A 53,828-nucleotide genomic window follows, 5' to 3' on the forward strand; every position below is an offset into this window, starting at 1 on the left:
GACGTCCACCTTCTTCATGCCGTGCTCCTGGGCGCGCTTGGCGGCCTGCTCGGCGGCCAGCTGCGCGGCGTAGGGGGTCGACTTGCGCGAGCCCTTGAAGCCCACCTCGCCGGACGAGGCCCACGAGATGACGGCACCCGTGGTGTCCGTGATGGACACGATGGTGTTGTTGAACGTGCTCTTGATGTGGGCCTGGCCCACGGTGATGTTCTTCTTGTCCTTGCGGCGCGGCTTGCGGGCCGCTGCGGCGCGGGTCTTGGGGGGCATGTGGTTCTCCTGACGAAAAGGCTGACGGTGCAGGTGCTGCGGCGGGGCGGCCGGACGGGTCCGGGCTCAGCCTCGCCGGCAGGATCACTTCTTGCGGCCGGCGACCGTCTTCTTGGGGCCCTTGCGGGTGCGGGCGTTGGTCTTCGTGCGCTGACCGCGCACCGGAAGGCCGCGACGGTGGCGCAGGCCCTCGTAGGAGCCGATCTCCACCTTGCGACGGATGTCGGCGGCGACCTCGCGGCGGAGGTCGCCCTCCACCTTGTAGGTGCCCTCGATGTGGTCGCGCAGCTGCACCAGCTGTTCGTCGGAGAGGTCCTTCACGCGGATGTTCGGGTCGATCCCGGTGGCGGCGAGGGTCTCCTCGGCGCGGGTCTTGCCCACGCCGTAGATGTAGGTGAGTGCGATGATCACGCGCTTCTCGCGCGGAATGTCAACGCCTGCAAGACGAGCCATGCGGCCGTCCTCCTGTTCCTTGAAGCAGCAGAGGTCTGCACCAGGGACGCCCGGACGACGCGGCTCACGGCCAAGCGGACCCTCGAGCCGCGGCGCCCAGCGAGTGCTCGGCGTGCTCCGCGGCGGTCGTCCGCCGTCGTCGGTCTCCGGCCCCTGCGACCGGAGGTGTCGGCCGCGTCCCGCGTGACGGGGGCGACCGTTGTCCCTGCTGTTCGGCCATCATGGCCGGTTGGGTGTTCTCGTCAGCGCACGGCGTCGCTCCCCCGCGAGACGGGGGAGGCGATCAGCCCTGGCGCTGCTTGTGGCGCGGGTTCGAGCAGATCACCAGAACGCGGCCCTTACGGCGCACGACCTGGCACTTGTCACAAATCCGCTTCACGCTCGGCTGAACCTTCACGGCTCTTCCTCCTGCGCTCGCTTGGACGGGTTGGGTCTTACTTGTAGCGGTAGACGATGCGACCTCGATTGAGGTCGTACGGGCTAAGCTCCACCACGACGCGATCCTCGGGGAGGATGCGGATGTAGTGCTGACGCATCTTTCCGGAGATCGTGGCGAGCACGACGTGCTCGTTCTGCAGACGGACGCGGAACATCGCGTTGGGCAACGCCTCCGACACCGTGCCCTCGATCTCGATGACACCTTCCTTCTTAGCCATGTCCTCCACTATCGTCATGCTCCGACAGCGGCGCGGTGGCGCCGCCCACGGGGCGGGAACGGGGTGGATCGCGGCGGCACGCCGACGGCGAGCGGACACGATCAACATTCGATGATACCGCATCCGGAGCCGGATGACCACCACGCCCGGGCGTGCGGGGTCACTCCCCCAGCGGGACCGGGGTGACGCCGAAGCGGGCCAGCTCGGACGCGCCGCCGTCGGGGGCGGTGAGGACCCACAGGCCGCCGGCGTGGCGGCACACCGAGTGCTCCCACTGGCTCGCCCGGGCCCCGTCCTCCGTCACCACGGTCCAGTCGTCCTCGAGGGTGCGGGTCTCGATGCCGCCGCGCACGAGCATGGGCTCGATCGCGAGCGCCAGGCCGGGGCGCACGCGCGGGCCCTGGTGCCCGGTGCGGTAGTTGAACACATCCGGGGGCAGGTGCATGGCCGAGCCGATGCCGTGGCCCACGTAATCCTCGAGGATGCCGAGCTCGGGGCCGTCCTGGGCCGAGACGTGGTCGTCGATGGCGTCGCCGATCTCCCCCACGTGCGTGGCGGACGCGAAGGCGGCGATCCCCGCCCACATGGCCTCGCGGGTGACGGCGGAGAGGCGCTCGTCCGCGGGGTCCGCCGTGCCGGCCGCGGAGGACCCCAGGATCACGGTGCGCGCGGAGTCGGCATGCCAGCCGTCCACGATCGCGCCGCCGTCGATCTTCAGGACGTCGCCGGCCTGCAGGACGCGCTCCCCGGGGATGCCGTGGACCACCTCCTCGTTCACCGACGCGCAGATCGTGGCGGGGAAGCCGTGGTAGCCCAGGAAGTTCGAGGTTGCGCCGTGCTCGGCGAGGACGCCGCGGAACACGGCGTCCAGCTCCGCGGTGGTCACACCGGGGGCGGCGGCGTCCACGGCGGCATCGAGGGCCGCGGACAGGACCACCCCCGCACGCTGCATGGCCTGCAGCTGGGGGGTGGTCTTGAGCTCGAGGGAGCGACGTCCGATCACGCGGTCAGGCCTCGGTCCGCGGGGTGATGACGGGCAGGGTGCCGGTCGCCGCGCGCACCGAGTAGACGGCCTGGAGCAGGCGTTCCGTGACGTCGTCGATCTGGCCCGTGCCGTCCACGCGCGCCACGATGCCGCGGTCCACGTAGTTCTCGATCACGACCTCCGTCTCGCGGTGGTAGAGGTCGAGGCGGTGCTGGATGACGTCCTGGGTGTCGTCGGCGCGGCCCTCGATCTCGGCGCGCTTGAGCAGACGCTCCACGAGCTCGGCGTCCGGCACCTCGAGCTCGACGACGGCGGACAGGGCCTGGCCGGCCTCGCGCAGCATGGCGTCGAGCGCCTCGACCTGGCCCGCGGTGCGGGGGTAGCCGTCCAGGAGGAAGCCGTGCTCGGCATCGGGCTGGGCGATGCGGTCGGCCACCATGCGGTTGGTGACGTCGTCGGGCACGAAGTCGCCGTTGTCGATGTAGCGCTTGGCCTCGACGCCGAGCGGGGTCATGGCCTTGACGTTGTGGCGGAAGATGTCGCCGGTGGAGATGGGGACGATCCCCAGCTTGTCGGCGATCCGGGAGGCCTGGGTGCCCTTACCGGATCCGGGAGGGCCCATGATCAGCATGCGGGTCATCGTGTGTTCCTCACTCTCGAGATGGTGGACGTCCGTGGCGGCCGCTCAGCGCAGCAGGCCCTCATAGTGGCGCTGCTCCATCTGCGCGTTGATCTGCTTCACCGTCTGGAGGCCCACGCCCACCATGATGAGGATGGACGTGCCGCCGAACGGGAAGTTCTGGTTGGCGCCGATCAGCACGAAGGCGATCAGCGGGATCATGGCCACGATACCCAGATACAGGGCACCGGGGAGCGTGATCCGGCTGATGACGTACTGGAGGTAGCGCTCCGTGGGGCGCCCCGCCCGCACACCCGGGATGAAGCCGCCGTACCGCTTCATGTTGTCCGAGATCTCCTGCGGGTTGAACGTGATGGAGACGTAGAAGTAGGTGAAGCCGATGATCAGCAGCAGGTACAGCGCCATGTAGACGGGGTGGTCCCCCCCGGAGAAGTACGTGCTGAGGAAGCCCACCCATGCGGGCGGCGCGGAGCCGTCCTGCGGGGTGTTGAACTGGATCAGGATGCCCGGGAGCATCAGCACGGAGGACGCGAAGATCACCGGGATCACGTTGGCCATGTTGACCTTGATCGGGATGAACGTGCTCGAGCCGCCCACGGTGCGCGAACCGATCTGCCGCTTCGCGTACTGCACCGGGATCCGGCGCTGGGACTCCTCCACGAACACGATGGCCAGCATCGTCAGGAGGCCGACCACCATCACGACGGCGAACGTGCGCCACCCCTGGGTCTGCAGCACCTGCGCGATGCCGGACGGGAAGCTCGCCGCGATCGAGGCGAAGATCAGCAGGGAGATGCCGTTGCCGACCCCGTTCTCCGTGATCCGCTCGCCCAGCCACATCACGACGACGCAGCCGGTGGCCAGGACGATCACCACGAGGAGGACGGTGAGCAGCGAGTCGTCCCGCAGGAGGGGGATGCTGCAGTTGAGCAGCGCGCCGGAACGGGCCAGCGACGTCATGGTGGTGGCCTGGAGGAGAGCGAGCGCGATGGTGAGGTACCGGGTGTACTGCGTCAGGGTGGCCTGGCCCTGCGGCCCCTCCTGGTGGAGCTGCTCGAAGCGCGGGATCACCACGCGCAGCAGCTGGACGATGATGGAGGCCGTGATGTACGGCATGATCCCCAGCGCGAAGACCGAGACCTGGAGCAGCGCCCCGCCCGAGAACATGTTCACGAACGAGTAGAGGCCCCCGGTGGTGCTGCCGGAGGCCAGGCAGGTCTGCACCGCCGCGTAGTCCACACCCGGGGAGGGCACGAAGGCCCCGAGCCGGTAGACCGCGATGAGACCGAGCGTGAAGAAGATCTTCCGCCTCAGGTCCGGCGTCCGGGCGATCCGCGCGATGGCCTTGAACACATGTCCTCCTGCGGGGGGTGGGGGTTCGGCGCTCCCCCACGCGGGGGACGCACGAGGGCCCGCCGCACCGGGCGGGCCACCGTGCGAGTCTACACGGAGCACGAAGGCCCCGGGCCGGGGCGGATGGCCCCGGGCCCGGGGCCCGTGTGGTCGATCAACGGATCAGACGGTCTGCGTCGAGCCGCCGGCCGCCGCGATCTTCTCGACCGCGGAGGCGGAGAAGGCGTTCGCGGTGACCTGCACCGGAACGGTGATCTCGCCGGTCCCCAGCACCTTCACGGGCTGGTTCTTGCGGACGAGGCCCGCGGCGACGAGGGCGTCCACGGACACCTCACCGCCCTGCGGGAAGTGCACCGAGAGCTTGTCCAGGTTGACCACCTGGTACTCGGTGCGGAACGGGTTCTTGAAGCCGCGAAGCTTCGGCAGGCGCATGTGCAGGGGCAGCTGGCCGCCCTCGAAGCCCACGCGGACCTGGTAGCGGGACTTCGTGCCCTTGGTGCCACGGCCGGCGGTCTTGCCCTTGGAGCCCTCGCCTCGACCCACGCGGGTCTTGGCGGTCTTGGCTCCGGGGGCAGGACGCAGGTCGTGGATCTTGATGGCGTCGTTCTCAGCCATGGTTGACCTCCTCCACGGACACCAGGTGCGGCACGGTGTTGACCATGCCCACGGTCGCCGCGTCAGCCTTGCGGGTGACCTGGTGGCCGATCCGCTTGAGGCCGAGCGAGCGGAGGGTGTCCCGCTGGTTCTGCTTGGTCCCCGTCACGCCACGGGTCTGGGTGATCACCAGAGTGGCGTCCGAGGGCTGGACGTTCTTGCGAGTGGGCTCAGACACAGCTCACACACCTGCCTTCTGCGCGCTCTTCTTGGCGCGGTCGTTCTCCATGGTGCGCAGCATCGCGTGGGGCGCGATCTCGTCCAGGGACTTGCCGCGGCGGGCCGCGACGGCCTGGGGCTCCTCGAGGCGCTTCAGCGCGTCCACGGTGCCGCGGACGATGTTGATGGCGTTCACGGAGCCCATGGACTTGGAGAGCACGTCATGGATGCCGGCGCACTCCAGCACGGCGCGCACCGGACCGCCGGCGATCACGCCGGTACCCGGGGACGCCGGACGCAGCAGCACGACGCCGGCGGCGTCCTCACCCTGCACGAGGTGCGGGATGGTGGAGCCCACGCGGGGCACGCGGAAGAAGGACTTCTTGGCCTCCTCCACGGCCTTCTGGATCGCGGCGGGGACCTCCTTCGCCTTGCCGTAGCCCACACCGACGGTGCCGTCGCCGTCACCCACCACCACGAGGGCGGTGAAGGAGAAGCGGCGGCCGCCCTTGACGACCTTGGACACGCGGTTGATGGCGACGACGCGCTCGAGGAACGCGTCCTTCTCCTCGTCGTTGCCGCGACCGTTGCGGTCGTCACGACGACCGCGACGGTCTCCGTCACGCCCGCCGCGACCGCCGTCGCGACCGCCACGGCCGCCGGCGGAACGCTCGGTGGTGTGGCTGGCCGAGCCCGAGGCGGTCTCGGACACGGGGGTCTCGGTGGTCTCGGTCACCTGGGTGCCCTTCTCGTTGTTGTTCTCGCTCACAGCTTCAGCCCACCCTCTCGCGCACCGTCGGCCACGGCCGCAACGCGCCCGTGGTACTTGTTGCCGCCGCGGTCGAAGACCACGGCGTCGATGCCGGCGGCCTGGGCACGCTGGGCGACGAGCTCGCCGACGCGCTTGGCCTTGGCCGTCTTGTCGCCCTCGAGCGCGCGCACGTCGGCCTCCATGGTGGAGGCAGAGGCGAGCGTGCGGCTCTGCGTGTCGTCCACGATCTGCACGAACATGTGGCGCGCGGAGCGATTGACGACGAGGCGGGGACGGACGGTGGTGCCGGAGATCCGCTTGCGCACCCGGAGGTGGCGGCGGGTGCGGGCGTTGAACTTGCCCTTGCCCTTCACCTTCAGAGTAGACATCACTTACCTGCCTTTCCGGCCTTGCGGCGGATCTGCTCGCCCGCATAGCGGACGCCCTTGCCCTTGTACGGGTCAGGGCGACGCAGCTTGCGGATGTTGGCGGCGGTCTCGCCGACCTTCTGCTTGTCGATGCCGGCGACGGTCACCGTGTTGCCCGCGACGGTGAACGCGATGCCCTCGGGGCACTTCACCGGGACGGGGTGGGAGTAGCCCAGGGCGAACTCGAGGTCCTGACCCTTGGCCTGCACGCGGTAGCCGGTGCCGACGACCTCGAGCTGCTTGGAGAAGCCGTTGGTCACGCCCTCGACCATGTTGCTGATCAGGGTGCGGGACAGGCCGTGGAGGGAGCGGGACTCGCGCTCGTCGTCGGGACGGGCCACGATGACCTGCCCCTCCTCGAGGGTGGCCGTGATGGGCGTGGGCAGCGTGTGCTCCAGCTGGCCCTTGGGGCCCTTCACGGAGACGCGGGCGCCGTCGATGGTGACATCGACGCCGCTCGGGATGGTGATCGGCAGACGTCCGATTCGCGACATATCAGTTCAGCCTTTCTTCCGTCTCGCCCGTCACCAGACGTAGGCGAGGACTTCCCCACCCACGCCCTTCTTGGCGGCCTGGCGGTCCGTGAGCAGACCCGAGGAGGTGGACAGGATGGCGATGCCGAGGCCGCCCAGCACGTGGGGCAGGGTGGTGGACTTCGCGTACACGCGAAGGCCCGGCTTGGAGATACGACGCAGGCCGGCGATCGCGCGCTCACGCTGCGGGCCGAACTTCAGGTCGATGGTCAGCTTCTTGCCGACCTCGGCTTCCTCTTCACGCCAGTCCTGGATGTAGCCCTCTGCCTTGAGGATCTCCGCGAGGCGGGTCTTCAGCTTGGAGGACGGCATGGACACGGTGTCGTGGTAGGCCGAATTGGCGTTGCGCAGACGGGTGAGCATGTCTGCGACGGGATCGGTCATGGTCATGTGGGCTTCCGCCCTTTCTCGCCGTGGTTTCCCGCACCGGTTCACCGGTGGGGGACCTGTGGCGCGGAGGTCTTACTGGTCGGTCTTGAACGGGAAGCCCAGCGCCTTCAGCAGCGCGCGGCCCTCGTCGTCGTTCTTGGCGGTGGTCACCACGGTGATGTCCATGCCGCGCACGCGGTCGATCTTGTCCTGATCGATCTCGTGGAACACGGTCTGCTCGGACAGGCCGAAAGTGTAGTTGCCGTTGCCGTCGAACTGGCGGTCGGACAGGCCGCGGAAGTCACGGATGCGCGGGAGCGCGAGCGTGACGAGGCGGTCCAGGAACTCCCACATGCGGTCGCCACGGAGGGTGGCGTGCGTGCCGATCGGCATGCCCTCACGCAGCTTGAACTGCGCGATGGACTTGCGGGCCTTGGTGACCATCGGCTTCTGGCCGGTGATCGCGGTGAGGTCCGTGACGGCGCCGTCGATGATCTTGGAGTCCTTGGCGGCCTCGCCGACACCCATGTTCACGACGACCTTCACGAGGCCCGGCACCTGCATGACGTTCGCGTACTGGAACTGCTCCTGGAGGCCGCCGCGGATCTCGTCGCGGTACTTGGCCTTCAGACGCGGGGTGACCTTCTCGGTCTGCTGCACCTCGGTCATCACAGCTCCTTCCCCGAGGACTTGGCGAAGCGCACCTTCACGGTGACGTCCTCGCCGCCCTTCTGGACGGTCTCGAAGCGGTAGCCCACACGGGTCGGCTTCTGGGTCTCGGGGTCCACGACGGCCACGTTCGAGATGTGGATCGGGGCCTCGACGACCTGCAGGCCGCCCTCGGTGGAGCCGTTGTTGTTCTGGCCGGCGCGCAGGTGCTTGGTGACGCGGTTGACGCCCTCCACCAGCACTCGCTCGTCGGCGGGGAAGACGCGCAGGACCTTGCCCTGCTTGCCCTTGTCCTTGCCTGCGATGACCTGCACGAGGTCATCCTTCTTGATCTTGGCCATGAGGGTCAGATCACCTCCGGGGCGAGCGACACGATCTTCATGAAGCGCTTGTCGCGCAGCTCGCGCCCCACGGGACCGAAGATGCGCGTGCCACGGGGCTCGCCGTCGGTCTTGAGGATCACGGCCGCGTTCTCATCGAAGCGGATGTACGAGCCGTCGGGACGGCGGGACTCCTTGCGGGTCCGCACCACCACGGCCTTGACGACATCGCCCTTCTTGACGTTGCCGCCGGGGATGGCGTCCTTGACGGTGGCGACAATCGTGTCGCCGATTCCTGCGTAGCGGCGTCCTGAGCCACCGAGAACACGGATGGTCAGGATCTCCTTCGCACCGGTGTTGTCGGCGACCTTGAGCCGCGACTCCTGCTGGATCACTTGTCTCTCCTAGCGTCGCGCCGGTTCTCCCCCACTGTTGGGCGAGCCTTGCGGAACGGTTGAACGGTCATCCCGGGACGCTTACCCCTGCCCCCGTGGCGGACGTCTCCGCGGCACGGGCCGCACAGCGTTTTCAGACAGCTGCGGGCTCATGGACGCGGATCGATGCGCGGGGCAGGGCCGAGGCGGATCCGGGATCGGCGTGCGACACCCTCGGCACGCAGGATGGATGGTCCTGCCAACAAAGGGCGCACGAACACTCCACTCTAGCACAGAGCCGCCCCGTGCTGATGCACGGGGCGGCTCTGTGGTGCGGTCCGGGCTCACCGGACCGCGGGCATCACTTGGCGCGCTCGACGATCTCCACCAGGCGCCACCGCTTGGAGGCGGACAGCGGGCGGGTCTCGGCGATGCGGACGCGGTCGCCCACGCCGGCGGTGTTCTCCTCGTCGTGCGCCTTCACGCGCTTCGACGACTTGAGCACCTTGCCGTACAGGGCGTGCTTCTTGCGGTCCTCGACCTCGACGACGATGGTCTTGTCCATCTTGTCGGACACGACGACGCCGCGGAGCGCCTTGCGGTAGCCGCGCTCCTCGGTGCTGGCAGCGGTCTGCTCGGTCACTGGGCAGCCTCCTCGTTCTTCGGCTCAGCCTGCGCCGCGGCGGGGACATCGCCACGGATGCCCAGCTCGCGCTCGCGCAGGATCGTGTAGATGCGCGCGATGTCACGCTTGACGGTCTTCAGCCGGCTGGCGTTGTCCAGCTGGCCGGTGGCGGCCTGGAAGCGCAGGTTGAACAGCTCCTCCTTGGAGGCCTTGAGGGCCTCCAGCAGGCTCGCGTTGTCCTGTCCGTCCAGGGACTCGACGTTCAGATCCTTGGTACCGATGGCCATGGATCACTCACCACCCTCTCGACGGATGATTCGGGCCTTCAGCGGCAGCTTGTGGATGGCCAGACGCAGCGCCTCGCGGGCCACGTCCTCGGAGACGCCCGAGAGCTCGAACAGCACGCGTCCGGGCTTGACGTTGGCGACCCACCACTCCGTGGAGCCCTTGCCGGAGCCCATGCGGGTCTCGGCGGGCTTCTTGGTCAGCGGGCGGTCCGGATAGATGTTGATCCAGACCTTGCCGCCACGCTTGATGTAGCGGGTCATGGCGATACGGGCGGCCTCGATCTGACGGTTGGTCACGTAGGCCGGCGTGAGCGCCTGGATGCCCCACTCGCCGAACGTCACGGTGGTGCCGCCCTTGGCGGCGCCGGAACGCTTGGGGTGGTGCTGCTTGCGGTGCTTGACGCGACGGGGGATCAGCATCAGGCGTTGCCTCCTTCAGCGGGAGCGGCGGCCGGGGTCTCGGCGCCGGCGCCGGCGTTCTCCTGGCGGGGAGCACGCTCGGCACGGTCATTGCGACGGCGGCGCTCGCCGCCGGCGGGGGCGCCGCCGCGACGGTCGTCACGGCCACGGCCGCGGCCGGACGGCTGGGCCGCCTCCTTGGCCGCGAGCTCCTTGGCGGTCAGGTCGCCCTTGTAGATCCAGACCTTCACGCCGATGCGGCCGAAGGTGGTCTTCGCCTCGAACTTGCCGAAGTCGATGTTCGCGCGGAGGGTGTGCAGCGGCACGCGGCCCTCGCGGTAGAACTCCGAACGGCTCATCTCGGCGCCGCCGAGACGGCCGGCGCACTGGATGCGGATGCCCTGGGCCCCGGCCCGCATGGCGGACTGGATGGCCTTCTTCATCGCGCGGCGGAAGGCCACGCGCGAGGCGAGCTGCTCCGCGACGCCCTGGGCGACGAGCTGCGCATCGGTCTCGGGGTTCTTGACCTCGAGGATGTTCAGCTGGATCTGCTTGCGGGTGAGCTTCTCGAGCTCACCGCGGATGCGGTCGGCCTCTGCGCCGCGGCGACCGATCACGATGCCCGGGCGGGCGGTGTGGATGTCCACCCGCACGCGGTCACGGGTGCGCTCGATCTCCACCTTGGAGATGCCGGCGCGCTCCATGCCGTGGGTCATCAGCTCGCGGATCTTGATGTCCTCCTTGAGGAAGTCAGCGTAGCGCTGGCCCTCCTTGTGGGAGTCCGCGAACCAGTGCGAGACGTGGTCGGTGGTGATGCCGAGGCGGAACCCGTTGGGGTTGATCTTCTGTCCCATTGGTCAGTTCCCACCCTTCTCGTCCTTGGATGCGACCACCACGGTGACGTGGCTGGTGCGCTTGTTGATGCGGAACGCGCGGCCCTGAGCACGGGGCTGGAACCGCTTCATCGTCGGGCCCTCGTCCACGAAGGCCTCCGTGATGTACAGGGCGTCCTCGTTGAAGGCGACGCCCTCGCGATCGGCCTTGACTCGGGCGTTCGCCACCGCGGAGGTCACGAGCTTGAACACCGGCTCCGAAGCGCCCTGCTGGGCGAACTTCAGGATGGCGAGCGCTTCGGTGGCCTGCTTGCCACGGACCAGGTCGACGACGCGCCGGGCCTTCATCGGCGTCACGCGCAGGTGGCGCGCAATTGCCTTGGCTTCCATTGCTTCTCTCTTTCTCTCGAAGGTCAAGCACCGCGAGCCGTGAGGCTCAGCGACGCTTGCCCTTCTTGTCGTCCTTCACGTGGCCGCGGAACGTGCGGGTGGGGGCGAACTCGCCCAGCTTGTGACCCACCATCGACTCGGTGACGAACACCGGGACGTGCTTGCGGCCGTCATGGACGGCGATGGTGTGACCCAGCATGTCCGGGATGATCATCGACCGGCGGGACCAGGTCTTGATGACGTTCTTGCTGCCCTTGTCGTTCTCGGCCAGAACCTTGAGGTAAAGGTGCTGATCCACGAAGGGGCCCTTCTTCAGGCTACGAGGCATGTCTTCTCAGCTCCCTTATCGCTTGTTCTTGCCGGTACGGCGGCGACGCACGATGAGCTTGTCGCTTTCCTTGTTCGGGCGGCGGGTGCGACCCTCGGGCTTGCCGTTGGGGTTGACCGGGTGGCGACCACCGGAGGTCTTGCCCTCGCCACCGCCGTGCGGGTGGTCGACGGGGTTCATGACGACGCCGCGGACGGTCGGGCGGACGCCCTTCCAGCGCATGCGGCCGGCCTTGCCCCAGTTGATGTTCGACTGCTCGGCGTTGCCGACCTCGCCGATCGTCGCGCGGCAGCGGACGTCGACGTTGCGGATCTCGCCGGAGGGCAGGCGCAGCTGCGCGTACTTGCCCTCACGGGCGACGAGCTGCACGGAGGCGCCGGCGGAGCGGGCCATCTTGGCACCGCCGCCGGGACGCAGCTCCACCGCGTGGATCGTGGTGCCCACGGGGATGTTGCGCAGCGGCAGGTTGTTGCCGGGCTTGATGTCGGCGTTCGGGCCGGCCTCCACCGTGTCGCCCTGCTGCAGCTTGGCCGGGGCCAGGATGTAGCGCTTGGCGCCGTCCGCATAGTGCAGGAGCGCGATGCGGGCGGTGCGGTTCGGGTCGTACTCGATGTGCGCGACAGTGGCGGGCACGCCGTCCTTGTCGTGGCGACGGAAGTCGACCAGACGGTACTGGCGCTTGTGGCCGCCGCCCTTGTGACGGGTCGTGATGCGGCCCGTGTTGTTGCGGCCGCCGGTCTTGTGCAGCGGGCGGAGAAGGGACTTCTCCGGCGTGGACCGGGTGATCTCTGCGAAGTCGGCCACGGACGAGCCGCGAAGGCCCGGGGTGGTCGGCTTGTACTTACGGATAGCCATGGGTGTCTTCCTCGATTAAGTGGTCTCCGCATCGCCTCAAGAGGCGAGCGGACCTCCGAAGATGTCGATGGTCGCGCCGTCCTTGAGCGAGATGATGGCTCGCTTGGTCGACTTGCGCTGACCCCACCCGAAGCGGGTGCGGCGGCGCTTGCCGGGACGGTTCAGGGTGTTGACCGAGGCGACGTCGACGTTGAAGATGCGCTCCACCGCCTGCTTGATCTCGGTCTTGTTGGAGCGCGGGTCGACCAGGAAGGTGTACTTGCCCTCGTCGATCAGACCGTAGCTCTTCTCCGACACGACGGGAGCGATGATCACGTCGCGGGGATCCTTGTTGATGGAGCCGCTCACTGGGCATCCTCCTTCTTGGCACCGGAGGCCTGGGCCACGTACTGCTCGTAGGCCGCCTGGGTGAACACGACGTCGTCGGAGACGAGCACGTCATAGGTGTTCAGCTGGTCGGCGTAGAGGGTGTGGACCGCGGGCAGGTTGCGTGCGGACAGGGCGGTGAGGTCGTCGGCGCGGTCGATCACCAGCAGGATGTTCTTCCGGCCGGTGCTCAGCGACTCGAGACCCGCCTTGGCTGCCTTGGTGGACGGGGTGGTCCCGGACACGAGGGCCTCGACGACGTGGACGCGGCCGTTGCGGGCGCGGTCCGACAGGGCGCCGCGGAGGGCGGCGGCCTTCATCTTCTTGGGGGTGCGCTGCGAGTAGTCACGCGGCGTGGGGCCGTGGACGATGCCGCCGCCGGTCATGTGCGGGGCGCGGATGGAGCCCTGACGGGCGCGACCGGTGCCCTTCTGCTTGAACGGCTTGCGGCCGGCGCCGGACACCTCGCCGCGGCGCTTGACCTTGTGCGTGCCCTGGCGGGCCGCGGCCAGCTGGGCCACGACGACCTGGTGCATCAGCGGGACGTTGGCCTGCACGTCGAAGATCTCGGCGGGCAGCTCGACCTGGACGGTCTTCACGGAGTTCTCAGCCATGGTCTCAGGCTCCCTTCACGGCGCTGCGGACGAGAACGACCTGGCCCTTGGAGCCGGGCACAGCGCCCTTGATCAGCAGGAGGTTGTTCTCCACGTCGATGCCGTGGAGCGTCAGGTTCATGGTGGTCTGGCGGACGGCACCCATGCGACCGGGCATGCGCTGGCCCTTGAACACGCGACCGGGGGTGGACGCGCCGCCCACGGAGCCGGGCTTGCGGTGGTTCTTGTGCGCACCGTGCGAGGCGCCCACGCCGGAGAAGCCGTGGCGCTTCATGGCGCCGGCGAAGCCCTTGCCCTTGGTGGTGCCGACGACGTCGACCTTCTGGCCGGCCTGGAAGACCTCGACGGTCACGTCCTGGCCGAGCGTGTACTCGGCGGCGTCCGCGGTGCGGAGCTCGACGAGGTGGCGGCGCGGCGTGACGCCGGCCTTCTCGAAGTGACCGGCCAGGGGCTTGGTCACGCGGCGGGGGTCGATCTGGCCGTAGGCGATCTGGACGGCGCTGTAGCCGTCCGTCTCGGCCGAGCGCAGCTGGGTGACGACGTTCGCGTCAGCCTGGACCACGGTCACGGGGATGAGGTTGTTCTCCTCATCCCAGACCTGGGTCATGCCGAGCTTCGTGCCCAGCAGGCCCTTCACGTTCTGGGTGTTGTTGGTCATAGTCTCTCAGCACCTCCCTCTCAGAGCTTGATCTCGATGTTGACGTCCGCGGGCAGGTCCAGTCGCATGAGCGAGTCGACGGCCTTGGGGGTCGGGTCGATGATGTCGATGAGCCGCTTGTGGGTGCGCATCTCGAAATGCTCGCGGCTGTCCTTGTACTTGTGGGGAGAACGGATAACGCAGTACACGTTCTTCTCTGTCGGCAGGGGCACGGGGCCCACCACCGTCGCGCCTGCGCGCGTGACCGTGTCAACGATCTTGCGGGCCGAGACGTCGATGACCTCGTGGTCGTACGACTTCAGCCGGATGCGGATCTTCTGTCCCGCCATGGCGTCACGCCTCTCTCGTCGGGTGTGCTGTTCCTGTCCCTGTGCGGCGCACCCCGGGGGGCCCGCCTTCTTGTCCATCGTCCGCGCGGGGCGAATCCGGTTCCACCGGGTTCCTCGCCGCCGCCGGCCTCCGGTCCACGCACTCGGGCGTGTCTCCTCGGTGAGGAGGCACGCGCCCTGAGGGCGCGGTCGGAGTGGATGCGCTGCGTCTGGGCCGAGCGACGCCGCGAGACACACGACGACCGCACAATGGCGCTTGAGCAACTGATCCAGTATGACAGAGAAGGGCCCACCACGCCAATCGGCCGGTGAGCCCCTCCCCCGCGGCCGCAGGGCGGCCCGTCGTACGGCCTCAGCGGCCCCACTCGGTCGGCGGTCCCGCGTTCAGGAGCAGGGTGAAGACGAGGGCCACGAGGACGACGGCGGCGAGGGCGCTGACGAGCGGGTGGCGCAGGACGGCCACGACGAGGCGCTCAGGGGCGGTGCGCTCGTGCTCGGCACGGGCCGGGGCGCGCCAGGACTCCGCCGGCTCTCCGCGACGGGCCGCGGACCGCTCGAAGGGGACCGTCATGAACGGCACCACGGAGGAGGCCAGGCCGGCCAGCCCCCGGCCCGCGGACCAGCGGCCGTCGATCCACACCGCCACGGTGATCAGGGCGTAGCAGAGGAAGACGAACCCGTGCACGCCGCCGGCGGCCGCCATCAGGGCGTCCGTGGTGCCGCTGTACTTGAGCGCCATGGCCGCGAGGAGCAGCGCCCACGTGACCATCTCCGCGCCTGCGGCCAGGCGGAACAGCGTGCGCGGGCCGGGAGCGCTCATCGACGCAGCTCTCCCCCGCGCTCGGCACGGCGGATGCGGCGGGCCCGCTCGATCTCGGGGCGGAAGGTGCGCAGGCCCCAGACGACGGCGGCCACGACGGCCAGGACGACGAGGAGGGTGATGAGGAGGTCCATGCCCCCACCATAGCCGGGCGTCGGAGGCCCTCCACGACGCCCGGCCACCGGACGCGACTCCGGCCTCGCCGCGCGGGGACGCGCGAGGGCCCCCTCACCCGTACGGGTGAGGGGGCCCTCGCCTGGCCGCCCGCTCAGTGAGCGGACGTCAGATCACGCGGTGATCTTGGTGACGCGGCCGGAGCCCACGGTGCGGCCACCCTCACGGATGGCGAAGCCGAGGCCCTCCTCCATGGCGATCGGCTGGATCAGCTCGACCGACATCTCGGTGGTGTCGCCGGGCATGACCATCTCGGTGCCCTCGGGCAGCGTGATGACGCCGGTGACGTCGGTGGTGCGGAAGTAGAACTGCGGGCGGTAGTTCGAGTAGAACGGGTTGTGACGGCCACCCTCGTCCTTGGACAGGATGTAGACGTTCGCCTCGAAGTTGGTGTGCGGGGTGATGGAGCCCGGCTTCACCACGACCTGGCCGCGCTCGACGTCGTCGCGCTTCAGGCCGCGGAGCAGCAGACCGCAGTTCTCGCCGGCCCAGGCCTCGTCGAGCTGCTTGTGGAACATCTCAATGCCGGTGACGGTGGTCTTCTGCACGGGGCGGATGCCCACGATCTCCACGTCCGAGTTGATGGCCAGGGTGCCACGCTCGGCGCGGCCGGTCACCACGGTGCCACGGCCGGTGATGGTGAAGACGTCCTCGATGGGCATGAGGAACGGCTTGTCCTTGTCGCGGACCGGATCCGGGATGAAGTCATCCACGGCGTCCATGAGCTCCTCGACGGTCTTGACCCACTTCTCGTCGCCCTCCAGGGCCTTGAGGCCGGAGGTGCGGATGACGGGAGCGTCGTCGCCGTCGAACTCCTGGGAGGACAGCAGCTCGCGGACCTCCATCTCGACGAGCTCGAGGAGCTCCTCGTCCTCGACCATGTCCGACTTGTTCAGGGCCACGAGCAGGGCCGGCACGCCGACCTGGCGGGCGAGCAGCACGTGCTCGCGCGTCTGGGCCATGGGGCCGTCGGTGGCGGCGACCACGAGGATCGCGCCGTCCATCTGCGCCGCGCCGGTGATCATGTTCTTGATGTAGTCGGCGTGACCGGGGGCGTCGACGTGCGCGTAGTGGCGCTTGTCGGTCTGGTACTCCACGTGGGAGATGTTGATCGTGATGCCGCGCTGACGCTCCTCGGGGGCCGAGTCGATCGTCGCGAAGTCACGTGCCTCGTTCAGGTCCGGGTACTTGTCGTACAGGACCTTCGAGATGGCGGCGGTCAGCGTGGTCTTGCCGTGGTCAACGTGGCCGATGGTGCCGATGTTGACGTGCGGCTTGGTCCGCTCGAACTTTGCCTTTGCCACTAGTTCCTCCTAAGAACTGGTTCATCGTCAGAAGACGGTTCAGCCGCGCGTGAGACGTGCTGACAACTCGACTGAGTCTACTGGGATGGTGCGGGGTTGGGGAAATCCCGGCCGGTCGTCCCGTCCGGGGCGCCCCGCCCGGGGACCTCTCGGTCGCCGGGCGGGGCATGCCGTTCAGCGAGTGGGGCTGCTGGTCACTCGCCCTGGGACTTCTGGATGATCTCGTCGGCCACGGCCTTGGGGACCTCGGCGTAGGAGTGGAACGTCATCGAGTACACCGCGCGACCCTGGGTGCGGGAGCGCAGGTCGCCGATGTAGCCGAACATCTCGGACAGCGGCACGAGGGCCTTGACGACCTTCACGCCGGTGGCGTCCTCCATGGACTGGATCTGGCCGCGGCGGGAGTTCAGGTCGCCGATGACGTCGCCCATGAACTCCTCCGGGGTGCGGACCTCGACCGACATGAGCGGCTCGAGGAGCACGGGGCTGGCCTTGCGGACACCCTCCTTGAAGGCCTGCGAGCCGGCGATCTTGAACGCCATCTCCGAGGAGTCGACGTCGTGGTACGCGCCGTCGAGCAGGATCGCCTTCACGCCCACCATGGGGTAGCCCGCGAGGACGCCGAACTTCATGGCGTCCTGGATGCCGGCGTCCACGGAGGGGATGTACTCACGGGGCACGCGACCGCCGGTGACGGCGTTCTCGAACTCGTAGACCTCGCCGTCCGCGGTGTCCAGCGGCTCGAAGGAGAGCTGCACCTTGGCGAACTGGCCGGAGCCGCCGGTCTGCTTCTTGTGCGTGTAGTCGAGCTTCTCGACCTTGCGCTTGATGGTCTCGCGGTACGCGACCTGGGGCTTGCCCACGTTGGCCTCGACCTTGAACTCGCGCTTCATGCGGTCCACGAACACGTCCAGGTGGAGCTCGCCCATGCCGCCGATCTCGGTCTGGCCGGTCTCCTCGTTGAGGTTCACGCGGAACGTGGGATCCTCGGCGACGAGCTTCTGGATGGCGGTGGAGAGCTTCTCCTGGTCACCCTTGGTCTTCGGCTCGATGGCCACGGAGATCACGGGCTCCGGGAAGGTCATCGACTCGAGGATGATCGGGTGCGCCGGGTTGCACAGCGTGTCGCCCGTGGTGGTGTCCTTCAGGCCGATCACCGCGTAGATGTGGCCGGCGACGACCTCGTCGACGGGCATCTCCTTGTTGGCGTGCATCTGGAACAGCTTGCCGATGCGTTCCTTCTTGCCCTTGGTGGCGTTGAGGATCTGCGCACCGGACTCCAGGCGACCGGAGTACACGCGGATGAAGGTGAGGGTGCCGAAGAAGGGGTGCGTGGCGATCTTGAAGGCCAGGGCCGAGAACGGCTCCTCCTTCGAGGCCTCGCGGGTGATCTCCTTCTCCTCGTCGTTGACGTCGTGGCCCACCACGGCGCCCGCGTCGAGCGGGTTCGGCAGGTAGGAGACGACGGCGTCGAGCATGGGCTGCACGCCGCGGTTCTTGAACGCGGAGCCGCAGAAGACCGGGTACGCCAGGGCGTTCACGGTCAGGTGGCGGACGCCGGCCTCGATCTCCTCGGCGGTGAACTCCTCGCCCTCGAGGTACTTCTCCATGAGCTCCTCGGAGACGTCGGCGACGGCCTCCATGAGCTGCGCGCGGTACTCCTCGGCCTTCTCCTGGAGCTCCGCGGGGATCTCGCGGGTCTCGTACTCGGCCCCCATGGTCACGTCGCCCTTGGCGTCGCCCGGCCACACGAAGGCCTTCATGGAGAGCAGGTCCACGACGCCCACGAAGTCGTTCTCGGAGCCGATCGGCAGCTGCATCACGAGGGGCTTCGCGCCGAGGCGGGAGACGATGGTGTCCACGGTGAAGTAGAAGTCCGCGCCCAGCTTGTCCATCTTGTTGACGAAGCAGATGCGGGGGACGTTGTACTTGTCCGCCTGACGCCACACGGTCTCCGACTGGGGCTCCACGCCCTCCTTGCCGTCGAACACGGCCACGGCGCCGTCGAGCACGCGCAGGGAGCGCTCCACCTCGACGGTGAAGTCGACGTGCCCGGGGGTGTCGATGATGTTGATCTGGGTGTTCTTCCAGAAGCAGGTCACCGCGGCGGAGGTGATGGTGATGCCGCGCTCCTTCTCCTGCTCCATCCAGTCGGTCGTCGAGGCGCCGTCGTGGGTCTCGCCGAGCTTGTGGTTGACACCCGTGTAGAACAGGATGCGCTCGGTGGTGGTGGTCTTGCCGGCATCGATGTGGGCCATGATGCCGATGTTGCGGACCTTCGTCAGGTCGGTCAGCACGTCCTGTGCCACGGTGTCTCCCTTGCTCGGGTGGTGTTGGGGGCTCGAGGGATGGGTTCGGATGGGACGTCGAGCCCGGGGGCCGACGGCCTGCGGCCCGGGGTGCGCGCGTCACGCACCCCGGGCCGGGGGGATCACCAGCGGTAGTGGGCGAAGGCCTTGTTGGCCTCGGCCATCTTGTGGGTGTCCTCGCGGCGCTTGACCGCACCGCCCAGACCGTTCGAGGCGTCCAGGATCTCGTTCATCAGACGCTCGGTCATGGTCTTCTCGCGGCGGGCCTTCGCGAAGCCCACGAGCCAGCGCAGGGCCAGCGCCGTGGAACGCCCCGGCTTGACCTCGACGGGCACCTGGTAGGTGGCGCCGCCGACGCGGCGGGAGCGGACCTCGAGGGCCGGCTTGATGTTGTCCATGGCCTTCTTGAGCGTGGCCACGGGATCGGCGCCGTTCTTGGCGCGGGCACCCTCGAGCGCGCCGTACACGATGCGCTCTGCGGTGGACTTCTTGCCGTCGATGAGCACCTTGTTGATCAGCTGCGTGACCAGGGGGGAGCCGTAGACGGGATCGACGACGAGGGGGCGCTTCGGCGCGGGACCCTTACGAGGCATTACTTCTTCTCCTTCTTGGCGCCGTAGCGGGAGCGGGCCTGGCCGCGGTTCTTGACGCCCTGGGTGTCCAGCGCGCCGCGCACGATCTTGTAGCGCACGCCGGGGAGGTCCTTCACACGACCGCCGCGGACGAGCACGATCGAGTGCTCCTGCAGGTTGTGGCCCTCGCCCGGGATGTAGGCCGTGACCTCGACGCCGCCGTTGAGGCGGACGCGGGCGACCTTGCGCAGGGCGGAGTTCGGCTTCTTGGGGGTCGTGGTGTACACACGGGTGCACACGCCACGACGCATCGGGTTCCCCTGCAGCGCAGGGGCCTTGGTCTTGACGACCTTCGGTGAGCGGCCCTTGCGGACCAGCTGCTGAATCGTAGGCACTCTTCAGTCTTCCTGTTCGGTGATCGCTGACGTGATCCGCCGGCTGGCCCGTGGCGGGCGCCGGCTCTGCTCGTTCCTCGGCTCTGCCTCTCCTGTGGGGGCGTGCTTCGAGCAAACGTCCGCAGGCGTGCAAAAGTGTGGCATCTGTCGCGCAAGAACCCCGCGACCGGACCGAGTCCACTGTGCCACACGAAAAACAATCGTCCACCAGGCTACCACGCCGCCTCGCACCGACCAACCAGGGGTGCTGCCCGCCCCGGGCCCGGGGCCGATCCCGGGACGGACCCGGGACGCTCCGGGGCCTCCTGCGTAGACTGATCGCCGTGATGTCACAACCAGCCTCCGCCTCGAATCCCCCCTCCTCCGCGCCCGGCGCCCCCCTCACGGTGCGCGCGATCACGGCCGCCGAGCACACCGAGTTCCTGGCCCGGCATCCCCTCACCTCCTTCCTCCAGAACCCGAGCTGGGCGAAGGTGAAATCCGAGTGGCGCGCCCAGTCGCTGGGCATCCACCGCGGCGACGAGCTGGTGGGCGCGGCGCTCGTGCTCGGCCGACCCCTGCCGGTCCCCTCGCGCGTCCCCGTGCTGGGGCGCGCGTTCCTCGCCTACGTGGCAGACGGCCCCGTGCTGGACGAGGGCGTCGAGCTCGTCGACGCGCTCACCCCGCTCGTGGCCGAGCTGAAGTCCCAGGGCGCCTTCCTGGTGCGCGTCGGCCCGCCCGGCGTCGTGCGCCGCTGGGAGGCGGACGTGGTGCGCAAGGCGCTCCCGGACCCCGAGTCCTCGATGCTCACGGACCTGCCCTGCGAGGTCTCCGAGGACGCCCTGCGCACCCAGCAGTCCCTGCGCGAGGCGGGTTGGAAGGAGCCGGAGGTCAGCGCCGACTTCGCCGCCGGCCAGCCCATGTTCCAGGCCCGCATCCCGCTCGAGGGACTGGACGTGGACGGCTGGCTGGCCCGGATGAGCGGGTCGAGCCGCAAGCGCACCCGCCGCTCCACGCGCAACGACCTGGACGTCGTGACCGCCGGCCCCGAGCGCCTCGACGACTGGGACCGCCTCAACGACGAGACCGCGGAGCGCGACAAGTTCACGGGCCGCCCGCAGGACTACTTCGCCAAGATCATCCAGAACCTCGGCTCCTCGCCGATCGCGGACGTGACCTTCTTCCTCGCCGAGCACGAGGGCGAGCCGGTCGCGGCGGCGTTCCACTTCCAGCAGGGCCAGATGGCGTGGCGCCCCTACAGCGCCTCATCCCAGCGCGAGCGGCAGCGGGACGCCCCGCGCCTGCTGCAGCTGAAGCAGGTCGAGGCCGCCATCGAGGCGGGCTGCCTGTGGCTGGACCTGGGCGGCGTGAGCGGCTCGGTGGACCAGGAGCACAAGCTCTCCGGGCTCACGGAGTTCAAGACGACGCAGGGCGCCGACATCGTGCAGACCCTCGGGGAGTGGGACCTGCCGCTGAACCGCCCGCTCGCGAAGGCCTTCGACGTGTACATGTCCCGCCGCTGACCGGACCCGCGAGGCCGCACGCGAGAGGGCCCGCCCCTCCCCCGCCCTCAGGCGGAGGAGGGACGGGCCCTCGTCGCATCCGGGACCGGGCGGACCGCCGCAGCGGCCCGCCCGGAGCGGATCAGGCGCGGAAGTCGCCCCCGCGGCCGTAGTCGTCGAGCGACACGGCGTGGAACTCGCTCTCGCCGAGCGGCTGGTCCAGGCCCGGGTAGTCGAAGTCCGCGAAGCCGACCGGCGAGGCGTACAGGTTCGCCTTGGCCTCGTCCGTGGGCTCCACCGTGGTCTTCGTGTAGCGGTCCAGGCCGGTGCCGGCCGGGATCAGCTTGCCGATGATCACGTTCTCCTTCAGGCCCAGCAGCGGGTCCGACTTGCCCTCCATGGCCGCCTGCGTGAGGACGCGGGTCGTCTCCTGGAAGGACGCGGCCGAGAGCCACGAGTCGGTCGCCAGCGAGGCCTTCGTGATGCCCATGAGCTCGTCGCGCCCGGAGGCCGGCTGACGGCCCTCGGCCACGGCGGCCCGGTTGGCGGCCACGAAGCGCGGCCGGTCCGTCAGCTCGCCCGGCAGCAGGTCCGTGTCGCCGTTCTCGATGACGGTGACGCGCCGCAGCATCTGGCGGACGATGACCTCCACGTGCTTGTCGTGGATGCCCACGCCCTGCGACTGGTACACGTCCTGCACCTCCTCCACGAGGAAGCGCTGGGCGGCACGCGGGCCGAGCACGCGCAGGACCTGCTTGGGGTCCACGGCGCCGGCCACGAGCTGGGTGCCCACGGCCACGTGCTCGCCGTCCTCCACGAGGAGGCGCGCACGGCGCAGCACGGGGTAGGCGATCTCCTCGGAGCCGTCGTCCGGGGTGAGGATCAGGCGCACCGACGCGTCGGTGTCCTCGATCTGCACCCGGCCCGCCACCTCGGAGATCGGGGCCACGCCCTTGGGCGTGCGGGCCTCGAAGAGCTCCTGGATGCGGGGAAGGCCCTGGGTGATGTCGTCCGCCGAGGCGACGCCGCCGGTGTGGAACGTGCGCATGGTCAGCTGGGTGCCGGGCTCGCCGATCGACTGGGCCGCGATGATGCCCACGGCCTCGCCGATGTCCACGAGCTGGCCCGTGGCCATGGAGCGGCCATAGCACTTGGCGCACGTGCCGACGGCCGACTCGCAGGTCAGCACGGAGCGGACCTTGATCTCGGACACGCCGGCGTCCACCAGCTCGCCGATGAGCACGTCGCCCACGTCCGCGCCGGCGGTGGCCAGCACGGTGCCGTCCTCACCCGTCACGTCCTGCGCGAGGGTGCGGGCGAAGGCCGAGTTCTCCACCTGCTCGTGCATGACGAGCTCCCCGTCGGCGTTGGGCACGGCGATGGTCACGGACAGGCCGCGCTCCGTGCCGCAGTCCTCCTCGCGGACGATGACGTCCTGGGAGACGTCCACGAGACGACGGGTCAGGTAGCCCGAGTTCGCGGTCTTCAGCGCGGTGTCCGCGAGGCCCTTGCGGGCGCCGTGGGTGGCGGAGAAGTACTCGAGCACCGACAGGCCCTCGCGGTACGAGGACTTGATCGGGCGCGGGATGATCTCGCCCTTCGGGTTGGCCACGAGGCCGCGGATGCCCGCGATCTGGCGGACCTGCAGCCAGTTGCCTCGGGCGCCCGAGGACACCATGCGGTTGATCGTGTTCAGCTCGGACAGGCCGGCCTTCATGGCCGCGGCGACCTCGTCGGTGGCCTTGTTCCAGATGTCGATCAGCTCGGAGCGACGCTCGTCGTCCGCGATGAGGCCCTTGTCGTACTGGCTCTGCACGCGCTGCGACTGCGCCTCGTAGCCCTCCATGATGGAGGCCTTGTCGAAGTCGGACGTGATGTCCGAGATCGCCACCGTCACGCCGGACCACGTGCCCCAGTGGAAGCCCGCGTCCTTGAGGTTGTCCAGGGTCTGGGCGGTGGTCACCATCGGGTACCGCTCGGCGAGGTCGTTGACCAGCTGGCCGAGGGTGCCCTTGGTGGCCTGCGCGTCCAGCCACGGGTAGTCCGCCGGGAGGAGCTCGTTGAAGAGCACCTTGCCCAGCGTCGTCTCGATGAACGCGCGCTCGCCCTCGCTCCAGCCCTCGGGGGCCGGGACCGCCGCCGACGGCACGAAGCCGTCCACGCCGATGGTGACGGGGGCGTTGAGGTGCAGGTCGCCGCCGTCGAACGCCATGATGGCCTCCGCGACGGTGGAGTACTGCGTGCCCGCGCCGGCCTCGTCCGCCCGCACCGTGGTGAGGTGGTTCAGGCCGATGATCATGTCCTGGGCCGGCACGGCGACCGCGCGGCCGTCCGAGGGCTTCAGGATGTTGTGGCTCGAGAGCATGAGCAGACGGGCCTCCGCCTGCGCCTCCGGGGAGAGCGGCAGGTGCACGGCCATCTGGTCGCCGTCGAAGTCCGCGTTGAACGCGCCGCAGACGAGCGGGTGCAGCTGGAGGGCCTTGCCCTCCACGAGCTGCGGCTCGAACGCCTGGATGCCGAGGCGGTGCAGGGTGGGCGCGCGGTTCAGCAGCACGGGGTGCTCGGTGATGACCTCCTCGAGCACGTCCCACACCTGCGGGCGGAAGCGCTCGACCATGCGCTTGGCCGACTTGATGTTCTGCGCGTGGTTGAGGTCCACGAGGCGCTTCATCACGAACGGCTTGAAGAGCTCGAGCGCCATCTGCTTCGGCAGGCCGCACTGGTGCAGCTTCAGCTGCGGGCCCACCACGATGACCGAACGGCCCGAGTAGTCCACGCGCTTGCCGAGCAGGTTCTGGCGGAAGCGGCCCTGCTTGCCCTTGAGCATGTCGGACAGCGACTTCAGCGGCCGGTTGCCCGGCCCGGTGACGGGACGGCCGCGGCGGCCGTTGTCGAACAGGGAGTCCACGGCCTCCTGGAGCATGCGCTTCTCGTTGTTCACGATGATCTCAGGCGCGCCGAGGTCGAGCAGCCGCTTCAGGCGGTTGTTGCGGTTGATCACGCGGCGGTACAGGTCGTTCAGGTCGGAGGTCGCGAAGCGGCCGCCGTCGAGCTGGACCATGGGGCGCAGCTCCGGCGGGATCACCGGGACCGCGTCCAGGACCATGCCCGTGGGCGAGTTGTCCGTGGTGAGGAACGCGTTGACGACCTTCAGACGCTTCAGGGCGCGGGTCTTGCGCTGGCCCTTGCCGGTCTTGATGGTCTCGCGGAGCATCTCGGACTCGGCCTGCAGGTCGAAGGTCTGCAGACGGCGCTGGATCGACTCGGCGCCCATGGAGCCCTCGAAGTACTGGCCGTACTTGTCGCGCATGGCGCGGTAGAGGCCCTCATCGCCCTCGAGGTCGGCGACCTTGAGGTTCTTGAAGCGGTCCCACACCTGCTCCTTGCGGTCCAGCTCGGCGTCGGCGCGCTTGCGGATCTGGGACATGGTCTTGTCCGCCGCGTCGCGCGCCTTCTTCTTCTCCGCGGCCTTGGCGCCCTCGGACTCCAGCTTCGCGAGGTCCTTCTCGAGGTCCGCGGCGACGGCGGCGACGTCCGCGTCGCGCTGGTCGGCGAGGACGCGGGTCTCCTGGTCGTGCTCGGCCTGGAGGTTGGGGAGGTCGCGGTGACGCGCCTCCTCGTCCACCGAGGTGATCATGTAGGCCGCGAAGTAGATGACCTTCTCGAGGTCCTTCGGGGCGAGGTCCAGCAGGTAGCCCAGCCGGGACGGGACGCCCTTGAAGTACCAGATGTGGGTGACGGGGGCGGCCAGCTCGATGTGGCCCATGCGGTCACGGCGCACCTTGGAGCGGGTCACCTCGACGCCGCAGCGCTCGCAGATGATGCCCTTGAAGCGCACGCGCTTGTACTTGCCGCACGCGCACTCCCAGTCACGGGTGGGGCCGAAGATCTTCTCGCAGAAGAGCCCGTCCTTCTCCGGCTTCAGGGTGCGGTAGTTGATGGTCTCCGGCTTCTTGACCTCGCCGTACGACCAGCGGCGGATGTCCTCCGCCGTGGCCAGGCCGATGCGCATCAGGCCGAAAGAGTTGTCTGTGGACATGCTGTTCACGCTCATGCTCCGGTGAACTCCTTGGTTCGGTGGTTCTCAGTAGACGTCTGGTGGGATGCGGGAGTCAGCGGGATCAGACTTCCTCGACCGAGCTGGGCTCGGCGTGGGAGAGGTCGATGCCCAGCTCCTCGGCTGCGCGGTAGACCTCGTCCTCCGCGTCGCGCATCTCGATGGTCTGGCCGTCGGCGGAGAGGACCTCCACGTTCAGGCAGAGGGACTGCATCTCCTTGATGAGCACCTTGAAGGACTCCGGCACACCCGGCTCGGGGATGTTCTCGCCCTTGACGATGGCCTCGTAGACCTTCACGCGGCCGTGGATGTCGTCCGACTTGATGGTCAGCAGCTCCTGGAGGGTGAACGCGGCGCCGTACGCCTCGAGCGCCCACACCTCCATCTCGCCGAAGCGCTGGCCGCCGAACTGGGCCTTGCCGCCCAGCGGCTGCTGCGTGATCATCGAGTACGGGCCCGTGGAGCGGGCGTGGATCTTGTCGTCCACCAGGTGGTGCAGCTTGAGCATGTACATGTAGCCCACGGAGATCGGGTCCGGGAACGGCTCGCCGGAGCGGCCGTCGAACAGCTGCGCCTTGCCGTTGGTGCCCATGAGCCGGTCGCCGTCGCGGGTCTTGTTCACGTGGCCCAGCAGGCCGGTGATCTCCTCCGCCTCGGCGCCGTCGAACACCGGGGTGGCGACGTTGACCGGGCCGGACTGGCGCGGGAAGTTCGGCAGGTTGCCGATCCACTCGGGCTCGCCCTCGATGTCCCAGCCGCGCGAGGCGGCCCAGCCGAGGTGCAGCTCCATGACCTGGCCCAGGTTCATGCGGCCGGGCACGCCCAGGGGGTTCAGGACGATGTCCACCGGGGTGCCGTCCGCCAGGAACGGCATGTCCTCCAGGGGCAGGATCTTGGAGATGACGCCCTTGTTGCCGTGGCGGCCGGCCATCTTGTCGCCGTCGGTGATCTTGCGCTTCTGGGCGACATACACGCGCACGAGCTGGTTGACACCCGGGGAGAGGTCGTCGTCCTGCTCGCGGTCGAAGATGCGCACGCCGATGACGGTGCCGGACTCGCCGTGGGGCACCTTCAGGGACGTGTCGCGGACCTCGCGGGACTTCTCGCCGAAGATGGCGCGCAGCAGGCGCTCCTCCGGGGTCAGCTCGGTCTCGCCCTTCGGGGTGACGCGGCCGACCAGGATGTCGCCGGCCTCCACCTCGGCGCCGATGTGGATGATGCCGCGCTCGTCGAGCTGGGCCAGCACCTCCTCGGACACGTTGGGGATGTCGCGCGTGATCTCCTCGGCGCCCAGCTTGGTGTCGCGGGCGTCGACCTCGTGCTCCTCGATGTGGATCGAGGTGAGGACGTCCTCCGAGACCATGCGCTGGGACAGGATGATCGCGTCCTCGTAGTTCAGGCCCTCCCAGGGCATGAACGCGACGAGGAGGTTCTTGCCGAGCGCGAGCTCGCCGTGGTCCGTGGCGGGGCCGTCGGCGATGATGCTCAGGCGCTCGACGCGGTCGCCCTCGGACACGCGGACGCGCTGGTTGTACGCGTTGCCCTGGTTGGAGCGGGAGAACTTCATGATCGGGTAGTGCGTCGTGGTGCCGTCGTCGTTCATGACGGTCACCAGGTCCGCGGCCACCTCGGTCACCACGCCGGGGGCGGTGGCGGTCACGGAGTCGCCCGCGTCCACAGCCACGTACTTCTCCATGCCGGTGCCCACGTACGGGGCCTGCGACTGGAGCAGCGGCACGGCCTGGCGCTGCATGTTGGCGCCCATGAGCGCGCGGTTCGCGTCGTCGTGCTCGAGGAACGGGATCAGCGCCGTGGCGGCGGAGACCATCTGGCGCGGGGACACGTCCATGTAGTCGATGTCGTCCACGGTGGAGAGCACGGGCTCACCGCCGCCGCCGCGCTGGCGGCAGAGGACGAGCTCCTCGACGAAGGTGCCGTCGGCGTCCACCGGCGCGTTGGCCTGGGCGATCTGGAACTCGAGCTCGTCGTCCGCGGTCAGGTAGTCGACGTCGTCGGTGACGCGGCCGTCCACCACGCGGCGGTACGGGGTCTCGATGAAGCCGAAGGAGTTGATGCGGCCGAAGGTCGCGAGCGAGCCGATGAGGCCGATGTTCGGGCCTTCCGGGGTCTCGATGGGGCACATGCGGCCGTAGTGCGACGGGTGGACGTCACGGACCTCCATGCCGGCGCGGTCACGGGACAGGCCGCCCGGGCCGAGCGCGGAGAGGCGGCGCTTGTGGGTCAGGCCCGCGAGCGGGTTGTTCTGGTCCATGAACTGCGACAGCTGCGAGGTGCCGAAGAACTCCTTGATCGCCGCCACCACGGGGCGGATGTTGATCAGGGTCTGCGGGGTGATCGCCTCGACGTCCTGCGTGGTCATGCGCTCGCGCACGACGCGCTCCATGCGGGACAGGCCGGTGCGGATCTGGTTCTCGATCAGCTCGCCCACCGCGCGGATGCGACGGTTGCCGAAGTGGTCGATGTCGTCGACCTCGACGCGCACGTCGACGGTCTCGCCGTCGCGCGTGCCCTTGATGGACTTCTCGCCCGCGTGCAGCGCGGCGATGAAGTGCACCATCTGCACGAGGTCGTCCTCGGTCAGCACGGAGGCGTTCGGGTCGGCCAGGTGCACGTCCACGCCCAGCTTGCGGTTGAGCTTGTAGCGGCCCACCTTCGCCAGGTCGTAGCGCTTCGGGGTGAAGTACAGGTTGTTCAGCAGCGCCTGGGCCGCGTCGACGGCGGCGGGCTCGCCCGGGCGCAGCTTGCGGTAGATGTCCAGCAGCGCCTCGTTCTGGTCGGCGGTGCCGTCCTTCTCGAGGGTCGCGCGGATGGAGTCGTACTGGCCGAACTCCTCGAGGATGCGGGACTCGGTCCAGCCCATGGCCTTGAGCAGCACCGTCACGGGCTGCTTGCGCTTGCGGTCGAGGCGGACGCCGACCTGGTCGCGCTTGTCCACCTCGAGCTCGAACCACGCGCCGCGCGAGGGGATGATCTTGGCGGAGAAGATCTCCTTGTCCGAGGTCTTGTCCGGGGTGCGCTCGAAGTAGGCGCCCGGGGAGCGGACCAGCTGGGACACGACGACGCGCTCGGTGCCGTTGATGATGAACGTGCCGTTGCGCGTCATGAGCGGGAAGTCGCCCATGAACACGGTCTGCTGCTTGATCTCGCCGGTCGTGTTGTTCATGAACTCGGCCTTGACGTACAGCGGGGCGGCGAAGGTCGCGTCGCGGTCCTTGCACTCCTCCTCCGTCATCTTCGCGTCGGCGAACTCCGGATCGGAGAAGGACAGGGACATGGTGCCCTGGAAGTCCTCGATCGGGGAGATCTCCTCGAAGATGTCCGTGAGCCCGGAGGTCACGGGCACCGAGTGGTCGTCGACCGCGAGGGCCTGCTCCACTCGCGCGGACCAGCGCTCGTTGCCGATCAGGCGGTCGAACGACTCGGTCTGCAGCGCCAGCAGGTCCGGCACGTCCAGCGGCTCGGAGATCTTGGCGAAGGAGATGCGTCCGGCGGATGCGCCGGATCGCGGGGAGACAGTAGCGGTTTCATGGGTGCTCGAGGCGACCACGTAGGATCCTTCCACAGGCCTTCTGGGGTTCCGTTCGCTCCCCGTGCGCATGATGCGGACGGTGCGGGCCCACCGCTATATGAAGGCCACACGTCACCGTGCGGGCCGTCGGCGGTCAGGCCGTCCTCCAGGCAGCACGGAACAGGGGAGATGCAAAGATCCATCCTAACCCCGGGGTCCAGTCCTGTCCACCCACGCACGAGACCCCCGTCGCGCGATGTGCGACGGGGGTCTCGGGGTGAAGCGGTGAGATGCGGCTCAGGCCGCGATCATCACTTGAGGGTGACGGTGGCGCCGGCGCCCTCGAGCTGCTCCTTGGCCTTCTCGGCGGTCTCCTTGTTGACGCCCTCGAGGACCGGCTTGGGGGCGCCGTCGACGAGGTCCTTGGCCTCCTTCAGGCCGAGGGAGGTGAGGGCGCGCACCTCCTTGATGACGCCGATCTTCTTGTCGCCGGCGGCCTCGAGGATGACGTCGAACTCGTCCTTCTCCTCGGCGGCCTCGGCGGCGGGGGCACCGGCGCCGGCGGCGGCCATCGCCACGGGGGCGGCGGCGGTGACGTCGAACTTCTCCTCGAACGCCTTGATGAACTCGGACAGCTCGATGAGGGTCAGCTCCTCGAACGCGGCGAGCAGCTCTTCGGTGGTCAGCTTGGCCATGATGGCTCCTTTACGTGTACGTCTTGACTACGTGTGAAGTGGTGGGCCGTGCAGCCCGGGGTGGACTGCTCAGGCAGCCTGGTCCTGCTGGGCTCGCAGCGCCTCGACCGTGCGGGCGGTCTTGGACAGCGGAGCCTGGAACAGGGCGGCAGCCTTGGACATGCTGCCCTTCATCGCGCCGGCGAACTTCGCCAGCAGCACCTCGCGGGACTCGAGGTCCGCGAGCTTCTTGATGCCGGCCTCGTCCAGGGGCTGGCCATCCATGAAGCCGCCCTTGAGGACGAGCTTCTCGTGATCCTTGGCGAAGTCACGCAGGGCCTTCGCGACGTTGACCGGGTCTCCGGTCACGAACGCGATCGCGGTGGGACCGGCGAGGTGGGCCTCGAGGCCCTCCATGCCGGCTTCCTTGGCCGCGATCTCGGCCAGCGTGTTCTTCGCCACGGCGTAGGTCGCATCCTGACGGATGGAGTCACGGAGCTGCTTGAGCTCGGACACCGTCAGGCCACGGTATTCCGTCAGAACAGCGGCGTTGGACTCACGGAACAGGTCCGTGAGCTCCGCCACCGCCGACTCCTTCGCGGACGTCGCCATGGCACTCCTCTCGATGATCGTGGGGACCGCCTGAGCCCCGGACAACGAGAAACGCCCCGTGCGGGTGCACGGGGCGTGGCGACACGGGACGGATCGGGCCTGACGGCCGTCGTCCTGGGACGGAGCTCTGCTGCACCTGCGCGGGCCGCCTCCGTTGCGGAGGTCCTTCGGTGATGGCGGCATGCCGACATCACGACCGGCGGTCTTCGGTCCGTCAAGACTACCCGGCCCCTCCCCCGGCCGCAAGTCGGCGGCTCCGTGGGACGACGACGGCCGGCCGCCCGTGAGGGCGACCGGCCGTCGTCGTGTGCGGACCCGCGGGCCCGCCCCCGGGATCAGGCCTGCTCGAACTCGACCGTGGTCACGTTCGGGTCCATCTGGACGCCGGGGCCGAAGGTGGTGGCCACGGTCGCCTTGGAGATGTAGCGGCCCTTCGAGGAGGACGGCTTCAGGCGGAGGATCTCCTCCAGGGCGGCGGCGTAGTTCTCCACGAGGGCCTTCTCCTCGAAGGAGGTGCGGCCGATGATGAAGTGGAGGTTGGCGTGCTTGTCGACGCGGAAGTCGATCTTGCCGCCCTTGATGTCGGACACGGCCTTGGCCACGTCCGGGGTCACGGTGCCGGTCTTGGGGTTCGGCATCAGGTTGCGGGGGCCGAGGACCTTGCCGAGGCGGCCGACCTTGCCCATGAGCTCCGGGGAGGCCACGGCGGCGTCGAAGTCCACCCAGCCCTCGGAGATCTTGGCGATCAGGTCGTCGTCGCCGACGACGTCGGCGCCGGCGGCGCGGGCGGCCTCGGCGCGCTCACCGGTGGCGAACACGACGACGCGGGCGGTCTTGCCGGTGCCGTGGGGCAGGCTCACGGAGCCGCGGACCATCTGGTCGGCCTTGCGGGGGTCGACGGACAGGCGGAGGGCGACCTCCACCGTGGCGTCGGACGCGGAGGGGTTGGTCTCCTTGGCGAGGGCGATCGCCTTGGCGGGAGCGTAGATCTCCTCGCCGATCGCGGCCTTGGCCGCCTTGTATGCCTTGCTGCGCTGTGCCATCTGCGTGCTTCTCCTTGTGCAGTCGTGGTCTGTCGGGCCGCGCTCGGCCCTGCCACTGAGGGGGTGATGAGGGGGGAGGGCGTCAGCCCTCGACGGTGATGCCCATCGAACGGGCGGTGCCCGCGATGATCTTGGCGGCGGCCTTCACGTCGTTGGCGTTCAGGTCCTCCATCTTGGTGGTGGCGATCTCCTCGCACTGGGCCTGGGTCAGCTTGCCGACCTTGTCCGTGTGCGGGGTGGAGGAGCCCTTCTGGACGCCCGCGGCCTTCTTGATGAGCTCGGCGGCCGGCGGGGTCTTGGTGATGAACGTGAACGAGCGGTCCTCGTACACGGTGATCTCCACCGGCACCACGTTGCCGCGCTGCGACTCGGTGGCGGCGTTGTAGGCCTTGCAGAACTCCATGATGTTCACGCCGTGCTGGCCCAGGGCGGGGCCGATGGGCGGAGCCGGGTTGGCGGCGCCGGCCTGGATCTGAAGCTTGATCAGACCGGAGACCTTCTTCTTGGGAGCCATGAGTGGATCCTTCTCTCACTTCGGGGACCCACGGCGCAGGAGCGCACCGTGGGAGTGTGGCCGCCGTGGCGCGGCGGCCGGTGCCGCCCCCGGGCCGGCAGGCGGCCGGCTCGGGGCGGAAGCGGGGGTGTCCTCAGATGACCTTGGTCACCTGGCTGAAGGACAGGGTCACGGGGGTCTCGCGCTCGAAGATCGAGACGAGGACCACCAGCTGCTGGGACTCCGGCTTGATCTCGGAGATCGTCGCCGGGAGGGTCTCGAACGGGCCGTCATCGACGGTCACGGACTCGCCCACCTCGAAGTCCACGTGGACGGCGGGGGCGGTGGAGGGGAGGTCGGACGCCGGGACGGCCAGGCCGGCCTTCTCCGCGGCGCGCGTGGCCTCCTGGATCACGGACGGGGCCAGCATGTCGTAGACCTCGGTGAGGGTCAGCGGCTGCGGGGAGTGCGCGTCGTTGCCCACGAACCCGGTGACGCCGGGGGTGTGGCGCACGACGCCCCACGAGGCGTCGTCGAGGTCCATGCGGACGAGGACGTAGCCCGGGATGCGCACGCGCGAGACGATCTTGCGCGTGGTGTTCTTGATCTCCACGACCTCCTCCATGGGGACCTCGATCTCGTAGATCGCGTCCTCCATGTCCTGGGTCTGGATGCGCGTCTCGAGGTTGGTCTTCACGCGCTTCTCATAGCCGGCGTAGGTGTGCACCACGTACCAGTCGCCGGGCTGGCGGCGCAGGCGGGTGCGCAGCTCCTCGGCGGGGTCGACGACGGGCTCCTCCTCGGCAGGGGCGGCGTCCTCAGCAGGAGCGGTCTCCGCGGCCTGGGCGTCGGCGTCCTCCGTGGGGGCGGCCTCGACGTCGACGTCGGCGGCGGAATCGGCGGCCAGGTCGGCCTCCTGCACGGCGGCCTCGGCGGCCTCGCCCGGCACGGCCTCGTCCGTCTCGGGCTCGACGACGCCCTCTGCGGCGGCGGTCTCCTCGACGGAGACGGAGTCCTCGGGGGACTGACGATCCATTTCCTGCTCGGACACGGCTTCCTGCTTTCTGCTGACGGGGGTCGGACGACCCTCCACTGACGGGGGGGCCTTGGCGTGCGGGCGTGTGGACGCCTCCTGCGCCGCGGGGCCCGGCTCGCGGTCCGCTCAGCGGCCGCCCGTGCCGAACGTCAGACCCGCCAGGGTGCCGAACAGCCAGTCCAGGCCCATCACCAGGAGGATCATGACCGCCACGAAGGCGAGCACCACTGCGGTCATGCGCAGCAGCTCCTCGCTCGTGGGGGTGACCACCTTGCGGAGCTCGTCCACCACCTGGCGCAGGAACAGGGCGATCCGCGCGAAGAGCCCACGGCGCTGCCTGTCCGGCGCCGGGGTGGAGCCCCCGCCGTTCGCCGCCAACTCAGTCACGTGGCCTCACTCAATCGGATCGCCGAAACGCTTGCACGCCTGTGCCGGGCACTTCAGCCCGGCACCGAGCAGGGCAGACAGGACTCGAACCTGCAACCTGCGGTTTTGGAGACCGCTGCGCTACCAATTGCGCCACTACCCTAGGTGTCCGCCTGCCGACTCCCGGGCGCTCGCCCAGGACCGTCATCGCGGTACCGAGCGTTCAGAATACGCCATGCCGGGCCGGGAGTCGAACCGGGGCGGCGCACTCACTACGCTGGCGTGCGGAGGCGTGCCCTCCGCACCTCGCTCCCGCCCTCGAACCGCCGAAGAAGGTCCCCATGGCTTCCCCCGCACGCCGCGTGTCCACCCGCCTCGCCGCCATCGACCCGTCCGCCACCCTCGTCGTCGACGCGCGGGCCAAGGAGCTCAAGGCCGCTGGCCGTCCCGTGATCGGCTTCGGCGCGGGCGAGCCCGACTTCCCCACCCCGGGCTACATCGTCGACGCGGCCGTCGCCGCCGCGCAGGACCCGAAGAACCACCGCTACTCCCCCGCCGCCGGCCTGCCCGAGCTGCGCGAGGCGATCGCGGCCAAGACCCTGCGGGACTCCGGCGTCTCCGTGGAGGCCTCCCAGGTGCTCGTGACGAACGGCGGCAAGCAGGCCGTCTACAACACGTTCGCCGCCCTGCTGGACCCGCAGGACGAGGTCCTCGTCCCCGCGCCGTACTGGACCACCTACCCGGAGGCCATCCGCCTGGCCGGCGGCGTGCCGGTGGACGTGTTCGCGGGCCCCGAGGCGGGCTACAAGGTCACCGTGGAGCAGCTCGAGGCCGCCGTCACGGACCGCACCAAGGCGCTCCTCTTCGTCTCGCCCTCCAACCCGACCGGCGCGGTCTACTCCCCCGAGGAGACGAAGGCCATCGGCGAGTGGGCCCTCGAGCGGGGCCTGTGGGTCGTCACCGACGAGATCTACGAGCACCTCACCTACGACGGCGTGCCCTTCACCTCCATCGTCGCGGCCGTCCCGGGCCTGGCGGAGCAGGCCGTGGTCGTCAACGGCGTCGCGAAGACCTACGCGATGACCGGCTGGCGCGTCGGATGGATGGTCGGCCCGGTGGACGTCATCAAGGCGGCCACGAACCTGCAGTCGCACGCCACCTCCAACGTGGCCAACGTGTCCCAGCGCGCGGCCCTCGCCGCCGTCGCGGGGCCGCTGGACGCCGTCGAGGAGATGACGACGGCCTTCGACCGCCGCCGGACGGCCATGGTCGCGGCCATGAACGCCGTGCCCGGCTTCCACTGCCCCACGCCGGAGGGTGCCTTCTACGCGTACGTGGACGTCCGTGAGGCGCTCGGGAAGACGTACCGCGGAGGCGTCACCCCCACGACGTCGGCCGAGCTCGCCGCGTTCATCCTCGATGAGGCCGAGGTCGCCGTCGTGCCCGGCGAGGCCTTCGGCCCCTCGGGCTACCTGCGCCTGTCCTACGCGCTGGGCGACGACGACCTGGCCGAGGGAGTCGAGCGCATCCGCGCACTGCTCTCCGAGTGATCGCGGTCCTCGCCGGCCGCGAGTGCGTCGCGGCCGGCCGCAGACCTGCGAGCCCCGCGCCGCCCGGCGCGGGGCTCGCCCGCATCCGGCTCAGGCGTATCCGCGGCGCGCGGCCCAGCGCGTGAGCTCGTGGCGGTTGGAGAGCTGGAGCTTGCGCAGCACGGAGGACACGTGGCTCTCCACCGTGCGGTCCGAGATGAACAGCTCGGCGCCGGCCTCCCGGTACGTGTAGCCCCGGGCCACGAGGCGCATGACGTCCCGCTCGCGGGAGGAGAGGCGGTCGAGGTCCTCGTCCCGGGCCGGCTCCCCGGCCTCCGGTGCCGGCGCCGACGGCGACGGCGGGCTCCCGCGGAACGCGTCGAGGACGAATCCGGCGAGGCGCGGCGAGAACACGGCGTCGCCGCCGGCCACCCGCGCGGCCGCCTCCGTGACGTCGGCCCCCGAGGCGGTCTTCGTGATGTAGCCGCGGGCCCCGGCGCGGATCACGGCGACCACGTCCTCCGCGGCATCGGACACGGACAGCGCCAGGAAGCGCGTGCCCGGCCGCCGCTCCAGCACGCGCGCGGCCACTTCGGCCCCGCCGCCGCCCGCTCCGCCGGGCAGGTGCACGTCGAGGAGCACGACGTCGGGCTCCCGCTCGAGGACCTCGCGGACGGCGGCGTCGACGTCCCCGGCCTCGCCCACGATCTCGACCCGCGCCGGATCCAGGTCGGCGCGCAGTCCGGCGCGGAAGATCGCGTGGTCGTCCACGATCACGGCGGTGAGCGGGATGGTCATGCGGTCTCCTCCCGCGGATCGGTCGGGTGGGCGGGCTCGGGAAGGGCCAGGTGCACCTCGGTGCCGCCCGGCCCGGAGCGGAGACGGGCCGACCCTCCTGCCCGGCGCATGCGGCCAAGGATCGACTCGCGCACGCCCATCCGGTCGGCGGGGACCTCGTCGAGGTCGAAGCCCGCCCCGCGGTCACGCACGAAGACCTCCGCGAGCCGCGGTGCGCCGTCGTCGTCGGTCACCTCGGCGAAGACCTGGACGTCCCCCGCGTGGCGCGCGGCGTTGAGGACGGCCTCCCGGGCGGCGGCCACGAGTGGCTCGAGCCAGGCCCCGGAGGCCTCGCCGACCGCGACCACCTCCACGCGGCGGCCGTGGGCGTCCTCGACCTCGGCCGCCGTCTCCTCGAGCCGTTCGCGCAGGGTCCCGCCGAGCCCGGCCGCCTCGGGGAAGAGGAACCGGCGCAGCTCGCGCTCCTGGGCGCGGGCCACCCGGGCGACCGTCTCCGGGTCCTCGGCGCGCCGCTGGATCAGCGCCAGGGACTGCAGCACCGAGTCGTGCAGGTGCGCCGCGATCTCGGCGCGCTCCGCGTGGACCGCGAGCGCCGTGCGCTCCTCGTCCCGGCGGCGCTGCCACGCCAGCAGGTAGGGCATGGCCACCAGGGCCGCCCCGGCCAGCATGGCGACGGCGACCACCAGTCCCAGCCACAGCTCGCCCGAGCCGACGGCGCCCACGGCGAGGGCCAGCACGGCGAGGAGCACGAGCCCCGATCCGAGGGCGAGGCGCACGAGGCGGCCGCCGCGCTCCCCGCGCCCGCCCCGGCCGAGGTCCAGCTGCATCCACGCGAGCCCGAGGCCGATCACGAGCACCGCCACGGGGCCCACGAGCGCCCAGTCCACGTCCACGCCCAGCCCGTCGGCCGCCACGATCCCGCCGACGCCGAGCAGGACCGCGGCGAGCAGCAGCGGCCAGCCGCCCTCCCGGACGCGCTCGGCCACCTCGGGCAGGCGTTCGGCGAGCGTGGGGGCCGGGCCGGCGACGCCGTCTGCCGCGGGGGTGCCGGGCGCGTCCTCCGGCATGAGCAGCCAGAGCCAGGCGTAGAGCGCCGCCCCGGCGCCGCCGGCCAGGGTGAGCAGCACGAACCCCCAGCGCACCGCCGCGGTGGAGAGGCCCAGGTGCCGGGCGACGCCGGCGGCGACCCCGGCCACCGGCCGGTCGGCGCCATGCCGGGCCAGCGGAGGGCGCGCGGGCAAGGCCGGACGCACGGGACCCGTCGGTGTCGGCGCGGTGGGGACGGCGGGGCTCATGGCTCCATCCTGCCCGTCCCGTGCACGGGGCACATCCGGGACCGGATCCGGGACATCCCGGATGTGCCCGGGGCGGCGGCGGACCACGATGGAGGCATGAGCACCGCCCACGGATCCTGTCCCCCCTCCCCCGCCGACGTCCAGGACGACGCGGGCGCACTCCCCTCCTGGCTGCGCCGCGCGGTCGAGTCGTGGGGCGTCCGCCGCGACGACTCCTCCTGGGTGGCCGGCGTCCTCGGCGGCGTCGCCCGCCGCTACGGGATCGACCCCCTGCTGGCCCGCGGCGCGTTCGTGGCCCTGTGCGTCGTGTCCGCCGGGCTGGGCCTGCTGGCCTACGCGGCCGCCTGGGCCGTGCTCCCGGACGCGCAGGGGCGGGTGCAGTACGGCCGCCTGCGCCGCGGCGAGTGGACCGACGCGACCGTGGCGATCGCCGTGATCGGCGGCATCGGCGCCCTCAACGTCCTCGTGGGCGCGGGATTCACCCTGCTCGCACCGGCCGTCGGCGGGCCGGGCTCGCTGCTCGGCCTCGCCGCCGTCGCGGTGCTGGTCTGGTGGCTCGTGACGCGGTGGGACGCCGACGCGCAGCAGCGCGTCACCCCCACGGCGACGCCGGAGCGCGGGCGCGTGCACAGCGAGCCCGCCTGGTATGCGCGGCGCCGAGAGACCTCGGCGGCGCCCGCCTCCGCTGACGAGCACGGCTTCCACGCGGACTGGATCGACCCGGACACCGGCGCGTGGCGAGAGCAGACGCACTCCCGCGAGCACCGCGCGGCCGCCCGACTGGCCGAGGAGCAGGCGCGCACCGTCGCCCCCGCATTCCGGGCCCCCGGGCGCAGGCCGATGTGGGCGAAGGGCGGGTCCCACGGACCCGGCGGCAAGCCCGTCCTCGGACGCGGCGCGCAGGCGGTCACCTACCTCCTGGCGGCGGGAACCGCCCTGACGGTCCTGCTGTCCATGCTCCTGGGGAACGCGGTGCCGAGCGCGACGCTGCTCCCCGTGCCACCCACCTCGGCCGCCCTGGCCGTCATCGTCGTCGCGATGACCGTCGGCCTGCTGCGGGGCCGCCGCCCCGGCGCCCTCGCCCCGGTGAGCGGGGTCCTCGTGGGCGTCACCGCCGTGCAGATGGCCGCCCACCTCCTCTTCGCCCCCCTCACGTGAGCCAGGCGTCCACGATCCCCGCCGAGCGCGCGCTCTCGGGGCCTGACATCCGACGAGGGCGCACCGGCGCGCCGCCCTTCGAGTGGGGCCCGACGGGCGGCCGTCCCCTGACGGCCGCCCTCCGGCATGCCTAGGGTGAGGGGGACCCCGGCAGAACACCCTCGAGAGGACCCCCATGCGCGTCGGAATGCTCACCTCCGGAGGCGACTGCCCCGGCCTCAACGCCGTCATCCGGGCGGCCGTCCTGCACGGCATCAAGACCTACGACATGGAGATGGTGGGCATCCGGGACGGCTGGGCCGGCCTCATCCGCATGGACGTCGAGGAGCTGCCCCGCACGCGGGTCCGCGGCCTCGCGAAGCAGGGCGGCACCATCATCGGCACGTCCCGCACGCACCCGTACGACGCCGACGGCGGCGGCCCGGAGAACTTGCTGCGCAGCGTGCGCGAGCTGGGCTTGGACGCCGTGATCGCGATCGGCGGCGAGGGCACCCTGGCCGGCGCCAACCGCCTCGCCCAGGACGGCCTGCCGATCATCGGCGTCCCGAAGACCATCGACAACGACCTCCAGGGCACCGACTACACGTTCGGCTTCGACACGGCCGTGCAGATCGCCACGGACGCGATGGACCGCCTGCGCACCACCGGCGAGTCCCACCACCGCTGCATGGTGGCCGAGGTCATGGGCCGCCACGTCGGGTGGATCGCCCTGCACTCCGGCATGGCCGCCGGCGCCCATGCGATCCTCATCCCCGAGGTCCGCACGCCCATGGAGCAGGTGGCCGAGTGGGTCACGCAGGTGCACGAGAAGGGCCGTTCGCCGCTCGTCGTCGTCGCGGAGGGCTTCATCCCCGAGGGCCAGGACGACCCGCTGGCGGACGCCGGTGTGGAGGCCTCCGGGCGCCCCCGCCTCGGCGGCATCGGCGAGTGGGTCACGCGCGAGATCGAGACCATGACCGGCATCGAGACCCGCAGCACCGTGCTCGGGCACATCCAGCGCGGCGGCGCCCCGACGGCCACGGACCGCGTGCTCTCCACGCGCTTCGGCATGGGCGCCGTGGACCTCGCGGCGCAGCGGCGCTGGGGTCAGATGGTGGCGGCGAACGGGACGGAGATCATCTCCATCCCCATGAGTGCGGCGCTCAAGGGTCTCAAGTCCGTCCCGAGCTCCCGGTACGACGAGGCCGCCGTCCTCTTCGGCCGCTGATCCCGTGAGCGAGCTCCCCCGCCTGGACGACCACGTCCTCGGCCTCGTCCGCTGGGCGTGGTGCCGCGAGCTCGGCCTGCCGGAGGGATCGCTCGACGACCCGTCCGACGGCTCCCGTCTCGAGGTGGCGGGACCCGCGGACGCGGTGGTCGTGCTGCAGCTGGCCGGCGCGACGGCGCTGCGGGCTCCCGCGGACGTGCTCGGCGCGGCGCGGGACCTCCCGGACGAGGTGCTCGCCCTCGAGTCCACCCTGCTGCGGCTCACGGCGCGGCACGCCCCGCGCTCGCTCGGCGAGGCCGACCTGCTCTACACGGCCGAGGCACCGGAGATCAGCCCCTCCTCCTCGGTGGCGGTCTCCGATGCCCCCGAGCACGCGGCGCGGCTCACGGCCCTGTGCCCCGCCGACGACGTCCACGCGGCGGACCTGGGCCCAGCACCACTGACCCTCGTGCCCGACGACGGCCACGGGGAGGCGCTGGGCGACCCCCTCGCCGGGGCGGGGCACACGGTGTGGCAGGGGCTGGTCGCCCGGATGGGGATCCTCACGGCCCCGGAGCACCGCGTCCGCGGACTCGGGACCTACGCCGCGGCCGTCGCGGCCGAGCGGGCCTTCCTGGACGGCCTCGTGCCCGAGGCGCGCGTGCGCACGCAGGACCGGGCGGGCCAGGCGATCGCCGTGGCCCTGGGGTTCGCGCGGGCGGGGTCCCTCACGCGGATCGAGCTGACAGCCGGGCGCTGACCGCTCAGGGGCGGCCTGACGGGCGGCGGGCCACCGCGCCGGACGGGACGAGAGTCCCGGTCAGCCCAGGCGCCCGAGCCCCGGGGGACGGCCCACGACCTGGCCGGCGTCGGGCGAGACGAGCGGCTCCTGCGCGGCGGCGATCCACTCCGCGGCCACGTCGTCCTCCGCACCGCGGACGAGCAGCTCCGCGTCCACGGGGACGGCCCGCTTCAGCACGGCCAGCGCGATCGGCCCGGCCTCGTGGTGGAGCGCGGAACCGGTGACGGACCCGACGGGACGGGCGGTCGCCCGGCCCTCGGGGGTGTCCGGGGACGGGCGCAGGATCACGGGCGCGCCGTGGGGCGGGAGCGCATGGGAGGACCCGTCCAGCAGCAGCTGCGTGAGGCGGCGGGGAGGACGCCCGAGGTTGTGCACCCGTGCCACGGTCTCCTGCCCCCGGTAGCAGCCCTTGGCCAGGTGCACGGCGGTGCGCAGCAGGTCGAGCTCGTGCGGCAGGGCCCGCGCGTCCGCGTCCAGGGCGGGACGGGGGCGCCCGGCGGCGAGCCGCAGGGCCTCCGCGGCGGAGACGCCGGCCAGGCTCCAGCCCTTCAGCTCCCCCTCACCGAGGTGCGCGACGGTCTCCGCGAGGTCGGCGCGGGTCACGAGGTACTCGCGCCAGCTCCAGTCCGCGCCGGGGTGACGCGCCGGGTCCGGCTCCGCCGAGTACGCCCAGCCGCCCTCGGCGACGGCGGGCCACGGGTCCACCCACACGGTGCGGTCCTCCCAGCCGGGCACGGGCGCCATGGACCCCACGACGGCGACCGCGCCGGAGTGGTCGCGGATCCGCACGTCGTGGGAGAAGCGCATGGCGGTCAGCCACGCGATGAGGTCCTCGGAGCGCGAGCGGTCCACGATGAGCCACGCGGCGGCACCGTCCTCGAGGAGATGCGCGGCGTGCTCGATGCGGCCCTGCGGATCGAGCAGGAGCGTCTCGGTGCTCGTGCCCGGGGCGAGGGACTCGACGTGCTGGCTGCCCAGGGTGTGCAGCCACGCGAGACGGTCCGGGCCCGTGAGGGAGAGGACGGCGCGGTGGGAGAGGTCCACGAGGGCCCGGCCGCGGGCCAGGGCGCGCTGCTCCGGCAGGGGACGGCCGTAGTGGGCGGCGACGCCCTCCTCCAGGCCCTCCCCCTCCACGGCGCCGGCCGCTGGGCCGGGGCTCGCGGAGGCGGCGAGGCTCAGGATCGGGCTGCGCCCGGGCATGGTCATGCGGGGCGGTCCGAACCGGAGCAGCGGGGGCGCTCCGCGCCGGGGGCGAGGCGGCCCTCAGCGGGGCTGGGCATGCGGTCCAGGATCGCGGAGGCGTGGACCTCCAGCTCCCCCTCCGCCGTCGCCGCGGCGTCCCAGCGCCAGAACAGCTGGCCGTTGACGAGGCCCGCGATGCGCGTGGCGCGCTCATACGGACCGGCCGCAGAGCCGCGCAGCACGGCGTCCGTGACGAGCTGCAGCTGCGGGCCCTTGATGCGGCCGTAGTAGAGCTCGGAGAGGGAGCCCGGGTGCGTGATGGTGGCGGTGATGCCGAACGAGCCGCCCTCGCTGCGCAGGGACTCGACGTCCTCGGCGGAGCGGTAGGCGGGGACGATGTCCGCGGGCACCATGCCCGGGCCCACGTCGCCGTCCCGGCGGGGGCGGTCCACCTGCCAGAAGCCGGTCTCCACGGTGAGGGGGCGCAGCAGGGTGCCGTCCTCCTCGCACAGCCAGGACTCCGCGCGGTACTCCACGAAGGGCTGGCCGTGCTCGGTGAAGTCCACGCGCTGGTAGAAGATCTCCGTGCCGTCGGCACCGTCGCCCAGGCGGCCCTGGCCCTCCCAGCTGCCGATCAGCCAGGAGAGCGGGGCGAGCTCGGGGGTGAGGTCGAAGGGGAGTTCAGTGGCCATGAGTCGTCACGGCGCGGCCCACGGCGGGGCCGCGCTCGGTCAGCGCTGGCCCTTGAAGAGGCCCGAGACGACGACGGCGGCGACGGCGGCCATCGCCAGACTGGCGAGGACGACGAGGCCGAGGAAGAAGATCTCGAGGGCGATGAGCGTATCCATGCCGACCATCCTAGCCACTGCCGCAGGCCGGCTCAGGCCAGCAGCCCCACCATGACGTGGCCGATCACTCCGGCGGCACCCACGGGCGCCATCGCGAGGGCGTAGCCGGCGCGGCGAGGGCGCAGCGTGGTGGCCACAGGGCGGTCCTCCGGCCGGGGGCGCGAGGACGGGGCCGTGGAGGCGGTGAGCGCCACGAGCGTCGCCGCGGAGAGCGACGAGAGCGTGAGGGCGGCGAGCTCCCGGGGCGCCGTGCCCGCGAGCGCCCCGGCGGCCCACGCGGCGAGGGCGCTCGCCGGGATCACCACGAGGGCGAGGACGCCCGGGCGGCCCTGCATCCAGGGCGTCAGGCCCAGGAGCGAGACGACCGCGACCGTGACGGCCAGGGCCAGCACGAGTCCGCGGACCTCCGGCACCGCGGACCACCGGGCCATCGCGACCCAGCTGGCCGACATCACGGCGATCACCACGCCGCCCATCGTGGCGACCGTGGACTCGAGGCGCAGCGGCCGCCCTGTACCGCGGACGAGCTGGACCACGAAGGCCGCCATGGTGCCCCACGCGAGCAGCACGGCCAGGGGCTCGAGGAGCGCCCAGGCGTCTCCGTGCCCCGTGCTTGGCGCCGGCCAGAGGAGCATGAGCAGGACGCCGAGCACGCCGGTGGACGCGATCGTCACGGACAGGGAGAGGCGCGCGGGGGCGCCCATCTGCCGGGGCCAGCCCCACGAGATCACCAGCACCACGGCCACGGCGGCGACGGCGGCGGGCGCGGGGCCCAGCAGGGTGGCCGCGGCCAGCACCAGGGCGGCGAGGGCCGCGCTCAGGGCCATGGGCAGTCGCATCACGAGGCCCATCCTGCCAGCTGTCCCCCTACGCTGAGGACATGGCCGACTCCCCCGCTCCCCGCCCCGTCCCGCCCATCGCGCCCTCCTCGGCCGCCGTCGACGTCGCCGCTCAGGACGGCTCCGGTACGGGACCGGAGCAGGTGAGCGAGGTCCTCGCGCTGGCCGACCGCGCCCACGCTGCCGACGGGCATCCGCCCCTGTCGGACCAGACCCGCGGGGTGCTCTCCCGGGGCCGGCAGCGCTGGTTGGGCCTCCTGCGCGCGGAGGAGGGAGGCCTGATCGGCGCGGCGGTGCTCGCCCCCGAGGGCTCCGAGGCCGCCGGATCCGTGCTCGAGCTCGTGGTGGACCCGGCCGCGCGGCGCGCCGGCAACGGCACCCGTCTGGCCGACGCCGCCGCGACGGCGGTCCGGGGCGGCGGGCTCGAGGGGACCACGAGCGTCTGGGCGCACGGCATGCTGCCGGGCTCGGCGGAGCTGGCACGACGGCACGGCCTCGCGCCCGTGCGCGAGCTGCGCCGGATGCGGCTGGAGGGCGAGGAGATGGCCGCGCTGCCCGCGCCGCGCCTGCCGGACGGGGTCCGCCTGCGCGCCTTCGAGCCCGGCCGGGACGAGGAGGCCTGGCTCGAGCTCAACGGTGCGGCCTTCGCCGACCACCCCGAGCAGGGCGGCCTGACCCGCGCCGACCTCCAGGACCGGATGGAGCAGGACTGGTTCGACGCGTCCGGCTTCCTGCTGGCCGAGCGTGCGGCCGACGGCGCCCTGCTCGGCTTCCACTGGACCAAGGTCGAGCCGGCCCATGACGACGTCGGCTCCGTCGCCGACGAGGGCGGGCACCGCGTCACACGGCCGCGGCTGGGCGAGGTGTACGTCGTCGGGGTGTCCCCCCACGCGCAGGGGATGGGCCTGGGCCGGGCGGTGACCCTCGCCGGCCTCCAGCACCTGGCCGCCGTCCCGGTGGACGCCGTCGACCTGTACGTGGACGCGGAGAACGCGGCGGCCGTCGCCCTGTACGAGTCGCTGGGCTTCCGGCTGCTCGCCGCCGACGCGCAGTACCGCGCCGAACGGACCGGCTGACGCGGGAGGGCGGGCGGGGCTCGGCCGGTCATGCGGGCCGTATCCTGGTGCGGCCCGCATGACCACCGGAACGCACCGCACCGCATCGGGCGCCCCCGCCCCCCCGCAGAGATTCAGGAGCCGCATGGCCTCGCCCCAGTCCGACCGCATCGCGACCTGGTCCACCCCGGACCGCGCCGTGACGGGACCCTCTGCGGACGTGCTGGCGGCCGGCATGCTCCCGTGGCGCCTGACCGCGGACGGACTCGAGGTGATGGTCATCCATCGCCCGCGGTACGACGACTGGTCCTGGCCCAAGGGCAAGCTCGACGTCGGCGAGACCCTCCCGGAGTGCGCGGTGCGCGAGGTCCAGGAGGAGGTGGGCCTCACCCTGCGCCCCGGCGTCCCGCTGTGCGTCACCCGCTACGAGGTGCCCGCGCGCCGCAGCGGCGGCGGCCAGACCAAGGAGGTCTGGTACTGGGCCGCCGACGCCGCGGGACTGACCGCGACCCCGGACGGCCACGAGGTGGACGAGATCCGCTGGGTGAGCCCGGCCCGCGCCGCGCAGATGCTGGCCAACGAGACGGACCGGGAGCCGCTCGAGCTGCTCGAGCGCGCCCACGCACAGGGACGGCTGCGCACCACGCCCACGATCGTGCTGCGCCACGCCAAGGCCAAGCCGCGCTCCTCCTGGTCCCGGGCCGAGCAGGAGCGGCCCCTCGCCGCCACCGGCCGACGGCAGGCGCTCTCCGTGCAGGGCCTGGTGTGGGCGTGGCGGCCGGAGCGCCTCGTCTCCTCCCCGTGGCGGCGCTGCGTGGAGACCGTGGCGCCCCTCGTGAAGACGTCGGGCCTGCCCCTGAAGACGAAGAGCGCCTTCACGGAGGCGACCGCGCGGGAGAGGCCGAAGAAGACCCGCCGGGCCATGCGGGACGTGCTGGGCCGCCGTCGCCCCCAGGTGCTGTGCACGCACCGCCCCGTGCTGCCCGAGCTACTGCAGGAGATTCGGGATGCGGCGGCCCGCCCCGCGGCGGAGATCCTGCGTGCCCTCCCGCGCGAGGACCCGTACCTGCGCCCCGGTGCCGTCCTCGTGCTCCACCAGGCGGTCGAGCGCGACGGCGCCGTCGTGGCCGTGGAGGTCTACGACCCCTGGGACGACTGACGGGACCGGACGACTGAGCGGGCATTGAGGCCCGCGCCCCACAGGCCTAGGCTCGGTCCATGGAGACCGCATCGACGCACCAGCCCGAGAAGATCGTCCACGAGCGCCTCGCGGTGACCCGGGATCCCGACCGCGAGCGCTTCGAGCTGCGCCACGACGGCAGGTACATCGGCTTCCTCGGCTACACGCAGGAGACCCGCCCCGCCGACGAGGGCGAGGACGTCACCGTGGTGCGCCTGCAGCACACGATCATCGACGAGGCCTTCAGCCGCCGCGGCTACGCCCGCGCCCTCGTGACGATGGTGCTGGACCGCATCCGCGCCGAGGGCGACCAGATCCTCGCCGAGTGCACCTACGTGGACGACTACCTGCGCCGCTACCCCGAGTACCAGGACCTGGTGTACGGCGGCTGAGCCGGGGCCGGGCACCCGCGACACGCCGCCTGTATCATTCCATTGATACAGTGAGCACGTGCGCGGCGGTCGCGCACGCATGGACAGAAGAGGTGCCCGGTGCCCGCCCTCCCCCTCGAGGTCGTCTGGACCTCCAGTGCTCTCGTCCTCCTCGTCCTCGCGATCCTCTACTGGTTCGGTCGCCGGGCCCGGTGGACCGCGGCGCCGCTGGCCGCGCGCGGCCATCTCACCGCGACGGCGGCGCTCACCCTGGTGGCCACGGCCGTCTGGGCCGGCCCGACCCCGTTCGCGGCACTGTGGGTGACCGAGGGCGCGGGCGGCTGGGTCCGAGCCGGGGGCGGAGCGCCCTCGGGGCACTGGAGCAGGGAGACACTCGAGGCCGCTCCGGTCGATGCGCCGCTGCTGGCGGCGGCGATCCTCCTCCCGGCTCTGTGGCTCCTCGTGATCCCCGCCCTCGGCCAGGTGACCTGGCCTCCGGCGACGGGGCCCCGGCGCAGCGCCGCCCTGATCGCCCGCCGATGGCAGTCCCTCGTCCCGCCCCGCCTCCTCCTGCTGGTGGCCCCGGGAGCGATCCTGGCACTCGCCGGTGTCGCAGCCGCCGCGGCCACCCCGGGCGTGCAGGGCGCGGAGTACCGGCAGCACCTCTCCGAACAGGCCACGCCGTTCAGCGCCCGGTTCGCCGGAATGCCCGCCGGGTCCGCCGTCGCGCCCTGGTACGCGGCCGGCGCGGCGGCCGTGCTCCTGGCGTTGTCCGCCGTGCTGGCGATCTGCCACCGTCGGAGGGCGCTGAGCGGACTGGACCCGGCACAGGACCTGGCGGCACGGCACATCGCCGTGGACCACGCCTGCCGCATCGGGGCGGCCCTGCTCGCCTGGATCGGACTGGCCGGCCTGGCCGGTGCCCTCGAGGCGCATGAGCGCCGTCAGGCCGCCCAGGAGGCCGCGGCCGCCTACTCTGCGTGGGAAGCCGGGCGCATCCCGGCGGCCGAGATGGCCGGGTGGCTGACCCCCGTCGCGAACGGCGCCCCGGCCGAGATGCTCCTCCTGGTCGGCTCGACGGTCGTGGGGGTGCTGCTCGTGCTCGTCCGGCCCGCCCGCGAGCAGCGGATCCTCCGCGGCGCGGCCGACGGGACCCGCGCGGACGGACCGGCGGCGAGAGGCGGTGCGCGTGACTGACCCCGTCGGCGTCGACCTGGATCTCGACTCCCCCGTGCCGCCCTTCGAGCAGATCCGAGCCCGCATCGCCGACCTCGTGCGCCGCGGGGTGCTCGCTCCTCGCGATCGGCTCCCCTCGGTCCGGACGCTGGCCGCCGACCTCGGCATCGCACCGAACACGGTGGTCCGCGCGTACGACGCGCTGGAGCTCGCCGGACTCGTGCAGAAGGAGGGTCGGCGCGGCACCGTGGTGGCCGAGGCCCCTCCGCCCCCGGACCACGCAGAGGTCGAGGCCTCGCTGCGGAGCGCGGTCGCCCTGGCCCGCGCCGCGGGCTGGGACGCCGAGCGGGTCCGGCGGTCGGTGGACGGCGCCCTCGGCGGAGTCGTCTCTGGCTAGAGTGGACCGGGTGAGCATCCCCACCCCGTACGAGGACCTGCTGGCCGACGTCATGGCCCACGGCGCCGTCAAGACGGACCGCACCGGCACCGGGACGCGCAGCGTCTTCGGCCGCCAGATGCGCTTCGACCTGTCCGCGTCCTTCCCTCTCATCACCACCAAGCGGGTGCACTTCAAGTCCGTCGCGCTCGAGCTGCTGTGGTTCCTCCGCGGGGACTCCAACGTGCGCTGGCTGCAGGAGCGCGGCGTGCGCATCTGGGACGAGTGGGCGGACGCGGACGGCGAGCTCGGCCCCGTCTACGGCGTCCAGTGGCGATCGTGGCCCACCCCCGACGGCGGGCACATCGACCAGATCGCGAAGGTCGTGGAGCAGATCCGGGCGAACCCGGACTCGCGCCGGCACATCGTGACCGCCTGGAACCCCGCCGAAGTGGACGAGATGGCCCTGCCGCCGTGCCACGCACTGTTCCAGTTCTCTGTCTCCCCCGGTGAGGACGGCGGCCCCGGCGTGCTCTCCTGCCAGCTGTACCAGCGTTCGGCGGACCTCTTCCTCGGCGTGCCGTTCAACATCGCCTCCTATGCCCTGCTCACCGTGATGGTGGCGCAGCAGACCGGCTTGACGCCGGGCGAGTTCGTGTGGACCGGCGGCGACTGCCACATCTATGCCAACCATGAGGACCAGGTGCGCGAGCAGCTGACCCGCGCCCCGTACCCGTACCCGCGGCTGCGCCTGGTCCGGAGGCCCGACTCGATCTTCGACTACGCGTACGAGGACCTCGAGGTGCTGGACTACCGGCACCACCCCGCCATCGCCGCCCCCATCGCCGTCTGAGGTGACCCCGACCCCCATGGACCACCCCGCCCCGACCTCCCCCGTGCACGGCACCCCGGCCGAGCCGACGATCGCCATGATCTGGGCGCAGACCCCGGACCGCGTGATCGGCCGCGACGGCACGATGCCCTGGCATGTGCCCGAGGACCTCGCCCACTTCCGCCGCCTGACGCAGGGGCACCCCGTGATCATGGGCCGCCGCACGTGGGAGTCCTTCCCCGAGGCCTTCCGCCCGCTCCCGGACCGCACCAACATCGTGGTCTCGCGCTCGTTGACGGCCGACGACGACGCCGGAGCGGAGGTCCGCGCGGCGGGCGCCGTCGTCGTGCCCGACTTCGGCACCGGCCTCGACGCGGCCGCGGACGCCGACGGGTGCGACCTCGTCTGGGTGATCGGCGGTGCCACGATGTACGAGCAGGCCCTCGACGTGGCCACCCGCGCCGAGATCACCGTGATCGACGAGGACGAGGACGGCGACACGCATGCCCCGGCCCTCGACCCGCGCTGGCGCATGACCGCGGCCGACCCGGCCCCGGACGACTGGCACGCCTCGCGCACGGGACCGCGCTACCGCATGGAGCGCTGGGAGAGAGAAGAGGACCCCGCATGAGCACCGACCCGACGCCGTCCCGCGACACCCCGGCCCCCGGCGGGCTGCTCAGCGGCGACGCCCTGACGTTCCTCGCCCTCATCGCCCTGCCCGTGCTCGCGTTCGTGTGCGCCGTGTTCGGCCTCATCCTCGTGCTGCAGGGCAAGACGATCGCCGGCCTCGTGTTCCTGCTGGTGCTGACGCAGGCGTTCGCGATCGGCGGCTTCATGCTGGGGAACCGCCGGAAGCGCGCGCAGCGGGACCGGTAGCCTGGAGGGCATGACCTCTGCCGCCCCCTCCCCCATCACCGCCCCCGACGCCGCCGCCGTGCCCACCGTGGGCCTCGTGGGCTGGCGCGGCATGGTCGGCTCCGTGCTCATGCAGCGCATGGCGGAGGAGGGCGACTTCGCGCGGGTGAACCCCGTCTTCTTCTCCACCTCCAACGCGGGTGGCGCCGCCCCGGTGTTCGCGGGGATGTCCGGTGAGCCGGGCGCGCTCGGGGACGCGTACGACGTCGAGGCATTGGCGAAGCTGCCCGTGATCCTCACCGCGCAGGGCGGGGACTACACGAAGGCCGTCTACCCGCAGCTGCGCGCCGCCGGATGGGACGGCGTCTGGATCGACGCCGCCTCCACGCTGCGCATGGAGGACTCCTCCGTGATCGTGCTGGACCCTGTGAACCGCTCCGTGATCGACGCGGCGCTGGCGGCCGGGACGAAGGACTTCATCGGCGGCAACTGCACCGTGTCCTGCATGCTCATGGGCCTCGGCGGGCTGTTCAAGGCCGGCCTCGTGGAGTGGGGCACGGCCATGACCTACCAGGCGGCCTCCGGCGGCGGTGCCCGCCACATGCGCGAGCTGCTCACGCAGTACGCGGCGCTGTCCGGCGCGGTCGAGGCCGAGCTGGCCGATCCGGCGTCGGCGATCCTGGAGATCGACCGCAAGGTCATCGAGCTGCAGCGCGGCGGCCGGCTGGATGCGTCGCAGTTCGGCGTGCCGCTCGGCGGCTCGCTCATCCCGTGGATCGACGCGGACCTCGGCAACGGCGTCTCCCGCGAGGAGCAGAAGGCCTTCGACGAGACCAACAAGGTGCTCGGCCTGCGCGGCGAGGAGCGGATCCCGTTCGACTCGCTGTGCGTGCGCGTGGGCGCCATGCGCTCGCACTCCCAGGCGCTGACGCTCAAGCTGACCGGGGGCGTGCCGCTGGACGAGGTCGAGGCGATCATCGCCGCGGACAACGAGTGGGTGCGGGTGGTGCCGAATGAGAAGGAGGCGTCGATGCGCGAGCTCACGCCGATCGCCGCCACCGGCACCCTGCAGATCCCCGTGGGCCGCCTGCGCACGATGGCGATGGGCCCGGAGTACCTCTCCGCCTTCACCGTGGGCGACCAGCTGCTGTGGGGCGCCGCGGAGCCCGTGCGGCGCATGCTCATGATCGCCACCGGCAACCTCTGAGCGCACCCGACCCCAAGCTGAACGAGTCGTCACTTCTTGTGGGTATCCGCCGCGGATACCCACAAGAAGTGACGACTCGTCTCGCGTGGTGGTGGGGTGGATCAGAGGTAGGGGGCGATGATCATGGGCTCGGGGGGCAGGTCCACGCCGAAGCGCGCGCGGACGCCGTCGCGGACCTCGCGCGCGATGGTGAGGATGTCCTCGGTGCTGGCCGCGCCGCGGTTCGTCACGGCGAGCGTGTGCTTCGTGGACAGCGACGCGCGACCCCCGGCCAGTCCCGTCCCGTCCTCACCGCGGCCATCGGGCCCGTCCTCGCGGGGCTCCACGTCCGGCAGGCCGAAGCCCTTGCCGTAGCCCGCGTGGTCGATGAGCCAGGCCGCGGAGAGCTTGACGAGCTCACCTCCCTGCTCGTCCGTCCCCGCGGCGAACGCGGGCGCACCCTCGGGAAGAGAGGCGCGCACGGCCGCCGGCACGATCGGGTTGGTGAAGTACGAGCCCGTGGACCACGAGTCCTGGTCCGCGACGTCCCACACCATGCCCTTCGAGGCGCGCAGGGCGAGCACCTCCTCCCGCACGGTCCGGAGCGCGGCGTGCGCGCCCTCCTCCACGCCGAGCGCCCGCGCGAGCTGCGCGTACCGCACCGGCGACGTCGGCTCGGCCCCCTCGGCCGCGCGACGCAGCCGCAGGTCGATCGAGAGGACGACCCAGCGTGGGCTCGGCTCCCCCGACTCCAGCATCGAGCGCTTGATGATCGAGTCGCGGTAGCCGAAGCGCAGCTCCTCGGCGGACAGCTCGACGACAGCCCCGCCGCCGGGAACCTGCCGGTCCCACGCGCGCAGGGAGACCAGCACCTGGGACACGTCCGCGCCATAGGCGCCGACGTTCTGCACCGGCGTCGCGCCGGCGGACCCCGGGATCCCCGAGAGCGCCTCGACGCCCGCCAGGCCCCGCTCCACGGTCCACGCCACGGCGGCGTCCCACCGCTGGCCGGCGGCGATGCGCACGACGACGGCGTCGCCCTCCGCCTCGCCCGCACCCTCCGCGCGGTGCGCGTCCTCCAGCACCTCGATGCCCTCGAACGCCGTCTGCACCACGGTGCCCGGGAAGCCGGCGTCCGCCATGAGGGTGTTGGAGCCGCCGCCGAGCACGAACAGGGGCTCCCCCGCGGCGTCGGCCACGCGGATGGCCTCCACGGCCTCCTGCTCCGTGCGGGCGGTGACCCAGGCGCGGGCGGGCCCGCCGACGCGGGTGGTGGTGTGGTCGGCCAGGCGCTCGCTCACGCGGTCTCCTCCGAGGTCGGGGCTGCGGGCTCGGCCAGGCGGACGAGCACCTGGGCCTTGGTCAGCACGCGGGGCTTGTCCAGGGCGGGGTCGTTCACCGTGAGGTCGATCCGGACGGTGCCGGCGGCCTCGTCCACGACGCCCACCGTGCCGGTGACCTCGAGGCGTGCGCCGGCCAGGGGCGCGCCGTCGTCGTCGGCCCGGCCCGTGGTGTCTGCGACGGGGACCATGCCCGTGAAGCGCGTCTGGTAGTCCACCACCGCCCCGGGATCCCCGGCCCAGTCGGTGACGAGCTGCACCGCGGCGCCCATGGTGAGCATGCCGTGGGCGATCACACCGGGCAGTCCCACCCCCGTGGCGAACGACTCGGACCAGTGGATCGGGTTGTGGTCGCCGGAGGCGCCCGCGTAGGCCACCAGGTCGGCGCGCGTGAGTGCGACGGTCCGGGAGCCGATGACGTCGCCCTTGGCGAGGTCGGACAGGCGCGGGGCGTTCTGCGGGCCGATGTGCTGCGCGCTCATCAGGCCTTCTCTCCGCGGATCAGCAGGGTGGAGGTCACGGTCGAGACCGGCGCGCCGGCGGCGTCGGCGATCTCGGTGACGGTGGTGACCATGTCGTTGCCGCCGAGCGACTTCACGGAGGCGATCCTCACCGTGGCGGTGACCTCGTCCCCGGCCACGAGCGGGCGGTGGTGGGTGAAGCGCTCCTCCGCGTGCAGCACGCGGGAGAAGTCGATGCCCACCTCCGGGTCGTTCACGGCGGCGGCCTCGGCGCGCTGCGCGATCACGACGGCGAACGTCGGCGGGGCGACGAGGTCGGCATGGCCGAGGGCTCGGGCGGCCTCGACGTCGTGGTGGGCGGGGTGCTGCGCCTGGACGGCGGAGGCGAAGGCGCGGACGGCCTCCCGGCCCACCTGGAAGGGGGGCGCGGGCGGATAGCTCCGCCCGGCGGCGCTGGGGTTCACGGGCACGCGTGGCTCCTGATCAGACGGGGTCCGGACTGCGCACCAGCCTACCGCCGGGGCCGGACACGACGGCGGTCCGAGAGCCGGGGCGGGCGACCCGACGGCCGGAGACGTCGGCTCCGGGATCGGCGGCGACGGTGCGGGCCTCAGCCGCGAGGCCGCCCGCCCTGGCGACGCGCTGCCTGGCGGAAGCGGACCATCTGGGCCGCCAGATGGACCAGGACGCCCAGGCCCAGTACGACGAGGGCGGCCTGGGAGAGCGGGAGCCGGTGCGTGGCGGAGCCGACGACGGAGAGCACGATCCCCACGAGGAAGAGGCCGGAGCCGGTCAGCACCATGCGGCGGTACAGGGAGGAGCCGTGCTCCCACGGGGAGACGAAGCCGGCGGGCTCTCTGCGGCCTGCGGGCCGGGCGGCCGGACGGGCCGCGCCGCCGCGCGAGGGGCTCTGACGGGGGCGCGAGGACATGCCGTCAGGCTACCGGTCCGCGACGGGATCGTGACCTCCTCGTGATCACTTCGTGAGGGCACGGTTAAACCTGGGAGATCCCTGCACCTTCGGAACGTCTCGGTTCCATCCGGCTGTCACCATGATCTCCGCGAGCCCTGAGGCGACGCCCCCTGCACCCTGATCTCCCGCCGCGGCTTCACCCTGGCCGCGGCCGGCACCGTCACCGCCGGAGCCAGCCTCGTGGCTGCCGTCCCGGCCGCCGCCACCACCCAGCTGCTCGCCCTGAGCCCGATCACCCTGAGCCCGATCGCCCTGAAGTCCCGTCCCTGGTCCTACGGAACCGTCATCGGGACCATCCCCGCCGGGTCGATCGCCACCGCGGTCGGCCCGCGCGAGGGCGAGTGGATCCTCGTGAGCCACCAGGGGACGGTCGGCTGGGCCGACGGGACCCATCTCGTGCCGGCCGGCGACGCCGCCGCCCGCGTGTACGCGACCAGTGCCGCCTCCCTGCGGGAACGCCCGCGCTCCACCGCCGCGGCCGTCGGGGTGATCCCCAGCGGGGCGGTCGTGGCGACCACCGGCGTGATGTCGGGCGAGTGGCAGTCGGTCCGCTGCGCCGGGACGTGGGGCTGGGCCTACGGCCCCCAGCTGCGGACCCTGACCGAGGCGCCCACCACCCGGTTCCATCAGGCCTTCACCGCGGGCGACGCGTCCTCCGTCTACCACGTCTACGCGGACGGCCTGGATCTCGTGAAGCCCGCGGGCCTGGCGTGGTTCTTCGACGGCGACTACTTCTCGGCCGACCGCTCCCGCGTGCTGCGGCCTGACGGCACCGAGATGCGCGGGATCGCCGCGGAGGCCAACCGTCGCAACTGCGTCCTCGTGGCCGTGGTCACCCCCGCCCCGTACGAGACCGGCTACGGCTACACGTGGTGGCGCAACCGCCCGCGCAACGGCGCCTGGTACCGGCAGCTCAACGCCCACCTGAGGGGTCGGTTCCCGTTCATCTCCGCCGCCCGCCAGTGGATGATCGGCTACTCCGGCGGCCCCGAGTTCATCTCCATGCACCTCATGGCCGAGCGCCAGTTCGAGGTCTGGCGCGGAGCGGGGGCGACCATCGTGGGCGGCGGAACCCCCCCTGCCTCGGTGGACTCCACCAGCCCGTCCTTCCGACGCGTCCAGGCGACCTGGCACGTGAACGGCGGGGACGTGGCCGGGGAGACGATCCCGCCCACCTGGTCCGCCCTGAGCGCCGCGACGGCAGGAGAGCGGCGATACAGAGA

At 71.4% G+C, this 53,828-nt stretch carries 65 protein-coding genes and 1 tRNA gene (2 of these 66 cut by a window edge); 15 read left to right on the forward strand and 51 right to left on the reverse strand.

Going from position 1 to position 53,828, the window contains the following annotated elements:
* From rpsK to rpsL, 33 genes are all read right to left on the reverse strand, one after another.
* A protein-coding gene (rpsK, locus tag KZX60_RS04785) for a 30S ribosomal protein S11 (protein WP_248115977.1) crosses the window boundary here: on the reverse strand, window positions 1–267 show its 5' portion. The gene continues 138 nt to the left of window position 1, outside the view; the window shows 267 of its 405 coding nt (coding positions 1–267); its start codon is at window positions 265–267; the stop codon falls past the left edge of the window.
* An 84-nt stretch (window positions 268–351) separates the two neighbouring features.
* Window positions 352–720 (reverse strand): 30S ribosomal protein S13, encoded by a 369-nt coding sequence (gene rpsM / locus KZX60_RS04790; RefSeq protein WP_248115979.1) that lies wholly within the window; start codon window positions 718–720, stop codon window positions 352–354.
* Window positions 721–1,003: 283 nt separating this feature from the next.
* Window positions 1,004–1,117, reverse strand: coding sequence for a 50S ribosomal protein L36 (rpmJ, locus tag KZX60_RS04795; protein ID WP_002857509.1), 114 nt, complete (start codon window positions 1,115–1,117; stop codon window positions 1,004–1,006).
* 37 nt (window positions 1,118–1,154) lie between these two features.
* Complete coding sequence (gene infA / locus KZX60_RS04800; protein ID WP_248115982.1) at window positions 1,155–1,376, reverse strand: translation initiation factor IF-1; 222 nt, start codon at window positions 1,374–1,376, stop codon at window positions 1,155–1,157.
* A 160-nt stretch (window positions 1,377–1,536) separates the two neighbouring features.
* Complete coding sequence (gene map / locus KZX60_RS04805; protein WP_248115985.1) at window positions 1,537–2,379, reverse strand: type I methionyl aminopeptidase; 843 nt, start codon at window positions 2,377–2,379, stop codon at window positions 1,537–1,539.
* 4 nt (window positions 2,380–2,383) lie between these two features.
* Window positions 2,384–3,001: an adenylate kinase gene (locus KZX60_RS04810; protein ID WP_248115988.1), complete on the reverse strand. Its 618-nt coding sequence runs from the start codon at window positions 2,999–3,001 to the stop codon at window positions 2,384–2,386.
* Window positions 3,002–3,046: 45 nt separating this feature from the next.
* Window positions 3,047–4,354, reverse strand: coding sequence for a preprotein translocase subunit SecY (gene secY / locus KZX60_RS04815; RefSeq protein WP_248115992.1), 1,308 nt, complete (start codon window positions 4,352–4,354; stop codon window positions 3,047–3,049).
* 162 nt (window positions 4,355–4,516) lie between these two features.
* A complete protein-coding gene (gene rplO, locus KZX60_RS04820) occupies window positions 4,517–4,969 on the reverse strand; it encodes a 50S ribosomal protein L15 (RefSeq protein ID WP_248115994.1) in 453 nt (150 codons plus the stop codon).
* A complete protein-coding gene (gene rpmD, locus KZX60_RS04825) occupies window positions 4,962–5,186 on the reverse strand; it encodes a 50S ribosomal protein L30 (RefSeq protein WP_248115996.1) in 225 nt (74 codons plus the stop codon). Before rpmD ends, rplO begins: the two co-directional genes overlap by 8 nt.
* 3 nt (window positions 5,187–5,189) lie before the next feature.
* A complete protein-coding gene (gene rpsE, locus KZX60_RS04830; RefSeq protein WP_248115998.1) occupies window positions 5,190–5,936 on the reverse strand; it encodes a 30S ribosomal protein S5 in 747 nt (248 codons plus the stop codon).
* A complete protein-coding gene (gene rplR / locus KZX60_RS04835; RefSeq protein WP_248116000.1) occupies window positions 5,933–6,307 on the reverse strand; it encodes a 50S ribosomal protein L18 in 375 nt (124 codons plus the stop codon). Before rplR ends, rpsE begins: the two co-directional genes overlap by 4 nt.
* On the reverse strand, window positions 6,307–6,840 hold the full coding sequence (gene rplF / locus KZX60_RS04840; protein ID WP_248116002.1) for a 50S ribosomal protein L6: 534 nt from the start codon (window positions 6,838–6,840) through the stop codon (window positions 6,307–6,309). Before rplF ends, rplR begins: the two co-directional genes overlap by 1 nt.
* 30 nt (window positions 6,841–6,870) lie before the next feature.
* The gene (gene rpsH, locus KZX60_RS04845) at window positions 6,871–7,269 is read right to left on the reverse strand and encodes a 30S ribosomal protein S8 (RefSeq protein ID WP_248116004.1); all 399 of its coding nucleotides are present in this window, start codon (window positions 7,267–7,269) and stop codon (window positions 6,871–6,873) included.
* A gap of 72 nt (window positions 7,270–7,341) precedes the next feature.
* Window positions 7,342–7,917 carry a 50S ribosomal protein L5 gene (rplE, locus tag KZX60_RS04850; protein ID WP_248116006.1) on the reverse strand — a complete coding sequence of 192 codons (576 nt, stop codon included), beginning with the start codon at window positions 7,915–7,917 and terminating at the stop codon, window positions 7,342–7,344.
* Complete coding sequence (rplX, locus tag KZX60_RS04855) at window positions 7,917–8,258, reverse strand: 50S ribosomal protein L24 (RefSeq protein ID WP_248116008.1); 342 nt, start codon at window positions 8,256–8,258, stop codon at window positions 7,917–7,919. The genes rplE and rplX overlap by 1 nt, the downstream gene beginning before the upstream one ends.
* A 5-nt stretch (window positions 8,259–8,263) precedes the next feature.
* Window positions 8,264–8,632: a 50S ribosomal protein L14 gene (gene rplN / locus KZX60_RS04860; protein ID WP_248116010.1), complete on the reverse strand. Its 369-nt coding sequence runs from the start codon at window positions 8,630–8,632 to the stop codon at window positions 8,264–8,266.
* A 340-nt stretch (window positions 8,633–8,972) separates the two neighbouring features.
* The gene (gene rpsQ / locus KZX60_RS04865; protein WP_298711718.1) at window positions 8,973–9,254 is read right to left on the reverse strand and encodes a 30S ribosomal protein S17; all 282 of its coding nucleotides are present in this window, start codon (window positions 9,252–9,254) and stop codon (window positions 8,973–8,975) included.
* The gene (rpmC, locus tag KZX60_RS04870) at window positions 9,251–9,523 is read right to left on the reverse strand and encodes a 50S ribosomal protein L29 (RefSeq protein ID WP_248116012.1); all 273 of its coding nucleotides are present in this window, start codon (window positions 9,521–9,523) and stop codon (window positions 9,251–9,253) included. The genes rpsQ and rpmC overlap by 4 nt, the downstream gene beginning before the upstream one ends.
* A gap of 3 nt (window positions 9,524–9,526) precedes the next feature.
* Window positions 9,527–9,943, reverse strand: a complete 417-nt coding sequence (gene rplP, locus KZX60_RS04875; RefSeq protein ID WP_248116014.1) for a 50S ribosomal protein L16 — start codon at window positions 9,941–9,943, stop codon at window positions 9,527–9,529.
* Window positions 9,943–10,776: a 30S ribosomal protein S3 gene (gene rpsC / locus KZX60_RS04880; RefSeq protein ID WP_248116016.1), complete on the reverse strand. Its 834-nt coding sequence runs from the start codon at window positions 10,774–10,776 to the stop codon at window positions 9,943–9,945. The genes rplP and rpsC overlap by 1 nt, the downstream gene beginning before the upstream one ends.
* A 3-nt stretch (window positions 10,777–10,779) precedes the next feature.
* A complete protein-coding gene (gene rplV / locus KZX60_RS04885; protein ID WP_248116018.1) occupies window positions 10,780–11,145 on the reverse strand; it encodes a 50S ribosomal protein L22 in 366 nt (121 codons plus the stop codon).
* A gap of 46 nt (window positions 11,146–11,191) precedes the next feature.
* Complete coding sequence (rpsS, locus tag KZX60_RS04890; protein ID WP_248116020.1) at window positions 11,192–11,473, reverse strand: 30S ribosomal protein S19; 282 nt, start codon at window positions 11,471–11,473, stop codon at window positions 11,192–11,194.
* A gap of 15 nt (window positions 11,474–11,488) precedes the next feature.
* Entirely contained in the window at window positions 11,489–12,328 is an 840-nt protein-coding gene (gene rplB / locus KZX60_RS04895) for a 50S ribosomal protein L2 (RefSeq protein ID WP_248116023.1), read from the reverse strand.
* A 36-nt stretch (window positions 12,329–12,364) separates the two neighbouring features.
* A complete protein-coding gene (gene rplW / locus KZX60_RS04900; protein WP_248116025.1) occupies window positions 12,365–12,676 on the reverse strand; it encodes a 50S ribosomal protein L23 in 312 nt (103 codons plus the stop codon).
* A complete protein-coding gene (gene rplD, locus KZX60_RS04905) occupies window positions 12,673–13,308 on the reverse strand; it encodes a 50S ribosomal protein L4 (RefSeq protein WP_248116027.1) in 636 nt (211 codons plus the stop codon). The genes rplW and rplD overlap by 4 nt, the downstream gene beginning before the upstream one ends.
* 4 nt (window positions 13,309–13,312) lie before the next feature.
* The gene (gene rplC / locus KZX60_RS04910; RefSeq protein WP_248116029.1) at window positions 13,313–13,966 is read right to left on the reverse strand and encodes a 50S ribosomal protein L3; all 654 of its coding nucleotides are present in this window, start codon (window positions 13,964–13,966) and stop codon (window positions 13,313–13,315) included.
* A gap of 20 nt (window positions 13,967–13,986) precedes the next feature.
* Window positions 13,987–14,295 (reverse strand): 30S ribosomal protein S10, encoded by a 309-nt coding sequence (gene rpsJ, locus KZX60_RS04915; RefSeq protein ID WP_002857463.1) that lies wholly within the window; start codon window positions 14,293–14,295, stop codon window positions 13,987–13,989.
* Window positions 14,296–14,647: 352 nt separating this feature from the next.
* Window positions 14,648–15,115 (reverse strand): DUF3817 domain-containing protein, encoded by a 468-nt coding sequence (locus tag KZX60_RS04920; protein WP_248116031.1) that lies wholly within the window; start codon window positions 15,113–15,115, stop codon window positions 14,648–14,650.
* Window positions 15,112–15,249, reverse strand: a complete 138-nt coding sequence (locus KZX60_RS04925; RefSeq protein ID WP_248116033.1) for a hypothetical protein — start codon at window positions 15,247–15,249, stop codon at window positions 15,112–15,114. The genes KZX60_RS04920 and KZX60_RS04925 overlap by 4 nt, the downstream gene beginning before the upstream one ends.
* Before the next feature lie 153 nt (window positions 15,250–15,402).
* Entirely contained in the window at window positions 15,403–16,593 is a 1,191-nt protein-coding gene (gene tuf / locus KZX60_RS04930; RefSeq protein WP_248116035.1) for an elongation factor Tu, read from the reverse strand.
* 194 nt (window positions 16,594–16,787) lie between these two features.
* Entirely contained in the window at window positions 16,788–18,902 is a 2,115-nt protein-coding gene (gene fusA, locus KZX60_RS04935) for an elongation factor G (protein ID WP_248116036.1), read from the reverse strand.
* 122 nt (window positions 18,903–19,024) lie between these two features.
* Window positions 19,025–19,495 (reverse strand): 30S ribosomal protein S7, encoded by a 471-nt coding sequence (rpsG, locus tag KZX60_RS04940; protein ID WP_248116038.1) that lies wholly within the window; start codon window positions 19,493–19,495, stop codon window positions 19,025–19,027.
* A complete protein-coding gene (gene rpsL / locus KZX60_RS04945) occupies window positions 19,495–19,869 on the reverse strand; it encodes a 30S ribosomal protein S12 (RefSeq protein ID WP_224356570.1) in 375 nt (124 codons plus the stop codon). Before rpsL ends, rpsG begins: the two co-directional genes overlap by 1 nt.
* 326 nt (window positions 19,870–20,195) lie before the next feature.
* On the opposite strand from rpsL, the gene KZX60_RS04950 reads away from it, so the two are divergent.
* Window positions 20,196–21,371 carry a peptidoglycan bridge formation glycyltransferase FemA/FemB family protein gene (locus tag KZX60_RS04950; RefSeq protein ID WP_248116040.1) on the forward strand — a complete coding sequence of 392 codons (1,176 nt, stop codon included), beginning with the start codon at window positions 20,196–20,198 and terminating at the stop codon, window positions 21,369–21,371.
* 121 nt (window positions 21,372–21,492) lie between these two features.
* Here KZX60_RS04950 and KZX60_RS04955 read toward each other — a convergent pair whose 3' ends face one another.
* The 9 genes from KZX60_RS04955 to KZX60_RS04995 all read right to left on the reverse strand — a co-directional run bounded on the left by KZX60_RS04955 (window position 21,493) and on the right by KZX60_RS04995 (window position 33,323).
* Window positions 21,493–25,389, reverse strand: coding sequence for a DNA-directed RNA polymerase subunit beta' (locus KZX60_RS04955; RefSeq protein ID WP_248116160.1), 3,897 nt, complete (start codon window positions 25,387–25,389; stop codon window positions 21,493–21,495).
* A gap of 82 nt (window positions 25,390–25,471) precedes the next feature.
* The gene (locus KZX60_RS04960) at window positions 25,472–28,975 is read right to left on the reverse strand and encodes a DNA-directed RNA polymerase subunit beta (protein WP_248116042.1); all 3,504 of its coding nucleotides are present in this window, start codon (window positions 28,973–28,975) and stop codon (window positions 25,472–25,474) included.
* Between the two features lie 272 nt (window positions 28,976–29,247).
* Entirely contained in the window at window positions 29,248–29,631 is a 384-nt protein-coding gene (gene rplL, locus KZX60_RS04965) for a 50S ribosomal protein L7/L12 (protein ID WP_248116043.1), read from the reverse strand.
* A 69-nt stretch (window positions 29,632–29,700) separates the two neighbouring features.
* Window positions 29,701–30,222, reverse strand: coding sequence for a 50S ribosomal protein L10 (gene rplJ, locus KZX60_RS04970; RefSeq protein ID WP_248116046.1), 522 nt, complete (start codon window positions 30,220–30,222; stop codon window positions 29,701–29,703).
* 335 nt (window positions 30,223–30,557) lie between these two features.
* Entirely contained in the window at window positions 30,558–31,265 is a 708-nt protein-coding gene (rplA, locus tag KZX60_RS04975) for a 50S ribosomal protein L1 (RefSeq protein WP_248116048.1), read from the reverse strand.
* 82 nt (window positions 31,266–31,347) lie between these two features.
* Window positions 31,348–31,779 (reverse strand): 50S ribosomal protein L11, encoded by a 432-nt coding sequence (rplK, locus tag KZX60_RS04980; protein ID WP_248116049.1) that lies wholly within the window; start codon window positions 31,777–31,779, stop codon window positions 31,348–31,350.
* 133 nt (window positions 31,780–31,912) lie between these two features.
* On the reverse strand, window positions 31,913–32,809 hold the full coding sequence (gene nusG / locus KZX60_RS04985) for a transcription termination/antitermination protein NusG (protein ID WP_248116051.1): 897 nt from the start codon (window positions 32,807–32,809) through the stop codon (window positions 31,913–31,915).
* 111 nt (window positions 32,810–32,920) lie between these two features.
* Window positions 32,921–33,172: a preprotein translocase subunit SecE gene (secE, locus tag KZX60_RS04990; protein ID WP_248116162.1), complete on the reverse strand. Its 252-nt coding sequence runs from the start codon at window positions 33,170–33,172 to the stop codon at window positions 32,921–32,923.
* 78 nt (window positions 33,173–33,250) lie between these two features.
* Window positions 33,251–33,323: transfer RNA gene (locus KZX60_RS04995), tRNA-Trp, on the reverse strand.
* Between the two features lie 178 nt (window positions 33,324–33,501).
* On the opposite strand from KZX60_RS04995, the gene KZX60_RS05000 reads away from it, so the two are divergent.
* Window positions 33,502–34,710 (forward strand): pyridoxal phosphate-dependent aminotransferase, encoded by a 1,209-nt coding sequence (locus tag KZX60_RS05000; protein WP_248116053.1) that lies wholly within the window; start codon window positions 33,502–33,504, stop codon window positions 34,708–34,710.
* A 90-nt stretch (window positions 34,711–34,800) separates the two neighbouring features.
* Here KZX60_RS05000 and KZX60_RS05005 read toward each other — a convergent pair whose 3' ends face one another.
* Window positions 34,801–35,487: a response regulator transcription factor gene (locus tag KZX60_RS05005; protein WP_248116056.1), complete on the reverse strand. Its 687-nt coding sequence runs from the start codon at window positions 35,485–35,487 to the stop codon at window positions 34,801–34,803.
* Window positions 35,484–36,782: an ATP-binding protein gene (locus tag KZX60_RS05010; protein WP_248116058.1), complete on the reverse strand. Its 1,299-nt coding sequence runs from the start codon at window positions 36,780–36,782 to the stop codon at window positions 35,484–35,486. Before KZX60_RS05010 ends, KZX60_RS05005 begins: the two co-directional genes overlap by 4 nt.
* A 96-nt stretch (window positions 36,783–36,878) precedes the next feature.
* Here KZX60_RS05010 and KZX60_RS05015 point away from each other — a divergent pair, with 96 nt between their 5' ends.
* The 3 genes from KZX60_RS05015 to KZX60_RS05025 all read left to right on the forward strand — a co-directional run bounded on the left by KZX60_RS05015 (window position 36,879) and on the right by KZX60_RS05025 (window position 39,886).
* Window positions 36,879–37,940, forward strand: a complete 1,062-nt coding sequence (locus tag KZX60_RS05015; RefSeq protein ID WP_248116060.1) for a PspC domain-containing protein — start codon at window positions 36,879–36,881, stop codon at window positions 37,938–37,940.
* A gap of 175 nt (window positions 37,941–38,115) precedes the next feature.
* The gene (locus tag KZX60_RS05020; protein ID WP_248116062.1) at window positions 38,116–39,147 is read left to right on the forward strand and encodes an ATP-dependent 6-phosphofructokinase; all 1,032 of its coding nucleotides are present in this window, start codon (window positions 38,116–38,118) and stop codon (window positions 39,145–39,147) included.
* Between the two features lie 4 nt (window positions 39,148–39,151).
* A complete protein-coding gene (locus KZX60_RS05025; RefSeq protein WP_248116064.1) occupies window positions 39,152–39,886 on the forward strand; it encodes a hypothetical protein in 735 nt (244 codons plus the stop codon).
* Between the two features lie 60 nt (window positions 39,887–39,946).
* Here KZX60_RS05025 and KZX60_RS05030 read toward each other — a convergent pair whose 3' ends face one another.
* The 3 genes from KZX60_RS05030 to KZX60_RS05040 form a co-directional block, all read right to left on the reverse strand.
* Window positions 39,947–41,128 carry a folate-binding protein gene (locus tag KZX60_RS05030; protein WP_248116164.1) on the reverse strand — a complete coding sequence of 394 codons (1,182 nt, stop codon included), beginning with the start codon at window positions 41,126–41,128 and terminating at the stop codon, window positions 39,947–39,949.
* A gap of 2 nt (window positions 41,129–41,130) precedes the next feature.
* Window positions 41,131–41,802, reverse strand: coding sequence for an FABP family protein (locus KZX60_RS05035; protein WP_248116066.1), 672 nt, complete (start codon window positions 41,800–41,802; stop codon window positions 41,131–41,133).
* Window positions 41,803–41,990: 188 nt separating this feature from the next.
* Entirely contained in the window at window positions 41,991–42,797 is an 807-nt protein-coding gene (locus KZX60_RS05040) for a hypothetical protein (protein WP_248116166.1), read from the reverse strand.
* Window positions 42,798–42,838: 41 nt separating this feature from the next.
* On the opposite strand from KZX60_RS05040, the gene mshD reads away from it, so the two are divergent.
* From mshD to asd, 9 genes are all read left to right on the forward strand, one after another.
* Window positions 42,839–43,873, forward strand: a complete 1,035-nt coding sequence (gene mshD / locus KZX60_RS05045; RefSeq protein ID WP_248116068.1) for a mycothiol synthase — start codon at window positions 42,839–42,841, stop codon at window positions 43,871–43,873.
* Window positions 43,874–43,997: 124 nt separating this feature from the next.
* Window positions 43,998–45,011, forward strand: coding sequence for an NUDIX domain-containing protein (locus KZX60_RS05050; RefSeq protein ID WP_248116070.1), 1,014 nt, complete (start codon window positions 43,998–44,000; stop codon window positions 45,009–45,011).
* 59 nt (window positions 45,012–45,070) lie between these two features.
* Window positions 45,071–45,424, forward strand: coding sequence for a GNAT family N-acetyltransferase (locus KZX60_RS05055; RefSeq protein WP_248116072.1), 354 nt, complete (start codon window positions 45,071–45,073; stop codon window positions 45,422–45,424).
* 99 nt (window positions 45,425–45,523) lie between these two features.
* Window positions 45,524–46,600: a hypothetical protein gene (locus tag KZX60_RS05060; protein ID WP_248116074.1), complete on the forward strand. Its 1,077-nt coding sequence runs from the start codon at window positions 45,524–45,526 to the stop codon at window positions 46,598–46,600.
* Window positions 46,593–46,976, forward strand: a complete 384-nt coding sequence (locus KZX60_RS05065; protein ID WP_248116076.1) for a GntR family transcriptional regulator — start codon at window positions 46,593–46,595, stop codon at window positions 46,974–46,976. Before KZX60_RS05060 ends, KZX60_RS05065 begins: the two co-directional genes overlap by 8 nt.
* Before the next feature lies 1 nt (window position 46,977).
* Window positions 46,978–47,808: a thymidylate synthase gene (locus tag KZX60_RS05070; RefSeq protein ID WP_348983740.1), complete on the forward strand. Its 831-nt coding sequence runs from the start codon at window positions 46,978–46,980 to the stop codon at window positions 47,806–47,808.
* 16 nt (window positions 47,809–47,824) lie between these two features.
* Complete coding sequence (locus KZX60_RS05075) at window positions 47,825–48,418, forward strand: dihydrofolate reductase (RefSeq protein WP_248116078.1); 594 nt, start codon at window positions 47,825–47,827, stop codon at window positions 48,416–48,418.
* Entirely contained in the window at window positions 48,415–48,666 is a 252-nt protein-coding gene (locus KZX60_RS05080; RefSeq protein WP_248116080.1) for an NF038396 family protein, read from the forward strand. The genes KZX60_RS05075 and KZX60_RS05080 overlap by 4 nt, the downstream gene beginning before the upstream one ends.
* Before the next feature lie 10 nt (window positions 48,667–48,676).
* Window positions 48,677–49,852, forward strand: a complete 1,176-nt coding sequence (gene asd, locus KZX60_RS05085) for an aspartate-semialdehyde dehydrogenase (RefSeq protein ID WP_248116082.1) — start codon at window positions 48,677–48,679, stop codon at window positions 49,850–49,852.
* 101 nt (window positions 49,853–49,953) lie between these two features.
* Here the strand turns inward: asd and KZX60_RS05090 are convergent, their stop codons facing one another.
* The 4 genes from KZX60_RS05090 to KZX60_RS05105 form a co-directional block, all read right to left on the reverse strand.
* Window positions 49,954–51,132, reverse strand: coding sequence for a UDP-N-acetylmuramate dehydrogenase (locus tag KZX60_RS05090; protein WP_248116084.1), 1,179 nt, complete (start codon window positions 51,130–51,132; stop codon window positions 49,954–49,956).
* The gene (locus KZX60_RS05095; protein ID WP_248116086.1) at window positions 51,129–51,653 is read right to left on the reverse strand and encodes a MaoC/PaaZ C-terminal domain-containing protein; all 525 of its coding nucleotides are present in this window, start codon (window positions 51,651–51,653) and stop codon (window positions 51,129–51,131) included. Before KZX60_RS05095 ends, KZX60_RS05090 begins: the two co-directional genes overlap by 4 nt.
* Window positions 51,653–52,102 carry a MaoC family dehydratase N-terminal domain-containing protein gene (locus KZX60_RS05100; protein ID WP_248116088.1) on the reverse strand — a complete coding sequence of 150 codons (450 nt, stop codon included), beginning with the start codon at window positions 52,100–52,102 and terminating at the stop codon, window positions 51,653–51,655. The genes KZX60_RS05095 and KZX60_RS05100 overlap by 1 nt, the downstream gene beginning before the upstream one ends.
* Window positions 52,103–52,242: 140 nt before the next feature.
* Entirely contained in the window at window positions 52,243–52,563 is a 321-nt protein-coding gene (locus KZX60_RS05105; protein WP_248116090.1) for a hypothetical protein, read from the reverse strand.
* 222 nt (window positions 52,564–52,785) lie between these two features.
* Here KZX60_RS05105 and KZX60_RS05110 point away from each other — a divergent pair, with 222 nt between their 5' ends.
* Window positions 52,786–53,828, forward strand: partial view of an SH3 domain-containing protein gene (locus KZX60_RS05110; RefSeq protein ID WP_248116092.1) — the 5' portion only. 121 nt of this gene lie beyond the right edge of the window; the window shows 1,043 of its 1,164 coding nt (coding positions 1–1,043); the start codon lies at window positions 52,786–52,788; its stop codon lies beyond the right edge, outside the window.

Origin of the sequence: Micrococcus sp. EYE_212 (assembly GCF_023147585.1) — a bacterium.
Taxonomy (GTDB): domain Bacteria; phylum Actinomycetota; class Actinomycetes; order Actinomycetales; family Micrococcaceae; genus Micrococcus.

Coding starts and splice junctions, on each gene's coding strand:
- rpmC (WP_248116012.1), bottom strand. CDS start 9,523: ATGGCCATCGGTACCAAGGATCTGAACGTCGAGTCCCTGGACGGACAG.
- rpsS (WP_248116020.1), bottom strand. CDS start 11,473: ATGCCTCGTAGCCTGAAGAAGGGCCCCTTCGTGGATCAGCACCTTTAC.
- KZX60_RS04950 (WP_248116040.1), top strand. CDS start 20,196: ATGTCACAACCAGCCTCCGCCTCGAATCCCCCCTCCTCCGCGCCCGGC.
- KZX60_RS05020 (WP_248116062.1), top strand. CDS start 38,116: ATGCGCGTCGGAATGCTCACCTCCGGAGGCGACTGCCCCGGCCTCAAC.
- KZX60_RS05080 (WP_248116080.1), top strand. CDS start 48,415: ATGAGCACCGACCCGACGCCGTCCCGCGACACCCCGGCCCCCGGCGGG.
- rplF (WP_248116002.1), bottom strand. CDS start 6,840: ATGTCGCGAATCGGACGTCTGCCGATCACCATCCCGAGCGGCGTCGAT.
- KZX60_RS04810 (WP_248115988.1), bottom strand. CDS start 3,001: ATGACCCGCATGCTGATCATGGGCCCTCCCGGATCCGGTAAGGGCACC.
- KZX60_RS05015 (WP_248116060.1), top strand. CDS start 36,879: ATGAGCACCGCCCACGGATCCTGTCCCCCCTCCCCCGCCGACGTCCAG.
- infA (WP_248115982.1), bottom strand. CDS start 1,376: ATGGCTAAGAAGGAAGGTGTCATCGAGATCGAGGGCACGGTGTCGGAG.
- KZX60_RS05005 (WP_248116056.1), bottom strand. CDS start 35,487: ATGACCATCCCGCTCACCGCCGTGATCGTGGACGACCACGCGATCTTC.
- rplV (WP_248116018.1), bottom strand. CDS start 11,145: ATGGAAGCCAAGGCAATTGCGCGCCACCTGCGCGTGACGCCGATGAAG.
- KZX60_RS05035 (WP_248116066.1), bottom strand. CDS start 41,802: ATGGCCACTGAACTCCCCTTCGACCTCACCCCCGAGCTCGCCCCGCTC.
- KZX60_RS04920 (WP_248116031.1), bottom strand. CDS start 15,115: ATGAGCGCTCCCGGCCCGCGCACGCTGTTCCGCCTGGCCGCAGGCGCG.
- rpsM (WP_248115979.1), bottom strand. CDS start 720: ATGGCTCGTCTTGCAGGCGTTGACATTCCGCGCGAGAAGCGCGTGATC.
- KZX60_RS05075 (WP_248116078.1), top strand. CDS start 47,825: ATGGACCACCCCGCCCCGACCTCCCCCGTGCACGGCACCCCGGCCGAG.
- KZX60_RS05010 (WP_248116058.1), bottom strand. CDS start 36,782: ATGAGCCCCGCCGTCCCCACCGCGCCGACACCGACGGGTCCCGTGCGT.
- KZX60_RS04955 (WP_248116160.1), bottom strand. CDS start 25,389: ATGTCCACAGACAACTCTTTCGGCCTGATGCGCATCGGCCTGGCCACG.
- rpsC (WP_248116016.1), bottom strand. CDS start 10,776: ATGGGACAGAAGATCAACCCCAACGGGTTCCGCCTCGGCATCACCACC.
- rplK (WP_248116049.1), bottom strand. CDS start 31,779: ATGGCTCCCAAGAAGAAGGTCTCCGGTCTGATCAAGCTTCAGATCCAG.
- rpsH (WP_248116004.1), bottom strand. CDS start 7,269: ATGACCATGACCGATCCCGTCGCAGACATGCTCACCCGTCTGCGCAAC.
- rplL (WP_248116043.1), bottom strand. CDS start 29,631: ATGGCCAAGCTGACCACCGAAGAGCTGCTCGCCGCGTTCGAGGAGCTG.
- rplE (WP_248116006.1), bottom strand. CDS start 7,917: ATGACCGAGGTGCAGCAGACCGAGAAGGTCACCCCGCGTCTGAAGGCC.
- KZX60_RS04925 (WP_248116033.1), bottom strand. CDS start 15,249: ATGGACCTCCTCATCACCCTCCTCGTCGTCCTGGCCGTCGTGGCCGCC.
- rplJ (WP_248116046.1), bottom strand. CDS start 30,222: ATGGCGACGTCCGCGAAGGAGTCGGCGGTGGCGGAGCTCACGGACCTG.
- mshD (WP_248116068.1), top strand. CDS start 42,839: ATGGCCGACTCCCCCGCTCCCCGCCCCGTCCCGCCCATCGCGCCCTCC.
- rplP (WP_248116014.1), bottom strand. CDS start 9,943: ATGCTGATCCCCCGTCGCGTCAAGCACCGCAAGCAGCACCACCCCAAG.
- rplO (WP_248115994.1), bottom strand. CDS start 4,969: ATGGCTGAGAACGACGCCATCAAGATCCACGACCTGCGTCCTGCCCCC.
- rpsG (WP_248116038.1), bottom strand. CDS start 19,495: ATGCCTCGTAAGGGTCCCGCGCCGAAGCGCCCCCTCGTCGTCGATCCC.
- KZX60_RS05055 (WP_248116072.1), top strand. CDS start 45,071: ATGGAGACCGCATCGACGCACCAGCCCGAGAAGATCGTCCACGAGCGC.
- rplR (WP_248116000.1), bottom strand. CDS start 6,307: ATGTCTACTCTGAAGGTGAAGGGCAAGGGCAAGTTCAACGCCCGCACC.
- rplD (WP_248116027.1), bottom strand. CDS start 13,308: ATGGCTGAGAACTCCGTGAAGACCGTCCAGGTCGAGCTGCCCGCCGAG.
- rplA (WP_248116048.1), bottom strand. CDS start 31,265: ATGGCACAGCGCAGCAAGGCATACAAGGCGGCCAAGGCCGCGATCGGC.
- KZX60_RS05050 (WP_248116070.1), top strand. CDS start 43,998: ATGGCCTCGCCCCAGTCCGACCGCATCGCGACCTGGTCCACCCCGGAC.
- rplB (WP_248116023.1), bottom strand. CDS start 12,328: ATGGCTATCCGTAAGTACAAGCCGACCACCCCGGGCCTTCGCGGCTCG.
- KZX60_RS05030 (WP_248116164.1), bottom strand. CDS start 41,128: ATGCCCGGGCGCAGCCCGATCCTGAGCCTCGCCGCCTCCGCGAGCCCC.
- asd (WP_248116082.1), top strand. CDS start 48,677: ATGACCTCTGCCGCCCCCTCCCCCATCACCGCCCCCGACGCCGCCGCC.
- KZX60_RS05040 (WP_248116166.1), bottom strand. CDS start 42,797: ATGCGACTGCCCATGGCCCTGAGCGCGGCCCTCGCCGCCCTGGTGCTG.
- rpsJ (WP_002857463.1), bottom strand. CDS start 14,295: ATGGCGGGACAGAAGATCCGCATCCGGCTGAAGTCGTACGACCACGAG.
- rplC (WP_248116029.1), bottom strand. CDS start 13,966: ATGACCAACAACACCCAGAACGTGAAGGGCCTGCTGGGCACGAAGCTC.
- KZX60_RS05105 (WP_248116090.1), bottom strand. CDS start 52,563: ATGTCCTCGCGCCCCCGTCAGAGCCCCTCGCGCGGCGGCGCGGCCCGT.
- KZX60_RS05000 (WP_248116053.1), top strand. CDS start 33,502: ATGGCTTCCCCCGCACGCCGCGTGTCCACCCGCCTCGCCGCCATCGAC.
- rplX (WP_248116008.1), bottom strand. CDS start 8,258: ATGGCCAAGATCAAGAAGGATGACCTCGTGCAGGTCATCGCAGGCAAG.
- KZX60_RS05095 (WP_248116086.1), bottom strand. CDS start 51,653: ATGAGCGCGCAGCACATCGGCCCGCAGAACGCCCCGCGCCTGTCCGAC.